The following is a 57,671-nucleotide window of genomic DNA, read 5'->3' as shown; positions in this document are numbered from 1 at the left end:
CTCTAAGATCGTGGCCAATATTAGTTGACCACTACAACCCAACACCTTAACGACCAATATTTTGAGCTTAGTATATAACTCGCGAGATTGGCGTGGCGCATTGCCAACAGTAGGGATAAAAAAACACCTCGCCAGTTGCCCAGCGAGGTGTTTCATTTCGTAGCTCGTAGCTCGTAGCTCGTAGCTCGTAGCTTAAAGATTACTCTTTATACTTAAGCGTACCGTTCTCTTTGATCTCGTCAAACCAAAGGTTATGGTGCTGGCTTGCCCATGTCTCATCACAGTAACCAGAAACCATACACTCCATACCACCTTCAGACATCACTGTCGCCATGAAGATATGCACAATAGAGAATGCGGTAATAATGATGGCACTGACTGAGTGAAGCACTAAAGCGATTAGGCTTAAGGTACGGCTAGGCTCGAACAAGTTCGGGAATAGCAGCAACATACCTGAGGCTGAGATCACTAGACCAAATGCAGCAAACGCCCAGAACCATAGTTTCTCACCAGCGTTAGCAAAACCTGCATCGGGGTGCTTACCTTTAAATGGACCGAAGTTAATGTAACCACCAACAACCAACATCCACTTCAAGTCGTACATCTTCGGCAACTGATTCTTAGCCCAAAGGGTTGTCATCAATGCCCAACCAATCATGAACGGAATAGCCATGAAGTCATGCACTTGCTTAGCACCATAGACAAATCCAGCCCAGATGCCTTCACTGATATATGGCTGGAAGAAAAAACGTCCTGCTAACAAAGTGAGACCAGTTAAGATCAACAGCAAACAAGGAATCGCGCCAAGCCAATGGATCGACACGTCGAATTTCGACCAGCGATACACTAACTTGCCCGAGAAACCACCGTGTAGCTTAGAGATTCCATTCACTTTGATAAACAACACAAAGATGATGATCATCCCAAACAGCGCAGCCATCAGAGCTGGTGCCAACCAGTCACTGCGTAACTCCAGTACTCGCAAGTCGTAGCTATTGATAGGCTGATTATGAAACTCACCATGAGAAGTGGTTTCGCCCGTTGCGCCAGCTTGCAATTGCGCCCAAATTTGGCCTTCTGTTGCGCCATGACTATGGTCAGTCGCGCCATCGTGTGCAAATGACAGCGCACTGAATGTCGTGCCAATCACTAACGCGAGAATCACGCTAAATTGTTTGAACCATTTGTTCATATTACATCCTTATCGTCCACACCGTCCCTAAGGTACGGCGTGGATTAATGTGGCGTTATACAAGTTGGGATTTAGCCCCAAATCGCATTTTTTGAACCACGGTATGCAACACGCTCACGGAAGATGTTTGAGATAACCTCAGCATCACCAGCAAGTAGCGACTTAGTCGCACACAGTTCAGCACACATAGGCAGCTTACCTTCAGCGATACGGTTTGAACCGTACTTCTGACGCTCTGCATCTGAATGGTTCTCTTCAGGACCACCCGCACAGAAAGTACATTTGTCCATCTTACCTCGGCTACCAAAAGCACCCTTTTTAGGGAACTGAGGCGCGCCAAACGGACAAGCGTAAAGGCAGTAACCACAACCGATACAGGTATCTTTATTGTGCAACGTTAAGCCATCTTCTGTCTTATAGAAGCAGTTTGCAGGGCAAACTGCTTGGCAAGGCGCATCAGTACAATGCATACATGCCACAGAGATTGACGCTTCACCAGGCATACCATCATTAATGGTCACCACGCGGCGGCGTTGAATACCCCACTCAAGAGCGGAATCGTTTTCGTTCTTACATGCAGTGACACAGCCGTTACATTCGATGCAGCGCTTGGTGTCACATAAAAATTTCATTGTAGCCATGTTGGCAATTCTCCCAGTACTTAGGCTTTAGTGATCTGACAAAGCGAAGCTTTAGTCTCTTGCATCTGCGTCACAGGGTCATAACCGTAAGTTAAGGCCGTGTTCGCAGACTCACCAATCACATAAGGCACTGTACCTTCTGGATAGTTCTTCTCTAGGCTTTCACCGTGCATCACACCCGCAAAGTGGTATGGCATCCAAGTAACACCTGGTTTCACACGTGGAGTCACCATAGCTTGGATCTTAATACGACCACCTTCCGCACCCTCTAGCCATACAGTGTCACCATTACGGATACCACGGTCAGCCGCATCAGCAGGGTTAATTTCAACAAACATCTCTTGTTGAAGCTCTGCTAGCCAAGGGTTAGAGCGCGACTCTTCACCACCACCCTCATACTCAACCAGACGACCAGAAGTCAGGCCTAGTGGGTACTTAGCTGTGTTGTCATTCTGCTGAATTGACTTGTACAGCGTTGGTAGGCGATGCACTTGCATGTCATCATAGGTTGGGTACTTAGATACAAGATCACGACGTGGCGTATAAAGCGGCTCACGATGCACAGGCACTTGATCAGGGAAAGTCCAAACAATACAACGTGCTTTAGCGTTACCAAATGGAATACAACCGTGCTTCATTGCCACACGTTGGATACCACCAGAGATATCGGTCTTCCAGTTTTTGCCTTCAGCCTCTGCTTTCTCAGCGGCCGTTAGCTCGTCCCACCAACCAAGTTGCTTAAGCATGTCAGCGCTGAATTCTGGGTAACCGTCTTGGATTTCAGCACCTTTAGAGAAGCTACCTTCAGCCAATAGGTTCTTACCTTTGTACTCAACACCATAACGGGCACGGAAGTTACCACCGCCCTCAAGCACGTGCTTGTGTGTGTTATACAGGATCTGTGTACCCGGGTGTTTCTGCTCAGGTGTGCCCCAGCATGGCCAAGGTAGACCATAGGTTTCACCTTTCGCAGGACCACCTTCAGCTTCAAGTGTCTTATTGCTGAAAGTACCCCAGTTTTGGGTGTGTAGCTTCAAACGCTCAGGGCTTTGGCCTGACATACCAATGGTCCACATACCGCGGTTGATTTCGCGAGTAATGTCTTCAATGACCAACATATCTTTGGCATCTTTGGCGATACGCTTGGTATATTCGTCAGCAAAACCAAGCTTTTGAGAAAGACGATACATGATCTCAAGGTCAGTCTTAGATTCAAATAATGGCTCGATAACCTTCTCACGCCACTGCTGGCTACGACCAGAGTTAGATACTGAACCTTCAGTTTCGAACTGGGTTGCCGCAGGCAATAAATACACACCGTCTTTACGGTTGTGCATAACACCAGCCATAGTTGGGAACGGATCCACAACAACTACAGTGTCCATCTTGTCTAGTGCTTCACGCACATCACGCTGACGAGTTTCAGTGTTAACTGACTGACCCCAGAAGAACGCCATACGAACGCGATCTTTCTGCGCTAGCTTTTCAGGTGTCTCAAGTACACCATCGTGCCAACGTGAACACGGAATACCAGGAGTGTTCATCGGTACACGGCCAAGGTAGCTGTTTTGATCAAAGCGGCCTTTAACCCAATTTAAGTCAAGATCCCACACGTGGCTCCAGTGCGTCCAAGCGCCTGAAGTCAAGCCGTAGTAGCCAGGAAGATTATCAAACAGTAGACCTAAATCCGTTGCGCCCTGTACGTTATCGTGACCACGGAAAATGTTTGTTCCGCCACCTTTAACGCCCATATTACCCAGAGCAAGCTGCAGGATACAGTAAGCACGCGTGTTGGCGTTACCAACGTGATGCTGAGTACCACCCATACACCATACAACGGTACCAGGACGATTTTCAGCCATTAACTTCGCCGCTTGGTAAACGTCTTCTTCGCTCACGCCAGTGATGTCCGCAACCTCTTTAGGTGGGAACTTCTTCACTTCCTCGCGTATAGATTCCATTTCAAATACACGCTGCTCGATAAAGGCTTTATCTTCCCAGCCATTTTCGAAAATATGCCAAAGCATACCGTAGATGAACGGAATATCAGTACCTGGACGCAGTGCACAGTGGTGATCAGCGTGTGCAGCAGTACGAGAGAAGCGTGGATCAACAACGATGATCTTAGCGTTGTTTTTCTCTTTCGCGATCAGAATATGCTGCATCGCCACTGGATGCGCTTCAGCTGGGTTCGCCCCAATGAAGAAGATGGCATTAGCATTTTGAATGTCGTTGAAAGAGTTAGTTTGCGCACCATAGCCCCAAGTGTTTGCAACACCGGCTACCGTGGTAGAGTGACAAATACGTGCTGAGTGGTCGACGTTGTTAGTGCCCCACATAGCCGCAAATTTACGATACATGTAGCAACCTTCGTTAGAAAACTTAGCGCTACCCATAAAGTAAAGTGAATCTGGACCCGACTCTTGACGGATATCTAACATCTTGTCGCCTACTTCGCTAAAAGCTTGCTCCCAAGAAATTTTCTTCCACTTACCGCCTTCTAGCTTCATTGGGTATTTTAGACGCTTCTCGCCGTGACCATGTTCACGAAGGGCTGCACCTTTCGCACAGTGACCACCAGCATTAAACGGATGGTCAAATGCAGGCTCTTGTCCCGTCCAAACACCGTTTTGAACTTCAGCATAAAGGCCACAACCTACCGCACATGCACTACATACGGTGCGCTTGATCTCAGTTGGTGCATTATGTGGAATATCTTTGGCTTCGGCGCGACGCATCATGCCTGTACCAAGAAGAGAAGCCGCTGCAATACCACCAGATGTGATACCTGCATGCTTCATAAATTGACGACGGCTAATCCCAAGTGTTTGCTTAGCAACGACTGGGGCCTCATTTGATTTGCGAGTTAACTTCATCGCTGGAATTCTCCTAATTAGCTACGCAGGCTGTTGTAATAACTGCGGATATGAGCAGTTTCATGGTAGCCATCAGTGTTTTTTACACTGGTCTTATTTTCTGTTGCATTAGCAACACTAACACCGCTTGCGGCAATGGCCACACCGGCCGTACCACCTATGGTGAGTGCTTTCAGCAATGATCTACGATTGAGATCGGGCTGTTGCTTTTTCATTCTTGCTCCTAGTGAAATTAGGAAGATTCATAGAGTAGGGATGGTTTTATTCAAATTGGTTAGCAATACACTCGTTGCACGAATGTTGAACGCAGGTATCAATTTGGTAAAATCTGTATATTTATTAAAAACATCCAATTAATTACCCGTGCAATATAAGCAAGTTGTGCTTAGGAAAAATTGATCTGAATCGGGTTCATTAGTCAACAAAAGTGAATAGAATCCCAAAGTGTTAAGCCAGTCATATTTATTGAATTAAAACACCTCAACACTCACATTAAATCAGCGGATTTTCCTCTGAGAGATGTAACAAATTTGTATCACTAAATAATTGAAAAATAGCGATAACAGTTATCATTAAGCGATATAAGACTTGGGCAAAAGAGGGCTTAAGGGCGGAAATGTTAGCGCCTAAAAGGAACACCGTGTCGGTGAGATAATGTAAGAAGCTTAGTGGTAATAAAAAGCACCTCGATGGTTACCCAACGAGGTGCTTTATCAAGCGGTTTCTGCTGCTCTAGCTGGGTTAGCTAAAGTGAAAGAATTACTCTTTATATTGCAAGGTACCGTTTTCTTTGATCTCGTCATACCAAAGGTTATGGTGTTGTACAGCCCAGTTTTCATCACAGTAACCAGACTTCATACACTCCATACCACCTTCACTTAACACGGTGGCCATCCAGATATGAACAATAGTAAAGGCAATTAGAATAATCGCGCTAATACCATGAATAAGCAGCGCCGCCATAGAGGCTTCACGAGGAAGGTCTAAAGCAGGTAAAACCAACATGATGCCAGACACACTAATAAACAGACCGAAGAATGTCAGTGTCCAGAACCACATTTTCTCACCAGCATTGGCGAAACCACTGTCTGGGTGCTTGCCTTTAAATGGGCCAAAGTTGATGTAACCACCAACGACTAAGAACCATTTCAGATCATACATCTTAAAGGTTTGCAGCGGCATCCATTTAACCACACACAATGCCCACGAGATGATGAACAGCGGACCCACATAATCATGGATAGTCTTACTACCGTAGATCAACGATGCCCAAATACCTGTGCCCACATAAGGTTGCAGTACATGCTTACCTAACATGATATTTAGACCGGTAAAGATCAATGCCATGCAAGATATCGCAAGTAGCCAGTGAAGCCAGATATCGGCTTTAGTCCAACGCAACACCATCTTGCCAGAGAAACCGTGGCTTAACTTTGATGGACCATTGACCAAGAAAAACAGTAAAAACGCACCGAAAACACCGACAACCGCCAGTGCCATTGCAGGCGTTAAATACTCATTTTTAATGTTTGTGCCTTCAATAGCAGACACATTGATCAACACACCACCTTCAACACCCTTTTCAGTAGTGTATCCAGATTCCCCAGACTGAACGGCTCTCCACAAATCGGCATCGCTAGTTGTCGCGGTAGCCATCTGCTGGCTGGTTTGATCGTCAACGGCGTATGCCGTGGCGCTCAAGCCTAACCCCATTGCAAGAATGAGAGGCAGTGCCAACACAGTGAATAGGCTGCGCAGTGATTTTAATAACATAGTCACTCCTTTACAGACGATGAACCCAAGGGCTCATCGTCCTATTCACTTTAGGCGCCTGTCTTTGGGGTGTAACCCCAAATCGCATTAGGGTTACCACGTGCAGCAATACGCTCACGGTAGATGCCAGAAACAATCTCTGCATCACCAGCAAGCAGTGCTTTGGTTGAACAAAGCTCTGCACACATAGGCAACTTACCTTCAGCTAAACGGTTTGCACCATACTTCTGACGTTCTGCTTCAGAGAAGGTCTCTTCTGGGCCACCAGCACAGAAAGTACACTTATCCATCTTGCCACGGCTACCAAAAGCGCCCTTTTTAGGGAACTGAGGCGCGCCGAATGGGCAAGCGTAGAGGCAGTAACCACAACCGATACAGGTATCTTTATTGTGTAGTGTTAAGCCGTCTTCAGTCTTGTAGAAGCAGTTTGCAGGGCAAACGGCTTGGCAAGGGGCATCAGTACAGTGCATACATGCCACTGAGATAGATGCTTCACCAGGCTGACCATCATTAATGGTCACTACGCGGCGACGTTGAATACCCCACTCAAGAGCGGAATCGTTTTCGTTCTTACAAGCTGTGACGCAACCGTTACACTCGATGCAGCGTTTGGTGTCACATAGAAATTTCATGACTGCCATAATGGCTTATCTCCTCATCAAGTTCAGTTAGGCTTTGGTGATCTGACACAAGCTAGACTTAGTCTCTTGCATCTGCGTCACAACGTCATAGCCATAGGTCAATACGGTATTGGCTGATTCACCAATGACGTATGGAACCGTGCCTTCTGGATAGCTCTTCTCAAGGCTTTGACCTTCGAAGACACCAGCGAAGTGGTATGGCATGAAACATTCACCTGCGATAACACGTGGTGTAACCATGGCCTGAACCTTGATCTTGGCACCTTCAGGGCTGTGAACCCAAACCGTATCACCATCACGTAGACCACGATCTGCCGCATCGGCAGGGTTGATCTCGATGAACATCTCTTGCTGAAGTTCTGCTAGCCATGGGTTAGAACGAGTTTCTTCACCACCACCTTCATATTCAACAAGACGACCAGAGGTCAGCGCAATAGGGAAGTCTTTGGCGAAATCCTGATCCTGAATAGACTTGTACAGGGTAGGAAGACGCGCAACCATACGGTCATCATAAGTTGGGTACTTAGCCACCAAGTCACGACGAGGCGTATAAAGTGGCTCACGATGCACAGGGATATCATCAGGGAAGTTCCATACAATACAACGCGCTTTAGCGTTACCGTAAGGAATACAGCCATGATTAATCGCCACACGCTGAATACCACCTGAGATATCAGTCTTCCAGTTTTTGCCTTCAGCAGCCGCTTTCTCTTCAGCAGTTAGGTCATCCCACCAGCCAAGCTGCTTAAGCATCTTGTCGGTAAACTCTGGGTAACCATCTTTGATTTCACTGCCCTTAGAGTAAGAGCCTTCAGCCAAAATGTTGTTACCTTCGTGCTCAACACCATAACGTGCACGGAAGTTACCACCACCGTATTTCACTTCACGACCTGTGCGATACAGAATTTGCGTGCCAGGATGCTTCATCTCTGGTGTGCCCCAACATGGCCAAGGCAGACCGTAGGTTTCACCTTTAGCTGGGCCGCCTGGTGCTTCAAGCGATTTAATGTCGAATGTGCCCCAGTTTTCTTGGTGCATCTTCAGACGCTCAGGGCTCTGGCCTGTGTAACCAATGGTCCACATACCTTTGTTGAACTCACGAGTAATGTCTTCAACTAATGGCTCATCACCATTGACCTGAATATGCTTACAGAACTCTTTCTCGATGCCCCACTTCTTAGCTAGCTTGTACATGATCACATGGTCAGGCTTAGACTCAAATAGTGGTTCAATCACCTGTGTACGCCACTGTAGTGAACGGTTAGAAGCCGATACTGAACCGTAGGTTTCAAACTGAGTTGAAGCCGGTAGCAGATATACACCATCGGTACGGGTGTGCATAACACCTGCCATCGTTGGGAATGGATCCACAACCACTACCGTGTCCATCTTGTTCAATGCTTCACGCACTTCACGACCACGGGTTTCGGTGTTAACAGACTGACCCCAGAAGAATGACATACGAATGTTATCTTTCTGCGCAATCTTAGACTTATCTTCTAACACACCATCATGCCAACGAGAACATGGGATACCTGTAGAGGTCATTGGATCTTGACCAAGGTATTGTGCTTGGTCGAAACGGGCTTTAACCCATTCGTAGTCCAAGTCCCATACGTTACACCAGTGCTTCCAAGATCCTGTCTTGAGGCCATAGTAACCCGGTAGTGTGTCAAACAGCAGACCAAAGTCCGTTGCACCCTGCACGTTATCGTGACCACGGAAGATGTTAGTACCACCACCAGCAACACCCATATTACCTAGGGCAAGCTGCAGGATACAGTAAGCACGGGTATTGGCGTTACCAACGTGATGCTGAGTACCACCCATACACCAAACAACCGTACCAGGCTTAGTTTCGGCAAGCATTTTAGCTACGCGATACATCTGCTCTGGCGGTACACCAACCACATTTTCAACTTCGGCTGGCGTCCATTTAGCAGCGGCTTCGCGGATGCGTTCCATACCGTAAACACGCTGATCGATGAAGCTCTGATCTTCCCACTTGTTTTCAAAAATGTGCCACAGTAGACCATAGATATAAGGAATATCTGTACCAGGGCGAATATGCACGAACTCATCAGCTTTAGCTGCAGTTCGGGTGAAACGAGGGTCGACGACGATAATCTTCGCGCCACGCTCTTTACCTTCCAAGATATGCTGCATTGAAACAGGATGTGCTTCTGATGGGTTAGACCCAATGAACATCATCGCTTTTGCGTTACGAATATCGTTGAAAGAGTTGGTTTGCGCACCATAACCCCAAGTGTTTGCAACACCGGCTACAGTGGTAGAGTGACAAATACGCGCTGAGTGGTCGACATTGTTGGTGCCCCACATTGCTGCGAATTTACGGTACATGTAAGCTTGCTCGTTAGAGAACTTTGCACTACCCATGAAGAATACAGAGTCAGGACCCGATTCAGCACGGATATCGAGTGCTTTTTGGCCAACTTCTTCAATGGCTTGTTCCCAAGAGAGACGCTTCCACTTGCCGCCTTCCAGTTTCATTGGATACTTAAGACGCTTCTCACCATGACCGTGTTCACGCAGTGCTGCACCTTTTGCACAGTGGCCACCAGCGTTAAATGGATGATCGAAAGCAGGTTCTTGACCTGTCCATACACCATTTTGAACTTCAGCATAGATACCACAGCCCACAGAACAGTGAGAACAGATAGTACGTTTTACTTCAGTTGGCGCATCATGAGGAACTTCTTTTGCTTCTGCTTTACGCATCATACCAGCGCCAAGCATAGAGGCCGCGGCAATACCACCAGTAGCAAGACCTGCTGTCTGAAGGAACTGACGACGGTTTAGACCTAGGACGGGCTTTTTAGCAGCTTCTGCCTGGTCTGTTTTGCGGGTTAATCGCATCACACACTCTCCTAATATTATTGAATTACTGCGTAATTACCGATTCATAAACCACTAACAAGCGGCTTACTTGGTACGTAACGACGCGTAATAACTACGAATATGATCCGTCTCGTGGTAGCCATCACCATGTGCTGTATCTTTAGCAGGTGTTGGCGTAGCAGCCATTGCCTGGCCACTAACAGTGGCCACTGCACCAGCAGCGCTACCCACAGCCAATGCCTTTAGCAATTGACGACGACCCATATCGGAAGCTTGCTTCTTCATAGTGTCTCCTAATTTTTATACTTAATTTGAGTCGCTACTTTAATCATCTCGGTTAACAGAAACTCGGTTTCGGTTAATCTTAAAGTGGCAACCCGACTATGATTGAGGGCGAACCCTCAAGTTTTGCTACGCCAGCTCATACAACGAGCTGGCACAAAGCGTAAACCTTCAACCTATGACGCGAGTTCACTGGTTGTCGGTTCAATCTTTTCCGATTCACTGCCAGGGCAGTTCACCGGAATATTTAAACTCAGTTGTTCAAACTCGTTGGCTTCAATGACAAAAAACGCCTTAGCCAGCTGTGCAACGGTGGCATAAAATGCCGCACTTGGTGCTCGGCCTAAATGGTCACAGAAACGATCAATCCAGCTACCAATATGACGCTGGTAAAAAGCCAACTGGCGATAACCTGGCGCCTCTAAAATTAAGGTACCCATGACTTCGCACAGCGCGGCGACATGATCTTCTGGCTCTTTCACTTCATCGGTACGTTCAAAGCCCAACTGCATCAGGTCCTGACGCAGTAACGCTAATGGCTTATCCATCAACGACCCAGTCATAAACCAACTGCCGTAAGGTAAAATCTCACCACTGCCGACACCTAAGAAGATGCTGAAATACTCATCTTCTAGTTGATCACTAGTGAATTGCCCTGCCGCTAATTTCAGCGCCGACCAAGCTTTAGTGATCTCGCTGTCATCATCGACATCAATTTCAAGGCTTGAAAGGAACTGCAATAATTCAGCGCTTGGCTGGCTGCGTAGTAGCGCCGCCAAAAGCTGGTAGATATCGGCTCTTAACTGATCGTTTTCTGATACTTCTCTTACTAATTCGGTCATGGCTAAACTCTTATCGCAGTTGCTTTTCAGGATCTTGAAGGATGTCTTCAAACATATCTTTTACCCGGCAGTCGCTACACATCTTTAGTCGTTCTGTGTTGGCACTGAAGGCACTATGACCTCCGACTACATCCAGCATCCGTTGCACCATGGATTGGGTGGCGAAAGGGGTACCGCAGCGAATACAATCAAACGGTGCTTCCTCTTTCAACGTTTGACGCTCCTGACGCGCAGCAGCATCGAAATTCATTTGTGGAGTTAAGCTAATCACCTTCTCAGGACACGCTGACTCACACAGTCCACACTGCACACAATCTTGCTCGACAAAGTGTAGCGCAGGCATATCGCCGCCGTCGGTTAATGCCTGAGTTGGGCAAGTCGACACACAAGAGAGACACAAGGTACAACCGTCGGTGTTAACACTTACCTTACCGAAAGGTATATTGCTTTTGCTGAGGCAGCTATCGCTCGACGCCGCTTGACTGTTGAGATGATCGATTGCCGCATACAGGGTGTTACGCTTGGTCGTCGCTGCAAACTCACCCGGTACGATAACCGGCCAGCTCGCACTCACCTTAACTAAAGTATCTAGCTCATCAAGTTGGTTTTGGTTAATCACGCTAACACGCTGAGGTTGTCCCATCTCATCGAAAATGTCGTTGGCCAGTTGCTGCTCACCGTTAAGCATCTGCGTTAACGTAGGAGCTGTCGCATCGGTATTAAGCACAATAACCTGACGCGCTCCCCATGCGAGTGCCGACATCCAATGATCCATGCTCGCAACCGTTATCTCCTCAAGCTCCACAGGAATTATTACCCCAGCTAGCTCGTCGGTGACCAAACTCGCGCCATTGGCTGCATCATGAAACAAGATAACGGGAGCGGTTTGCGCCTGTTCGCGAAAGCGTGTCACTAACTTGTGCAGATAGGAGTGCAGTGCTTGCGGTGTTGGTAAGTCGTAGCTAATCGCCCCAGTAGGACAAGCATTGGTACAACTACCCGCACCGTGGCAAAGGTAAGGATCTATCTCAATCTTTTTGTTGACGCTTGAAATAGCGTCCGCAGGACAAAAGTTTAGGCAGCGATTACAACCGTCGATACCGTTGCGATTGTGCGCACAAATATCACTGTTTACTTTGACATAACGTGGTTTATCAAACTCACCTATCAGATCGGGTAATTGGGCTATCGCATCGGCCAACTTGGCTTCATCTTGACCTACGTAGAAGTAGCCAGGTGGCAACATCTCTAGGTTAATACTCGGCGACTGACTCAAGTCGAGAATTAGGTCGAAATGCGCTTTACGAATAGCAACGAGACTGAGGTCTGCGCTACCGCTTTCGTGTTCAACCTTAACTTGAAATTGGCCTAGAAAGCCTTTGATCTCGATTAGTTTGTTGTAATAGCTCTCGACACCTTCTGCTGCCGCCATCACTTTTTCAAGATGCGCTTCATCTTGGCTAGTAATAGATTCATTGGCGAGAATGGCACGTTGTCCCATATTGGACAATTTGTCTGCCGCGAGGCGGGCTAAATCTTCTGGTCCAATAACCAGTACATTGCCCTCTGTGGTATAGCTAACGGTTGGAGGAATAAGATTCTGTAGAATCTGTGTCTGCCCCAACACTTGCTCACGGACCGACTTTACATCGACGGTTGCGTTACTATTTGAATGAATGCTCACATTGCGTTCCTGAACAGTTTTGGCCGCTGCTGTCGGCGAGGTGGCTGTAATGCTCTTATCGGCATGCGCTAAATGCGCCAGCTTCACCTATCGTTATCAGAGAGTCGTAACTCTCTGCTAAGCTGCGTTATTTACAGCAATTCACGTACCAAAGTTATGGATTTAAAAACACTCTAAACTGACCTTAAGCAACAGGTGATTTAGGTATATCTTGTACTTCTGGTTCATTTTGGGACAACTCCCTTGTAGTCGCGTCCAAAATGTCCGCCGATGCATCGACGTTATGATGATCTTCAACAGATTCGATTTCAGCCGTCATCTCTTCAGCTGTAACCTCCTCTTGTTCATCTTTATCCTTGATCACGTGACGGAATACTTTCTTAGCCAGCTCAGCAGAAACATCAGCTGATAGCTTTGGTTGATTACTGTAATCGAGGGCATATTCAAGTAAGCCATCAATCTCGTTGTAGTGAGGTTGCTTCCACAAGGCTCTCAGCGCCGCAGCTTTCGCATTGGGATCAACATTGTCAGCCATAAAACTAGCAAAGCTGCCACCCACTTCAATTTTCTCAGGATCTGGCAGATCTTCAGCCGTCAGCAGCTTCTCACCGCCCTCTATTGCCTGCTCAGTACTATCTAGTGTTGGTTCTTGAGATAAGGTCTCATTTTCTTCAGCTGTTGATGGTGCAACCGCCTCTGCTTCCTCTTCGGCTTGCACTTGCTGACGGCGAAGGTTCCAGCGTGCTAACAATCCACTTGGTTTATCACTCATCAGTTAACCTGCCCATGATTATGATTGCTACTTGGCCCTTCATTTTTACGACGATTAACGTGTTTACGTCGATGGGCACAGATTTCAACCTCTCCATGGCGAGTAATGAACGCCTCCATCCAGCAAGCAACGGCTTGGGGCATTGGCATGTGCAAAACTGGTGTATCACCTTCTAAACAACCGGCAGCGACATTTTGATCGGCAGAAATAGCGGCCGGTACCCAGGTGCCATCTTCTAGTTCATCGCACACCACGTATAACATGGCGTTATCCATATCTAGGTTAATACGGTAGCTTCCGCGCTCATCCTTATGCAGCTCAAGTACCACCATTTTTGCGCCAGCTGGTGCGGGTTGTGTTGCAGGTAAAACCTGATCTAATTCCCAGCTTTCAGAGATCCAGCGCCCAACTTGCTTCTCTATTTTCTTGAGCGAAACATACATGGGCCATTGACTTTCAGTGCGTTGCATTGCGTCTCCGTTTTGCTATAGAGAGCCTAGCCAAATTTTTAGACCAAGCTACGGGTTAGCGATATAGACTAATGAAGCAATTAACGTGCCAGCGATCTAGGTAGATTAGTTTGAACTAGATCATCAAATCCTTATCAAGAGTAGGACAATTTGTCCTAAATGCCATTTTAAGCGGGACATAAAAGGGCGTTTCACACCTAAGCATTTATCTAGATCACGCATTTAAACAACAAATCCTTGTCTCGGAATGATTATTGCTATGCTGCATGCAGTCCATTGCGAAAAGATGACATTCATGACAATTAGCAAACAGCCTACATTCTTAAAAACTCAAGCAGATGCCCCGCTTACCATCGCAGTGAAAGCGATCAATGAGCAGGGAGAGGTGGTGGATAAGTTTATTGCCTGCGAACGGCCACTCACGGTTTATCTTAATTGGCGCCCCATTGTGACCCTAATGACCTTAGGCGCGCGTCCTGAAGCACTCGCGCTGGGTTACCTAAAAAATCAGGGGTTTATCTCAGACGTTAAACAGTTGGAGTCTGTGATTGTAGATTGGGACGTCAACTCCGCAGCAGTGATCACCAAAGAGACAACAGAACATTTAGATGAAAAGCTGGCAGAGAAGACCGTCACAACTGGTTGTGGGCAAGGCACAGTTTATGGGGGATTCATGGATGGTTTAGATGACATTAAACTACCAACGCCTCAACTAAAACAGAGCATGCTTTACAGCCTGCTAAATAATATCAGTGCTTACAATGAAACCTACAAAAATGCAGGAGCTGTGCATGGCTGTGGCTTATGCGAAGGTGATCAGATTAAAGGTTTTGTCGAAGATGTTGGTCGCCATAATGCTGTGGATACCTTAGCTGGCGAGATGTGGCTCAAACAGGAGATGGGCGGCAATAAATTATTTTACACCACAGGTCGTCTCACCTCAGAAATGGTGATTAAAGTAGCCAAGATGGGCATTCCTGTGCTGCTGTCACGCAGCGGGGCCACGCAGATGGGGCTCGAGCTCGCACAGAAGCTTGGGATCACCATGATCGCTCGCGCTAAAGGACGCCACTTTCTCATTTATAACGGCGCCGAAAACATCGAGTTTGATGCGACACCACCAAAAAGAAATAAAGATTAAGCCCTCGACAGCTTTCAAGGAAATTTGATGACAGAGCCAAGTGAACTCATCTATATGAGTGCCAAGCAAGTGGCTGAATATTTAGACCTTAATGAAAAAAAGGTCTACGCCATGGCCAACGACAGAATACTCCCTGCGACTAAGGTCACCGGTAAGTGGCTCTTTCCTAAAATCCTCATCGATAGATGGGTAATGGACTCTTGCCACAGCGGTATGTTGTCTGATCGTATGCATATTACAGGTAGTGATGACCCACTGCTGTCGATGCTTGTGGCACGCTTGATGTCTCGTATAGGCAAGAGTGATCTCGTCAGCTATAGCTCAACTGGCTCACGTATGGGGTTAGATCTGTTGTCCCGTGGCTATGCCGATGTATGTACTTTGCATTGGGGCAATATCGAAGAGCGTAATATTCGCCACCCTGCACTATTAAAAGGTTACCCAAACCATCAACAGTGGGTCATGGTTCATGGATACACTCGCCAACAAGGCTTGATGATGCGCCCCGACATGCACCACAGATGTCAGGAGGAAGATAAAGTGATTGGACTACCTTGGCGCTGGGTTGGACGGCAAACAGGTGCAGGCAGCCAGCAACACCTAGAACATTGGCTAATGAAGCAAGGGGCAAGTGTTGAACAGCTCAATATATCCGTCACCGCCTACAGCGAACGGGAACTAGCGGGATTTATCGCACGCGATGAAGCTGATATTGGCTTTGGTTGCCAATCGGTAGCCATGGAAAGCGGTTTGAGTTTCGTTCCGTTAATCACTGAATCCTTTGACTTTGTGATGCCTCAAGGAATCTATTTCCGCCGCCAGCTACAAGCCCTATTCGATATGTTAGGCAGTACGCAAACTCGACAGCTCGCCGCTCAGCTCGGTGGGTACGACCTTAGCCAATGCGGACAAATGCTGTGGACCGCAAATTAGTCGACGCTATTTTTCAATCTCTCAACCTAGCCTGCTAGGATTAAGTAGTATGTAATAGAACAGACACGTCATTTAAGGGCAGCCAGGGAGATAATGTGGAAGCAGAGTTAAACGAGATCCAATACTTTTTAGAACAGTACCCACCGTTTAACTCGCTACCTGAAGAGGTTATTGCGCAGGTAAGCCGTCAAGTCGAAATATCATACTATCGCAAAGACACCCCTATTATTCATTTTGGCGATGAGATCCATGATCTGTATGTGATTCGCAGCGGTGAGGTCGAGGTTTACCGTCGTAAAGGCGAGCTGTACAACCGGCTCGATACTGGCGATCTTTTTGGTCAAATGGGTCTACTCACCAACAATAAAGTGCGCTTTCCCGTTAAGGCTATTGAAGATACGCTAGTCTATTGCATTCCTGATGATGTTTTTCAGCAACTCTATGAGCAACATGATGTATTTGCCGATTTTGTCGAGGTGGCTGACAATGCTCGACTGCGTCAAGCAGTCTCTAACTCCAACAATCAAAATGATCTGACGACCTCTAAAGTTAGAACACTATTAACCCGCGAAGCGGCAACCATAGATAAGAACGAAAGTATCCAAAATGCTGCCGTGATGATGGCTAGAGATAATGTTTCTTCATTGTTGGTGATTGATCCAACGGTGCTAGAAGATGAGGATGATAACTCTCCTTTAATGGGCATCATCACCGACAGAGACTTATGTACTCGTGTCTTGGCCGAAGGTATTGATCCATCCTGTGACGTTGGTTCAGTTGTCACCACCGAAGTCATTAGCCTAGATCATAACGCTTATGTATATGAAGCGATGTTAATCATGCTCCGCTATAACGTGCACCACTTACCCATATTTAAAGGCAGTAATCCAATAGGCATCATTGAAGCGACCGACATTGTTCGCTACGAGTCACAAAGCTCCCTACTGATCGTCAGCAGTATTTTTCAGCAGCAGTCCCTCGAAGAGTTAGCCCTCATCGCGTCACAAGTTAAAGATAGCTTTGTTCGCCTAGTGCATGAAGATGCCAACTCTCATATGGTTGGCAGCGCAATGTCTGTGATTGGACGCAGCTTTAAGCAACGCATATTAGAGCTAGCAGAAGAGAAGTTTGGCCCCCCACCGGTGCCGTACTGTTTTCTTGCACTGGGCTCTATGGGCCGCGATGAGCAACTGGTTGTCACCGATCAAGATAACGCAATAATCTTGGATGAGACTTTCAATAAGGCATTGCATGATGATTATTTTGCTAACTTAGCTAAATTCGTCTGTGATGGACTCAATCAATGCGGTTACACCTATTGTACTGGTGACATTATGGCCACCAATCCAACATGGCGTATGACACGCAAAGAGTGGGAAGCATGTTTTGCCGACTGGATCGACGACCCCAACCCTAAAGCACTACTCAACGCCTCAATTTTCTTTGACCTTGATGGTGTATACGGCAAGCTCAAATGGGCCGAACAACTCAATGGATTTATTGTTCGCCGCGCGCGAAAAAACAATCGCTTCCTCGCCTGCCTTGCGAGAAATGCGCTCAATCGCACGCCACCACTCGGTTTTTTCAAAGACTTCGTCATGGAAAAAGATGGTCGCCACAATAACTCGATTAACCTTAAAAGCCGTGGCACGGCGCCGCTTGCGGATCTTATTCGCGTTCATGCGCTGGCGGTAGGCTCTCGTGCTCGCAACTCATTTGAACGACTCGATGACATCATCGATGCCAGCATACTGCCTAAAGGGCGTGCTCAAGATTTACGTGATGCGATGGAGTTTATTTCTATGGTACGAATTCGCCATCAAGCCTTAGACGTAGAGGAAGGCATCGAAGCCGATAACAATATCGAACCAGAAAACCTATCAGACTTTGAACGACGTAACCTTAAAGACGCATTCCAGATTTTAAGTAATGGACAAAACTTCCTTAAATTCCGTTACCAAGCTAATAATCAATTTAAGTGAGCTCATTCATGCTGAAAAAGCTACTTTCGCCTCCGACGATTGACTGGCAAGGCAAGTTTCAACAGAAACTCAAAGTCATTACCCATAAAGTACTGCGAGACTATTACGCCACGCCGTTGCCTTTAGGCAACACACCAATAGGTGAAGTGGAGTTTCTCGCCATGGATTTTGAAACGACAGGTTTGAACCCCGACAAAGACGATATCATCAGCATAGGCACAGTACCGTTTAACTTACAGCGTATCTTCATCAACCGGGCACAATCTTGGACAGTCAGACCAAGAGAGAAGTTAGCAGAGGAATCTGTTATTATTCATGGAATTACTCACACTGACATTTTAGATGCGCCAGATTTATCCGCCATCTTTGAGCAGGTTCTGCAGGAGATGGCAGGCAAAATCATCGTCGTCCATTGCCATCAGATAGAGCGGAAATTTTTCGAAACAGCACTCATGGCGCGCATCAATAAAGGGATAGAGTTCCCTGTCGTCGACACCATGGCGCTCGAATCAAGCATACAACGTCAGCAGTATGGTGGGGTTTGGAATAGGCTAAAAGGCACTAAACCACAATCAATTAGGCTCGGCTCAAGCCGACATCGTTATGGCCTGCCTGCCTACTCACCTCATCACGCTTTGACTGATGCCATTGCTACTGCTGAATTACTGCAAGCGCAAATCGCCCATCACTATAAGGCTACATCAGCCATCGACAATTTTTGGCAATAAAAAAGGAGGGTAACCCTCCTTTTTTATTAATTACTGCCAATTAAAAGCGTTCGGTTCGCATACCTTTTATCAAACTAACGCACATCAATAACAATATCACCGTAAAGGGTAAGGCGGTTGATATCGCCCCAGCCTGTAAGGCTTCAATGGCCTCTGTACCACCAATCCACAACAGTGCGATCGCAATGGCGCCCTCAAGGACCGCCCAGAATACACGTTGCGGAACAGGTGCATCGATCTTACCGCCAGAAGTAATACTATCAATGACTAACGAGCCAGAGTCAGATGAGGTAATAAAGAACACCAGCACCAAAATGACGGCAATAACCGATAGCAAGGTACCAAACGGCAATACATCAAACATCTGGAACATGGCTAAAGGTACATCGGTGAGCCCTTTAGTTCCCAACTCTCCCACCTTATTGATCACCTGATCAATCGCCATACCGCCAAATACTGACATCCAGATAAGCGTCACAAACGTAGGCACCAACAACACCGCGGTTAAAAACTCTCTTATCGTACGCCCTTTAGATACTCGAGCGATAAACATACCGACAAAAGGTGACCAAGAGATCCACCAAGCCCAGTAAAACACAGTCCAGCCTTGGAACCACGCCTCATCAGTGCGTCCATGAGGGTTACTCAGTGGAATTATGTTCTCAACATAAGAGATAAGCGTAGTGGAAATAGACCCCAAACTAATGGCATAGCCTATCATCGCTACCAGAATCAGTAACAAAAACGCCACCAGCATATTGATGTTACTAATCACCTTCACACCACCATCGATTCCGCGGACAACAGAAACGACTGCAAGCATAGTCACCGCAAGGATCACGACAATCTGTAAACCGAGTCCAGGATCAATGCCAAACACATGATGAATACCACTTGCCGCCTGTTGCGCGCCGAGTCCTAAGGAGGTTGCTAAGCCAAACAGCGTCGCTAACACCGCAAGAATATCGACAATATGACCAGGCCAGCCCCATGCTCTGTCACCCAACAGTGGGTAAAAGATTGAGCGAATAGATAAAGGCAGCCCTTTGTTGTAAGTGAAGAAAGCTAATGATAATGCCACCACACCATAGATAGCCCAAGGATGAAGCCCCCAGTGGAACATGGTTGCACCCAGCGCTAATTTAGCGGCTTCTGGCGTATTAGGCTCAACGCCTAACGGCGTTTCATACCACCCAGTGAAATACGCAACGGGCTCAGCCACACTCCAAAACATCAAGCCGATACCCATACCGGCAGCAAACAACATTGATAACCAAGATATAAAGGAGTAATCAGCGGTCGCTTCTTTACCACCTAAGCGTATTCTGCCAAACGGTGACAAAATCAAGGCTAAACAAAATATAACGAAAATATTGCCAGACCAGATGAATAGCCAATCAAACGAGCCAATGATCTTCCATTTAATGCCATCCAACGCGGCTTTCGCGGTTTCCGGATCGACCACTAATGTTGCTATGAGAAAAGCAACAATTAACCCGGCACAAATCCCAAAGACGGGGTTATGAATATCAAACCCCCATTTCTGCACATTATCCTGCCCGACAGTGTAGTCAGTGCTATCGATACTGTACTTATCATTTCCTTTTGTCATCGATTCTCTCCGCAAAAAACTAAAGAACCACCACCAGGAAAGTCCCCTGCTGACAGCAAAAGTGATTTGAACTCATAGTAATATAATTAAAAAAAACACAGCCCATTGTAACGCCAAGATTAGTAACGTCCAATTTAAAGCACTTTTTATTAGTGAAATATGACCTAAAGCAGCATTTTTTGACAATACTACAATCATAGCAACTAAGCTTCACTCCAGCTTTTTTGTTATAGCTATAACTAAAAACCCCGTTAGCGCCAGCCAGTAAAAGAGTTTGCGGCAAGCGGCTAACTGATCGCTATCACCGCTTCATTCGTACAGTGTAAAAATAGATAAGGAATATTTATGAATATTAGTCTGGCGAAAATCCATATCAGTAACTTAAGGCTTAGAACCTTCATTGGCTTCAATCCTGAAGAAAGAGAGAAGCAACAAGATGTGGTGATTAACATCGACATTCATTATCCAGCATCACTGTCAGCGCAATCTGACAGCGTCGAGGATGCCCTCAACTACAAGGTGGTTACTAAAAAGGTCATTCAACATGTCGAAGAAGGTCGTTTTCTTCTGCTGGAAAAATTGGTCTCAGATATTCTCGCCATCAGCTGCGAACATCCGTGGGTGCGCTACTGCCAGGTTAAGGTAGACAAGCCACATGCACTCAGATTTGCCGACTCGGTATCGCTATCACTCGAGGCCCACCTCGATAGCGACAGCTCAGTTAATCCTTTTAAATAATCGGAGTCATCATCATGCATTCATCCGCGGAGCAAGTTAAACAGGCATTGATTGAGCGTGGTTTAGAAACACCATTAGTGGCATCTCAGCTCAACAGTCAGCAAAAATATGAGCGTATCAAAGGGCTGATGACTGAAGTTGTCGCCACACTGGGGTTAGACCTGAATGACGACAGCTTACAAGAAACTCCACACCGTATTGCCAAAATGTATGTTAACGAGGTGTTTGCTGGGCTCGACTACAATAACTTTCCAGCCATCGCTCAGATTGACAACAAAATGGGGGTCGACGAAATGGTAAAGGTCAGCGATATAAGCCTGACCAGCACCTGTGAACACCACTTTATCACCATAGATGGCATGGCAAAGGTAGCCTATATCCCCAAAGAGAAAATTATTGGGCTATCGAAAATTAATCGTATCGTGCGCTTCTTCTCTCAGCGCCCTCAGGTGCAGGAGCGATTGACGCAACAAATTCTCGTGGCATTGCAAACCCTGCTAAACACTCAGGATGTGGCAGTATCCATCGCAGCGACCCATTACTGCGTCAAGTCTCGCGGCATCATGGATAGCCAGTCATCGACACAAACCACCGCGCTAGGTGGATGTTTTAAAACAAATTCACATACAAGAGCCGAATTTCTTGGTTAAATAGACCAAGCGCTTCCATTCATCAACAGGAACATCATGCAGCCAACCATTTTAATTACCGGTGTAGGCAAACGTATCGGTTTGTACCTTGCCAATGACTTTATCGCCCGGGGGTACCACGTGATCGGCACCTTTCGTAGCCATTACGCCAGTATCGATACCTTAAGCGAAGCCGGCGCAGATCTTTACTGCTGCGACTTTAACCAAGCCGATGAAGTCGACACCTTTATTGATGCCATCGCTAGCAAATATCGTCAGCTTGATGCCATCATTCATAACGCGTCACAATGGTTGCCAGACAATAGTCCCTTGGCTGCAAGCGACGTCATGGAACAAATGATGCGGGTGCATGTCACTGCCCCTTATCAGATAAACCTCGGCTTAGAGAAACTACTTACAACGGGAGAGCGATTGACAGACATCATTCATCTCACGGATTACGTGGCAACGAAAGGCAGTAAAAAGCATATCGCTTATGCTGCTAGCAAAGCGGCACTAGAGAATATGACCCTCTCCTTTGCTACCAAGTTGGCCCCCAAAGTTAAGGTCAACAGTATCGCGCCCGCCCTTATCTGTTTTAATGACCATGATGATGAAGACTACAAACAGCAAGCGTTAGCAAAATCATTATTAGAGCGAGAAGCAGGAGAGATTGAAGTGCTCAATGCAGTCAACTATCTGCTGGGCAGTCATTATGTGACAGGTCGTTCGTTAGCACTCGATGGTGGACGCCATCTAAAATAGCGGCATCAGGTGTTGCGGCGCTAGCAGGCAATACCAATCAGTACCACCCAAACTAGCGTAACTTAATCAGTCGCTACTTACTGCAAACTGGGCAACTCTGTTGCTTGCCCAGTTTCATTTCTCGAAACTCCATCGTCATCGCATCAATCATTAAGATTCGCCCCACTAAAGGCTTACCCATGTGTGTAATCACCTTAATCGCTTCCACCGCCTGCAAGCAGCCAATCATACCAACCACGGGAGCTAGGATACCCGACTCGACACAGGTCAATTGTTGATCGCCAAATAGCTTGCTGTAACAGTGATAACACGGAGAGTCATCTTGGTAATCGAAAACCGTCACAGTGCCTTCCATGCGAATGGCTGCCGCTGACACCAAAGGGACTTTATGCTTAAAACAACTTTGATTGAGCTGCTCACGCACGCTGATATTGTCGGTGCAATCCATCACGAGTTCATGTTCTGCCACCAGCGCATCTATCTCTGGATCATCGAGTACGGCGTTAATGGTGGCAATTTCGATATGCGGATTGAGTTGAGTCAGGGTTTCCTTAGCCGACTCAACCTTAGCTTGGCCTACGTTATGATCTTGGTGGAGCACCTGACGCTGTAAGTTTGAAATTTCAACCGTGTCAAAGTCTACAATGGTCATCTTACCAACACCCGCTACCGCAAGATATTGGCAAGCTGCACAGCCTAATCCACCCGCACCGATAACCAATACCTTAGTGAGCTTAAGTTTCTCCTGCCCTTCAAAGTCCATGGCCTTAATAGAGATTTGCCGGCTATATCGTAAGATCTCACTATCAGACAAGATCTCATCACTATCAACACTAGAGGTCATCAGCATTTACCTATTAACAGAGCACTGAATTGAAAGGTTCGACGGTCACCAAGCTACCATCAGCCACATCACCCTGCTCTTGCGATAGAATCACAAAACAGTTTGCGAGACTCATAGAGGTCAACATACCAGAACCTTGCCCTCCCGTGATGCAAACTTGCGCCTGTCCCTGCTCGTCATGACTCAAGATACCTCGTTGATATTCAACCCGGCCCGGATGTTTACGCACACAGCCTTTTAGTTGGGCTTGCATCTGCAGTGGCTTCGCTTGCGGTAGCCCTTGCATTTTGTTGATTAAAGGCCATACCAGCTTATAAAAGGTCACCATAGAAGATACTGGATTTCCTGGAAGCCCACAGAAAACCGCGTCACCCAAACGGCCAAATGCAAACGGTTTACCGGGTTTAATGGCCAACTTCCAGAAGGTAATTTCTCCCTCTTCATCCAAAACCTGTTTGGTGTAATCGGCATCTCCTACCGATACGCCACCCGAGGTCAGTACCATATCAGCCCTTGCTGCGGCAGTACGAAAAGCGTTACGGATCGCCTCAGGATCATCTTCAATCACGCCCAAATCGATCCATTCAACATTGGCACGACTTAAAAGCCCTTGAATGCTATAGCGGTTGGAATCATAAATTTGCCCAGGTGCTAACTCGCTTCCCACAGGACGTAACTCATCTCCCGTTGAAAAGAATGCCACTTTAACCTGACGGCTAACCCGCACTTGGCTAGTACCAATGGTCGCTAACACTCCCATCTCAGCAGCGCCGATCTGAGTACCTGAACTTAATACTTTGCCGCCTGTTTTGACCTCTTCACCCCGATAACGAATATTGGCACCAACAGCTTTTGGAGCTTCTATCGAAATCAGCTCCTCATTTGCGATCACTTTCTCTTGCATCTGTACCGTGTCATAGCCAACAGGAACTGGCGCACCAGTCATGATGCGTACGCAGGTATTGGGCTTTGCTTCACCTTCAAAAGGATGGCCTGCAAACGATTGGCCTATCAGGATTAACGGCTCATTATTAGCGAGATCTTCAAAGCGAAACGCATAACCGTCCATTGCCGAATTATTAAATGGTGGTAAATCGATGCTAGATGCCAGATCTTCCGCCAGCACCCGACCCAACGCATAAGGCAGTTGCACCATCTCAGAGTCATCTAGCGGCATAACTTGGTCGAGGAGTTTAATGATGGCTTCATCAGGATGCATAAGGCTTGGCTGTGAACATGGATCGGCTTTCATGGGCATCGGTTACCTTGGATATGAGTAAAAGCGAATATTGGCAGCCATTATGCCATGCTCAAATAAGAAGACTATGATCTCGACGGCAGTTTTTTCCATAGACGTCGATTACCTCCCCCGAAATCCCTTTAAAAGCCACAGCTTTACCAATAACCAAAGGGAGATCAGTAGCCTAAGCCGTATGAAACCCAAGAGTCCTCGCAAGCCTACCTCTATTATTCACAGTTTAAAACCCAGTGAATAATAACGATTTGTATTTAAAAACATTAAGTTAAGTAAATATGGTTGCATTTCAAAGTGTGGTTTAACACAATAGCAGGGCTTAAGAATGACTATGAATAAGGAAGTAAAATGCTGGCACAAACGATGATTGATCAGTTGAACGCGCAAATTAATGTGGAGTTCTTCTCCTCAAATCTCTACCTACAGATGAGCGCTTGGTGTGAAGACAAGGGTTTTGAGGGTGCCGCAAAATTTATGCGTACCCACGCAGATGAAGAGATGCAACATATGCACCGTCTATTCACTTACGTAAGTGAAACCGGTGGCATGCCGCTACTCGGCGCCATTGAAGCGCCGCAAGCTGAATTCGACTCACTGCTTGCGCTATTTGAATACACTTATGAACATGAACAGATGATCACAAGTAAGATTAACGCTTTAGCTCATGCCGCCTTTACTAACCAAGATTACTCCACGTTTAATTTCCTACAGTGGTATGTCTCAGAGCAACATGAAGAGGAAAAGCTGTTTAAGTCTATCGTCGATAAGATCCGTTTAGTGGGTGAAGATGGCAAGGCGCTATTTTTTGTTGATAAAGACTTGGCCCAAATGGCTGTTGAAGAATCTGCAAGCATAATGACTGCTGCTGTCTAGCACATCAAGACTTGTGATTAAGGGCAGCTTAGCTGCCCTTTTTTATTGATGATTTTTGTATACGGCTATGCGGTTTCCCAATTAAGCTCTATCTCTTCAAGCTGCGTTTTAGCTGCATCCGCCAACAACTCAATAATATCCACTTCCGCTAACGGACGAGAAATAAGATAACCTTGAACGTAATCACAGCCTAATCCCTGTAAGAACTCTTGCTGCGCCATATTTTCAACCCCTTCCGCAACCAGCTTCATATCTAAACTTTGGCCCATCATGATAATAGCCTTGATCAGATTAGCATCAGCCTTATCTTCAAGCATATTGTCGACAAAGCTCTTATCTATCTTGATCACAGAGATAGGGAAACGCTTGAGGTAACTCAATGATGAATAGCCCGTACCAAAATCATCTAGGTAGATTTCAACCCCAAGCGCTCTGATAGCATTAAGTGCATTGAGTGCCTGCTCAGTATCTGCCATCAACATAGATTCAGTGATCTCAATATGTAAAGATTGCGGCGCGATATCAAACTTTTGCAGCAAACCATTCAATAAGCAGGCAAATTCATTGGCATGTGAATGCACTAACTGGCGGCTAGATACGTTAATAGCCATATTGATCAGGTAGCCTTTTTCATGCCAGCCCTTCAAGTCACTTAACGCCTGCTGCAACACCCACTCACCTATCGGTTCAATCAGCCCTGTTTCCTCCGCAATAGGGATAAATTGATCAGGCGGTATCAACCCCTTCTTAGGATCAAGCCAACGTACTAAAGCTTCGACAGCGATAATCTGCTCGGTCTGGTTATCGATTATTGGTTGGTAATGAAGACAAAACTCTTGTTGTAATACCGCTCGGCGCAGACTCTGCTCTAACGTGATCCGCTCGAGCATATCTTTGTTCATGTCTGATGAGAAAAAGCTAAAGTTGTTACGACCATCTCCTTTGGCTTGATACATTGCGGTTTCGGCATTGCGCGTCAACACCTCAACTTCTTGGCCATTGGTTGGATAACAGCTGACGCCAATGCTGGCGGAGATCAAGATCTCGTTACGGTTGATGCCAAATGGTGAGGACAGATGAGAAATGATCTGCTCAGCGCGCTCTTCTATACGGCCTTGATGCTCAACATGCCCCATCACCATCACAAACTCATCACCACTTAAACGGGAGACAAAATCATATTGCTCTAGTAAAGATTCAAGTCTTGCAGCGACTATCTGTAATAGCTCATCACCAATACTGTGGCCGTAGATATCATTGACATATTTAAAGCGGTCTAAGTCGATAAAGAGTACTGATACAGAGCAAGATTTTTGCTCGGCAATCTGCAACATCTGTTGCAACCTAACGTTATAAAGCTGACGATTGGGCAGATTAGTTAGCGCATCATAGTTACTCTTATACCAGATATCTTTTTCATATTTCTTGCGGTTACTAATATCAAGAAATAAGCCGATATGCTGGATAACTTCACCCTGTTCGTCTTTCACCACAGTGATGGCAAGATACTCTGGGTAGACTTGCCCATTCTTACGTTTATTCCAAATCTCACCCTGCCATTTACCGTATTGCTTTAGCGACTCCCACATTTGCACATAAAAATGATGTGGCTGCTGATTGGAGTTAAGCAAAGAAGGGCTCCGCCCTTTTACCTCGTCGAAACCATAACCTGTGATTTGGGTAAATGCCGGATTCACCGCCTCGATATGATTATCCTTATTAGTGACCACTATCCCTTCAGCACAATATTTAAATACTGCTTCGGCCACATTAAGTTGACGGTTTGCCTTAAGACGCTCGTTAAGCATAAGGTTCAATGCCTTCGACATCTTGGCAACCTCATCAGTACCGTCCACAGGCACTGTAAGCTGTAAGTCGGTATCTTTAGCCATGCGCTGCATCACAGTGGAGATCGTTGAAATACGCTCGATTAAATTGTTTACGATAAAGCGTCCTACCACAAGCAATAGTATGATGTTACATATGGCAGCAAGCACTCCAAGTAGCAAATAAAACAATGACTCACGCTTCTGCGCTAAGCTAAGCTCCGCGATATTTTCGGTTAATTGGGTACTGGCAGAATATAGGTAAGCAATAGCCTCACTCGACGCTTGCCACCACTCTTCACTGGAAACGATAGGCGTTTGAAACTGCAGTTTACTCAAGGCTTGTAGCATAGGCTCATCATTGAGGCGAACTTGGCGGTCCTGTTCTACTATGGGCACTCCCTCACCCTTTAACCGTACCAGCAAATCTAAATGGCGATGATACTCCTCGACTGTACTAGCAAGCTGTTCTAGGGCACCGAGTTGGCTTGATGTCAGATAACTTAACTGCCTGGCCTCATTTAGCTTAAGCCAAAATTTGTGTAAATTACGCTCGAATGCAGAAATATATTCAGGCTCTCCCCGTAACAGAAAGTTTTTAAAATTATGGATCATCCCACCATAACCCATCGCCTCGCTCATCTGACGCCCCAAGGCGACCAGCGCGATTTGTGATCTCACTTGCTCCCGCATCAAGCTAACCTTATGGCTGGCATCATTATTTAAACTGTTTTGAATAATGGGCAAGTTAGCCTCTAAAGCGGTTGAAACAAGTTCTATTTCGGCTACATCTAACGCACTCTCCACTGAACTCAAGGCTAAATAAGCTGCTGGTTCAACCTTACTTGATGCAAGCAGTCGGTTCATTAACCCCCTTTCTTGCCCAGCCAACTCCTGAATTTTAAGAATATTAATCAAATCATGATAAGACTTGGCCTGCAGTGTATTTTGCGTCCGCATCTGAATTTGGGAAATAATCACTAATAGGTGGTGGGAGAAATCACGGTAAAATTTTTGCGGTTCATCCGCTTTAAGTTGATCGACATCGATACGTGCTTGTTTTAATTCAGCCCGCAATGCTTTTATCTGCTCAAAGTTTTGTTGTAGGTTAACCGCTTGTCTGCTTGCCTGAGCATAAGAGCGATTAAAATCGGCTAATTCACGGCTATTAAGAAAAACACTAACCTGTTCGTCAGTGATGGTGCGCTGCGCCATCAGGCGTCGATGAAACTGTTCTTGGTCGCTGCCAATATAACCAGCAGAAAGACCACGCTCTTTTTGCACCTCGAAAATGAGCTGTTCAACTTGTTGGGTGATATCTATCGCAAGGGAATTACGTTGTGCTGCAAAGTAGCGTTCGGCGAGTTCAGTCATCCTAAGCGTGCCAAACAGTACAAAAAGTAACATTGGAATAGCCGCAAGCAGAATTAACTTTTGATTCAGGCTTAACCGATTGAGTACAGATGACATCGAAAGCGCTCCTTGCTTGATTATCATAAGAGCAGACGCTTATTTAAAGGTCTGAGATAAGTACCATAGCCGATACTAAGTGTCACTCCTAGTTCACTAAAGTCTAATCTATATCACGGAAAAAGATGCTCAACGTCAAAATAATGACTAAGTCATTATTTTTTAATGCCATTTATTTAATTGTTACAGGTTGCTTTAACACCTTGCAGAAAAATTCATACAAAAGTATGAATTAGAAAAGAGACATAATTGATAACAATTTATAACCAAAGAGACAAAGACAGACTCTTTGGTTATTTTTCCCACCTAATTACCCCGCTTTAGCAACCTGTGATAGGCGATAGCTAACGATATCTTCAATCGTTAGAACAGGCATCTGATGTTTAGTACCAAACGCGATGATTTCGGGCAACCTAGCCATGGTGCCATCAACATTGGTCACTTCACACAACACACCTGCGGCTTTTAAACCGGCTAGCTGCATTAGATCAATAGTGCCTTCAGTATGACCACGGCGCGTTAATACGCCACCAGGCTGGGCACGTAGCGGATAAACATGCCCTGGACGAGCCAGATCTGTAGGGGTAGCACTATCTGCTATCGCCGCTTTAATCGTTGTCACTCTGTCGGCAGCTGAAACGCCTGTGGTAACGCCCACTTTTGCCTCAATACTAACGGTAAATGCTGTACCGTATTGGCTCGAGTTATCTTCCACCATAGGTGGCAACTGTAATTGCTGAACTTTTTCATCGGGTAAACATAAGCAGACAATACCACTGCATTCGCGTATAAGCAGAGCCATCTGCTCATTAGTTAAGTGCTCTGCAGAATAGATAAGATCACCTTCGTTTTCTCGGTCTTCATCGTCAACAACGAGAACACCTTGGCCTGCTCGTAGTGCGGTTAGTGCGGCTTCGACACGAGCATGTGCATCACCAAAACGAGAGAGTAAAGACTGATTCATGGTTAAATCCTTAGTAAGACTAATAAAATGGTTTTTTTCCAGAATCAGGGCGTACAGAAAATCACATCACCGCCCCCATAAGGTTCAGTAACGCTGGATAAGAGTGCACAGTAATCAGTCACAAAGCCACGACCAATGAGAGACCACAGCATGTAGCGATATTGAGCTCTTATATTCTCTTTCATCCGGACTTAGTGCAGTTAAAACCCTAATGGTTTAAATGCTCATTACCGTCGGCTCTGGAATACTCTACATGGCGTAAAGGTCACCAGATCTGCTGACCCTAAATCAACATTGATCTAGGCGCTCGCGGGCTTACATCACATTAAGTGACTATCACCGCCGGTGGGGAATCTCACCCCGCCCTGAGAACTTGCTTTCCGGTGAGGAAAGCGACGATATGGTGCGCTTATTTTATTCAAATAACAAGTGAGAGAGTGACAAGCATAACCTAGATCACCTAAGCTCTATTTTTCAGATATTCAGCGGTCCTATCCATCGACATAAGGTCTTAGTTCAGATGCCATCTATACAACCACCAATCGCCAAAAAGCAGCCTCATCTGCACAAAAACCATGGTATCAATCGTGTCGATAACTATCACTGGATGCGTGATGATAAGCGTGAAGCCCCCGAAGTCTTGGCGCACTTAACCGCTGAAAATGACTATCACCAAGCCAAGTTTGCACCATTTAAATCACTGCAAACATCACTCTTTGAAGAGTTAGTCGGCCGATTAGATAAAGATGAGTCGAGCGCCCCCTACTATTGGCATAATCACTGGTACATGAGCCGCTATCAACAAGGCGGTGAGTACCCTATCATCTCACGCAAACCACAATTGGCAGACGAGGAGCAGATATTACTCGACGTCAATTTGCGCGCCATGGGTCATGAGTTTTTTGGCTTAGGAGGTTTCAGCGTCAGCCCGGACGAATCCTTGTTGGCTTTCAGCGAAGATACCCTGAGCCGCCGCATCTATACCATTGAGATAAAAGATCTCAATACGGGTCAAATGCTAGCAGATAAGCTAGAGGGCACCGATGGCAGTTTAGTATGGGCCAGTGATAATCTGCACCTATTCTATATTGCCAAAGATCCGCAAACCCTCCTAGGCTATCAAGTATTCCGCCACCAACTAGGCCAACCTCAATCCCAAGACGTACTCGTCTATGAGGAGCAAGATGACAGTTTTTATCTGTCATTATCCAAGACCTTAGATGAAACGCTTATTCTGCTCCACCACGACAGTACAGAAACCACAGCAGTGTCGCTACTCGACAGCCATCAGCCATTAGGTCAGTTTATGCCGCTACTTGAACGGGAGCAGGGGCATGAGTACTCAATCGCAAAACGAGGTGAGCAATTGTATATCCTCACCAATTGGGAGGCGGTTAATTTCCGCTTAATGACGGTGTCACGCTCACAAGCTCATGACAAAGAAAGCTGGCAAGAGGTTATCGGCGCCAAGTCAGGCCGTCGTATTGAAGATGTCCTGCTACTCAGTGACTATCTCGTGGTACAAAGTCGTCAATCGGGTCTGAGCCAGATTGAAGTTCGTCCTTTTAATGGTGAAGCTCACTACCAACTCGCTTTCGATGACCCAGCTTATGTCGTTGGCTTTGATGTCAACCCAAGTCAACATAGTCGTCAACTTCGTATTTTCTACTCCAGTCCCACAACGCCCGAGTCCATCTATCAATACGATCTCAGTCAGCCATCGACAAAGGTTTTGCTCAAACAGGAAAATGTGCTCGGTGACTTCAACCGTGACAATTATCGCTCAGAGCGACTATTTATTAATGCGCGAGATGGTCAAGCGGTACCCGTGACTTTAGTCTATCGAATAGACCGCTTTAAAAAAGATGGCACCAACCCACTATATCAATATGGTTACGGTGCATACGGATACACCATAGATGCGGACTTTGACAGCGCCGTCATCAGCTTGCTCGACAGAGGGTTCGTTTATGCCATTGCCCATGTGAGAGGCGGCGAGATGCTCGGCAGGCCATGGTATGACGATGGCCGCTTGCTAAATAAACAAAATAGCTTTAATGATTTTATCGATGTGACCCATGCTCTGGTAAATCAAGGTTATGCCGATCAACATAAAGTGGTCGCCGCTGGCGGCAGTGCCGGAGGCCTATTAATGGGCGGTGTGATAAATCAAAATGCAAACAGTTACTTTGCAGTGGCCGCTCACGTGCCATTTGTCGACATCGTCACGACTATGCTTGATGAGTCACTCCCTTTAACCACCAATGAATATGACGAATGGGGCAACCCTAATGAAGCTGAAGCATTTAACTATATGCTGAGTTATTCGCCCTATGATCAAGTTAAGGCACAAGACTATCCGCACATACTCGTGACCACGGGCTTACACGACTCACAAGTACAGTATTTTGAACCCGCTAAATGGGTGGCAAAACTACGCGAATTAAAAACGGATCGAAACCTGCTGCTTTTCCAAACCGATATGGATGCTGGACACGGTGGGAAAAGTGGCCGATACCGCCATTATCAGGATACCGCCCAAGAGTATGCCTTTTTTATCGGCCTACTAGAGCAGTCTTAAGGGGATGGCAGACTCAATTAAAAACGCTACAGCCATGAGTGATGCTGTGTGGTACTTGTATATGATCCGCTGCCGCCAAGGGCAACTCTATACTGGTATCACTACCGATATAGCGAGACGGTTTAAGGAGCATCAAACCGGTGGTGCCAAAGCCGCCAAATACCTTAAAGGCAAGGGGCCATTAAAGCTCTGTTACCAAGAACAAGTAGGCAACCACTCTGCGGCGCTAAAAAGAGAGATAGTAGTAAAAAAGCTCAACAAGAATGCAAAACTTGCATTGATACAAAGTGATGCAAGCTAAATACCTCTTGGAAATATATTTTTATTAATTATTTTCAACAAGTAACGTAAAAAAACTCGCTAACCCGCTAAATAAATCATGTCATTCTTTAGTATAATGCCAACACCGCTTTACTTGGTGGTAACAATTCATTAATGTAACCTCCCTTTGTGTAATTTAAGATACTAATGGGTATAACATTCCAGGCAACGGCTCAAGGAGTGCCGGCGCAAGATAAGTATCAAGGACGAGAATACATCGGATTATTGTTGGTCATGTTGAGTTTTCATCTGCTGACACTAAACAACGCAACCAATTTAAGTGTGTTCCAACTCTTCAATCAACTGCCTGTTTACCTTCCTGATTGGCTGTTGCTTACCATCACAGATCTTGGCAATGGCGTCACCTTAGGTGTGATCACCCTCTGTTGTATCGTTAAACGTCCTGAATTACTGTTAAGGGTTATTGTGGCGAGTGCTCTCTCTCTGATCTTAGTCCCTATGTTAAAACAGTATTTTGATGCACCTCGACCCGCGGTATTGTTAGAGACGCTTAATATTGTTGGTGAAATCAGGTTGAAACATAGTTTCCCTTCCGGACATACCGCCAGTGCTTTTCTATTTGCTGGTACGCTATTTTTTGCCTATCAACAACGCAGTATTAAGTTGCTAGCCATTAGTTTTGCCACGCTAGTTGGGCTATCACGCTTAGCCGTTGGCGCACATTGGCCACAAGACGTCATTATGGGGGCTTTTGTCGGCTTATTCTGTGCGGCCTGTGCGGCGCAATTACCAAAGCTAACACTCAATCTGCGTAATCACTGTTATCTGTTGAGCTTTCTTTGGTTGGTGCTGGTTATTTGCGAACTCGACAAAAGTTTTGATAAAGAGCTTATTTGGCAAGTATTGTTATTGCGCTGGGGGCTGCTGTGCCTAGCTGGCCTGCTCATTCTTCGACAATATCGCACACTGACTTTTCCTAGTGCTAAACGAAAGCCCCAGTATCCAGCATAAGCAAGGAGCATAGGCGACCTGTACAGCCTAAAACTCGACAATAACCTAGGACATTCACGCTTCCTTCACAACCCACAGGGTAAACTGGTGCCTCAGCATTATGCGAGGCACCTTATGAGTCGTTTATTTTCAAGCAACATAATCTCTACCACTGGCAAAAAAACCTTGCAAAACAGGGCGTTTATAGTACTGCTGTGCACTCTATTTGTTTGTTATCTATTGATGTTAAACCAGCATATTAACTTAGCTACGTTTAGGCTTATTAATGACAACTCACCAGAAATCTCGCCTTGGCTGCAATGGGTTATCACAGATCTTGGCAATGGCGTCACACTAGGTGCGGTTATGCTGTGTTGCTTAATCAAACGCCCAGAGCTAACCCCGCGAGTGCTCTGTGCCAGCATACTATCACTTGCTTTATTGCCATTACTTAAACAGTATTTCGATGCGCCACGACCAGCAGCCGTATTGGATATACTTAATGTTGTAGGTGAGGTGCGCACCCAGCATAGTTTTCCTTCTGCTCACAGCAGCAGCGCCTTTCTGTTTGCAGGCACTTTAATGCTTGCAGGCCAATTTTCTCGCTACCTATGGCTTTTCATTCTCATGGCATCCATGGCCGCTGTATCACGCGTTTTGGTCGGAGCACACTGGCCCATAGATGTCGTTGCGGGGGCAATGACGGGCCTATCTTGCGCCTATTTTGCGTCACATGTGCCACTGGTTCGTCTACCTAAAAATGCCATATTAATTATATTCTCGGTAATTCTAGTCACACTGATTAGTTGTGAATTATCTGAAAGTATGGATAAAAATATTATTTGGCAGGTTATCGTTATGCGGTGGTCGGTGATAGGTTTGGCTTCAATCTTACTGGTGCCAGAGCTTAAGCGCTATTTTTACATCGAACGTAAACAGCGTGGGGTCATCCCCTCGCTTTAGGAGGGCAGCGGCTAACTTTCTCTTTAGCGTTACACCATCGACAAAAGTTAGCCTCCGCGCCGGGAAGTCTAATTCATGCTGACAGGGCCATTAATATTGTTAAAGCTCAAATCCCCCGAACCTGCTTCAATGATATTCAGCCCTTGAGTATTGCTTACTTCGATTCCGCCAGAACCATCATCGATAGTCACTTTGCCTGCAATATCAACAACAGTCATGGCACCCGAACCATCATTGATCACAACATCACCCTTTACTTTGCTAACTTCAATACTGCCAGAGCCATCATCCAGATTGATGTTGCCATCGACATTAGCCAATACAATGCTGCCAGAGCCGTCATCGATCACCACATTTTTGCCACCATCAATGTCAATACTGCCTGAGCCATCTTTGATAATCATGTTGGCATCAATCCCTTTAATATCAATACTGCCTGACCCATCTTCGATATCTAGCATCATGGATGCAGGCACCTTCATGACGATATCAATATAGGGTGATGAGCCATTGAATGACACACGATAAAAGGAGTCAAAATTTGCCACTAGCTTAGCTTGGTCGCCATCACGCATTAAAGTTAGCTCAGGTTCTACGCCGTCATACCCATATATATTCGCTTCTAAGGTGATCTGAGTTAAGCCCTCTACCCCCTCAATGGTCAGTGCCCCCGATCCAGTTTCAGCTTCCAGCCCATTCAGACCACTCGCATCTAATGACAACGCTGAGGTTCGATGATAATCAAATGATTCCATGCCAGCACCGTTAACATTAATAATGCAACCGCTTAAACCAAAAGTGAGTGCTGCTGACAATACTAAGGGACGTAAAACCATAATGAATCTTCCTTATTAAATCTTATGAACTGATTTTGTTAGCTATTTTTATCTATTGCAATGAAAAGCTTATTAGCAGAAACCATGCCAACACTGTATCTATATGTTTTAGTTATGTTATATTTTCATTAACACCAAATAGAATTAGCAACACCATCACTTAGTTGTGTAAAGCACTAGATCTTGGTGAAAAGCCTAATAGTTAAGGAGACTGTTAATGGACTATCTTACCTTGAATAAAACGGCATGGGATGAGCGCGCTAAAATCCACCTCGCCTCCAAGTTTTATGATGTGCCAGGCTTCATCGCAGGCAATACCTCGTTGCAAGAAATAGAACTTGAAGCGCTAGATGTGCAAGGCAAAAGCCTGTTGCACCTACAGTGTCACTTTGGGTTAGACACGCTATCTTGGTCAAGGCTTGGCGCCAACGTCACAGGTGTTGATCTCTCATCTACCGCCATTGAACAAGCCAGAGCTTTGGCTCGGCAATGCCAACTGCAGGCTGACTTTATCTGTAGTGACATCTATCAAGCCCCTGCCCAGTTGACGCAGCAGTTCGACATTATATATACCTCATACGGCGTATTATGCTGGCTGCCGGACCTGCAACGCTGGGCCGATATCATCGCGGCGGCACTCAAAACTGGTGGGCTGTTTTATATGGCTGAGTTTCATCCGGTACAGGCATTAATGGAAGGCTACAGCTACTTTGCCCAAGCAGAACCTGATGTTGAGCAAGAGGCCACCTACACAGAAAACAGCTCTTCTAAAAAACATACCATGGTGACATGGCCACATTCACTGGCCGATGTCGTCACCGCGCTGTTAAACGCGGGCCTTGAGATAACCGCACTCAAAGAGTTTGACTTTAGCCCTTACGATGCGTTCGAAGGACTCGTTGAAGGCCAAACATCGAGTGAACGCCCCCGATACTATCTAGTGCACCAAGGACAAAATGTACCACTTGTCTACACAGTGTCTGCAATAAAAAACCGATAAAAAAGCATCCTAATTACGTAATACCGGATAAGCTAAATAGGCTCGGTCATAATAAGGGCTGCGTTCATAAAACCAACGCAGCCTTGCTTGAGCATCACTAGCAAAAGCAGTATCTTGCAACGCCTTATCAAACTCCGCCTGCAAGCTTGGATCTTCCGCTAACATCTTGGCAGCCATTGGCTCAACAGCGTAATGTTCAATGTATTCTGTCCGCGTAAAGATAGGGTTGAAAAATCCCCATTGGAACAGCGAGTCTGGCGATTGAGGTTCGAGTAGTAAAATAGCCAGATCCCCAAGCGGTTGTCGCGTGTCAATTTTGACAGTACCAGCTGGTAGCTGGGTGGTCACAACCTTAGATGAGACCTCAGCTGTCACACGCTGACGTCCTTCATAATCTTGGCGGGCAAACTGCGGTGCACTAAACTGATACTGGCTTAATGAGATCGACTTAGACTGCTCAAGCCTGGTCATACGAATGCCATGGAGCTCGAGTCGCCCGATCACCTCAGTCCATTGTGGGGGAATATAGTATGTTGATGGACGGTTGACCTTAATATCGGCCAATGTATTACCGATCACAGGTAAGTTTTTATAGAGCTTAGGTTTGCCACTCCAGCGCACAACCTGTTCGCCACTAATCACGCTATCTTCTAGCGTGTAATCAATACCTTTAAAATCCCACCCAGCTTTCTGCTGTTCTGATTGCCAGGTTAGCGTTAGTCGCTCGCTATATCGATAACTATCTTGCTTAATGGCAGACTTAAGCGTCGTTGCTTGTTCACCCACTAATTTAAGCGTTGCTTCAAGCATCACATACGTCCCTAAAACCCTTTGCTTAAAAGGTTTTAGACTATGATTTTCAATTAAGATAGTGGGAAGATGCCGTGCATCACCATAACCATTAGAGAAGCGTGGACTGGCATTCCATAAAGATAGACCTTTGCTCATATCACGGTTATCCATGGCAAACACCAGCGGTCCGGGTTGATGCCCCTGACTTTGCAGCGACGCCTCGACAAAGGGACGGTATTGCTTATCTAACCAGCGAAAACTCGCAGGACTTAAACCTTGAGCAAGGTTGTAGCCGAAAGTAACGTCGTACTGATAATCGATGCCATCGGTGACATGCACATCAATATAAAGATCTGGTTGCCACTGATTAATCGCTATCAGCATATGCTGCATCTCTAGGGTGTCAGCCTTAGCATAATCTCGATTGAGGTTAAGGTTATTTGCCGTGGTGCGCCATCCCATATCAACAGGACCACGCTGATTAACACGGTTAAACTGGCTACTACGCTCGTGGCCATCCACGCTAAAAATCGGCACAAACAGTAAGTTTGCCTGTTCGAGTAGTGCACCTTTATTTCCCAGAACAATATCTCGCAGCAGCATCATACCCGCGTCTTTGCCATCAATTTCGCCCGCATGAATCCCAGCCTGAACCATCACTGTCGGCTTGTTATTAGCCGCTAAGCTCTCTGGCGTTTTGGCACCATTATCCGAGGCAATAATCATCCAGATATCACGCCCCTGAGGACTCTTACCCAATGACACTTTTTTCAATTTGTCGGTTTGAGCAATTAACTTATCGAGCCAAGCAAAGGTTTCAACATAGCTTGGACTGGTTTTCAGCCCATCGCGTTCAAAAGGGGTCGCCCACTCATCATCGGCGGCCATTAACAGGGATTCGCTGTCACCATGCCATGGCTCCATTGGTGGCAAAATCGCATCATTAATATATGTATTGGCTAACTGTGGGGTTGTTTCGGACTGCACGTCGGCACCGAGCACATAATAGCTGTTAACGCAGAGCAGCAAAGCGAGGGTTTTAGGGAGCGCACGCATGATATATTTACCTAAAGGCTTATTATTAGGCAGATATCTTTAATGAAAACCTGCTTGAGTGCAACACCCAAACAGCAATAAAAAGCCCAGCAGATGCTGGGCTTGTTGTGCTTAATAATCGTCGACTTACTTGTCGCTACTCGACGCGCCTTTTCTTTCTCGCTTACTGAAAATACGCTCAACAATAACGAAGAAGATAGGGATAAAGAAGATCCCCATAAAGGTTGAGCTCATCATGCCACCCAATACCGCAGTACCAATCGCATTCTGGCTACCAGAACCAACGCCACTACTAATCGCAAGCGGCACAACCCCTAAACCAAAGGCAAGAGAAGTCATCAAGATTGGACGTAAACGAACTCGCACCGCATGCAGGGTCGCTTCAACCAAACCTGCACCTTTTTCATAGAACTCTTTAGCAAATTCCACAATCAAAATGGCGTTTTTCGTCGCAAGCCCCACAGTCGTTAGCAGACCAACCTGGAAGAATACGTCGTTAGGCAGACCACGACCATTCATCGCAATAAGCGCTCCGATAATCCCTAGCGGCACCACGAGGATAACGGCAAACGGTACTGACCAACTCTCGTACAGGGCAGCCAAAACAAGGAATACGACAATAATAGAGAGAGCGTAAAGCATTGGCGCTTGGTTGCCAGAGAGGCGTTCCTCGTAAGACAAACCGTTCCACTCAACACCAAACCCTGGTGGTAACTGTTTAACCATATCTTCGATAATATTCATCGCCTCACCCGTGCTGAATCCAGGCGCAACACCACCTTGAATGTTCATCGCAGGTAAACCGTTGAAACGCTCAAGTCTTGGCGAACCAAACTCCCAGGTCCCTGTTGCAAAGGCAGAGAAAGGCACCATCTCACCATTGGCATTTCTCACATACCAAGAGTCGATATCTTCAGGCTGCATACGGTAATCGGCATCGCCTTGAACATACACTTTCTTCACACGTCCACGGTCAATAAAGTCATTAACGTAATTACCACCCCATGCCGTACCCAACACACTGTTTACAGAGTCGATGTCGATACCAAGCGCACGCAACTTGGCGTGATCAATATGGATCTGGTACAAAGGCGCATCTTCTTGACCATTAGGGCGAACCCCAACTAGGTTAGGGTTTTGTGATGCCATACCAAGCAGCATATTACGCGCTTCAACCAACTTATCATGGCCTTGACCATTTCTATCTTGCAGATAGAAGTCAAAACCGTTCGCTGTACCTAACTCGATAACCGCAGGTGGGACAAAGGCAAATACAAAAGCTTCTTTCATCTGCATAAACATGCCCATGGCACGTCCTGCAACAGATTGCACATCTTGACCTGGGTTTTGACGTTCTGACCAATCTTTAAGACCAACGAACGCGATACCCATATTTTGGCCATTACCCGCAAAACTGAAGCCCGATACACTAAAGACAGACTTAACATTGTCACCTTCAGCATTGAGGTAAAAGTCAGTCACATCTTCCAGCACATTCTGCGTGGCTTCTTGGGTCGAGTTCACCGGCAAAATCGCTTGAGTAAACAAAATACCCTGATCTTCGTCGGGTAAAAAAGCGGTTGGCATACGCATAAAGATCCAACCCACGGCGACAGTAATGGCTAAAAACACCATCATAGTACGACCCGCACGTTTAATCATGGCTGCCACGCCAGCTTCATAGCGCGATGTTAACGCATCAAACTTACGGTTAAACCATCCGAAGAAGCCGGTTTTTGCATGGCTCTCGCCCTTAGCAATAGGCTTCAACATAGTGGCACATAGTGCAGGAGTGAGAATGATAGCAACCATGACCGACAGTGCCATCGCGGAGACAATGGTAATAGAGAACTGTCGATAAATAACCCCGGTTGAGCCTGACATAAATGCCATAGGCACAAACACGGCGCTAAGCGTTAAACCAATACCCACCAGAGCACCAGTGATCTGGTCCATCGACTTCTTCGTCGCCTCGATGGGACTCAGTCCCTCCTCCTGCATTACCCGCTCAACGTTTTCCACCACAACAATCGCATCATCCACCAACAAACCGATCGCCAGTACCATAGCAAACATGGTTAAGGTGTTAATTGAGAAACCTGCTGCCGACAAAATAGCAAAGGTTCCCAAGAGCACCACAGGCACCGCAATCGTAGGAATAAGCGTTGCGCGAAAGTTCTGCAAGAACAGATACATGATCAAAAATACTAAGACCACGGCTTCGAGTAGCGTATGCACAACCCCTTCAATTGATTTTTCAACGAAAGGTGTCGTGTCATAGGGGTACACCACCTCCATCCCCGCTGGGAAGAAAGGCTTAAGCTCATCAATTTTTTCGCGCACCAATTCTGCGGTAGCGAGTGCGTTAGCACCCGTCGCTAACTGAATACCGATACCCGCTGCAGGCTTACCATTATAGAAAGATTCGACGGCGTAACTTTCTGCACCTAACTCCACTCGCGCCACATCTTCTAGAAAGACCTTAGCCCCTGAAGTATCAGCCTTAATAATGATCTTTTTAAATTGGTCGGCCGTCTGCAATCGGCTTTGTGCCGATACAGTCGCATTGAGTTCTTGTCCAGCAACCGATGGCGAGCCCCCTAATTGCCCGGCAGAGACTTGCGCATTTTGCTCACGGATAGACGAGATAATATCTTGACTGGTTAAGTTATATTGCGTCAGTTTTAACGGATCTAACCAGATTCGCATCGCATACTGTGCGCCAAATAACTGGATAGTCCCCACACCTGGTACACGACTTAGCGGATCTTGAATGTTAGAGCCTACGTAGTCAGAGATATCGTTTTTATCTAAAGAGCCATCTTCTGATACAAAGCCTGCGACCATCAAAAAGCCCGCACTCGACTTAGCAACGTTGACACCTTGAGCCTGAACCTCTTGTGGCAACAAAGGCATCGCAAGCTGTAACTTGTTTTGTACCTGCACCTGCGCAATATCAGGATCGGCTTCGGCGTTAAAGGTTAAGGTGATCTGTGCATTACCAAAACTATCACTGGTCGAAGAGATATAGCGCAAGTTATCAAGACCTGTCATGCGCTGCTCAATCACCTGAGTGACCGAATCTTCCATGGTCTTAGCTGATGCTCCAGGGTATACCGCACTAATCACCACAGAAGGGGGGGCGATACTTGGGTATTGCGAAACGGGCAAACCAAAGATGGATAGCACCCCCGCCATCATCACAATGATGGCGATTACCCAAGCAAAAATAGGGCGATCAATAAAGAAACGTGCCATGATTACACCCTATTTCTGTTGTTGTGCTTGAGGTTGCTTGTCTGCAACCAAAGGACCAGCTTTAACTGCCATACCTGGACGGATTTTCTGCAGACCTTCAACGATAAGCTCGTCTCCCACAGCTAATCCATCAGTAATTCGCCACTGGTTGTTAATCACTTCAGCAGTCGTCACCACACGTGAAGCCACTTTTCCTTCGCCATCAATCACCATGGCAACAGCTTGGCCCTTCGTATTGCGAGTAATCGCCCGTTGTGGCACCAAAATCGCCTGTGGATCCGTACCTGTATTCAGCACAGCTCGGACATACATGCCTGGCATAAGCACACCATCAGGGTTAGGGAACTCAGCTCGTAAAATCACTGAGCCAGTATTTTCATTCACACTCACTTCAGCAAACTGTAACGTACCCGTTTGGCCATAAGTCGTGCCATCTTCCAGAATGAGTTGAACATCGGCGTTTTCAGCCGCTTCTAACTGACCCGCTTTTAACTTGGCTTTTAAACGTAGTAGTTGCGCACTTGATTGAGCAATTTCAATATTGATCGGATCAAGCTGCTGAATAGTCGCCAAAGTTTGGCTCTGATTCGCCGTAACAAGTGCCCCAGCGGTGATAGAAGATTTACCCACGCGCCCAGAGATAGGAGCACGAACTTCAGTGTACTCGAGGTTTATTTTTGCTGTATTAATAGCGGCTTCAGCAACGGTAACGCGCGCCATCGCCTCTTTGTAAGCAGCATCAGCTTCATCATAATCTTGTTCACTGATAGAGTTTAATTTAACCAGCTTTTCAAATCGCAGCGCCTTTGCTTTCGCAGAAACTAAACCCGCCTGTGCACTCTTTAAATCTGCTTTTGCACTGACTAACGCCGCTTTATAGGTAGATGAATCAATTTGATAGAGAGACTGGCCCTTTACCACATCTTTACCTTCAACGAAGCCACGATTAATGATAATCCCGCTGACTTGGGGACGAACTTCGGCTTCTAAATACGCCTTACTGCGACCTGGTAACTCAACCAAAATAGATTGGGGTTCGGCAACGACAGTTACAGAACCGACTTCCATAGGTCCTAGGTCCTGTGGACCTTGTTCAGGCTTTTGCTCACACCCTGTTATCCATAACGCCACACTTAACACTGAGGCAATTTTCACTATTTGCCGCATGATAACTCCTAATTTGAGCTGCCAAACAAGATTTTCTCGAGCAGTTGATAGTACTTTCGAGCTACATTGTGGGAGCATAATTTTCTGTTAAAATTCTGAAGGTCTATTTATCTCATACCCATGGCTAGGCAACAAGAATTACAGCCGGGTGATTTTGTAAGTTAATGCAAATTTTTATATGAAACCATCGAGTCATGTTAATTTTTAGTGAAACAATGGGTTCTGCGCAGCCGCTTGCAACAACCATGTAGACAAAGTGTAAATGAAAAGCACTTAACATACTTAGCTATCTCCATGTTAAACATCAAGTTAAACCACTCCTATTCATAAGTTTTCATATTTGTTTTCTGTTAGTTCATTCTCGGCCCAAAGGCTGTTCATAAGTTCGGCATATATTGCTTACAACAGCCAAAACAACAGCGACATGAGATGATGATTATGAACAAAACAAGCCCACTCAAAAGTGCACTAGTCATTGGTAGTTTTTTACTATCCGCTACCTCTATTGCCCACGCAGAGGATAACCAAGTATTAGGTGGAACCCTCACAGGCAACCTAACTTTTGCTTCTGACTATGTATTTCGTGGTGAGTCTGAAACCATGGATGGCGACGTTCCGGTTGTTCAAGGCACGTTAGGCTGGGGTAACGATGATGGTTGGTATGGCGGCGTTTTTGCCTCAAATATCAAATTTGCCGATCCAAATCTTGAAATAGTCACAGCCCCTTATATTGGTAAAGCGGGTGAGTTTGGCGACAGTGGTTTTACCTATGATGTAATGGTATTTTCATACCTTTACCCTGGCGCTTCATACTCTAACTACACTGAGTTATGGATGAAAGTCGGCAAACAATTCGGCCAAGCCAACATTCAACTTGAAGTCACACCAACAATTGATGATTGGTTTGGCGTTGATGGATGGCAAGGCGTTAACTACTCAATTCACCCGAGCTATCAATTTGACAATGGGCTTAAGGTGTCCGGTAGTGTGGGCTATCAAGATCTAGACGGTGAAGGAGCCGAAGGTTGGGGCCACTGGAACTTAGGTGTCAGCAAGATGTTTGCTGGTCTTAGTTTCGATTTGAGATATCACGGAAGCACCGTTGATGAAACTCATAAAGTTTATGGTACACAAACGAAAATTTTTGATGACCGTGTGGTTATCGGTATTAACAAGAGCTTTTAATCGGTTCTCGTTAGCGCACTTTGCTTTATCTCTACATTTCCTGCATACCTTTGCCAGCCCCTACGGGCTGGCTTTTTTGTATAAGGATATACTTATCCCTGGTGTCCAAGGACGGACATTGAAGGGGTTTGTATAAGGATATACTTATCCCTGGTGTCCAAGGACGGACATTAAAGGGGGTTGTATAAGGATATCCCCCTATAGTCTGGTGTCCGAGGATAAGCATCTAACCAACAAACGTTAAAGACGGTTGTCACCTACACTGCACGCTACTATCCGACTAATGTGCGCCAAGCTCAGCCCTGATTCTTGTTGCCATGTCGTAAATACCGCCTGCACCTGCTTTAACCCTCCTTTTGAGGTAAAACCATAATCAATCAACTTATTCGCAGTAAAGTAACCTTTAACATCCTCGGTCAACAAAAAAGTGTCTTTGCCGATCGCACGTAAAAAATAGGGACCAGTATTGCCGCCCAGCCGATTACCTAAGCGCTTTAACTCCGCCCACAATCCAGTAATATTATCGCTTGGCCAATCGGCGATAAACTCAGCAAAGCTACCATGTTGTAAGGCGAGTTCATGTACCATCAGGGCATTATCATAAATCGCCATGGTCTTCTTAAGGTGACGAATAAGCTCACTGTCACTCGCTCTTTGTTGCAGTTGCTCAGGAGAGAGCATTAGTACTTTATGGGGTTCGAAATCAAAAAATGCCCGCTCATAAGCAGGCCATTTATTATCGACAATTCGCCAAACAAAGCCGCATTGAAACACTTTCCGGCTCAACTCAGACAATAATTCAGCGTCACTGTATTGTGCAATTTCTGCCACATTGTTCGATTGAGGCAACAGTGACAGCAGCGATTGCTCACCGCCTTTACGCTCACATGCACGCTGATGAATGGTGGCGAATGATTCTAAATGTGTCATAACTATCTCTAAATGATATTGGCGATACCAAGTTAAAAAACTTGTTATTAGTACCCCATTAATACTGAAAAGCCAAAGATAACGATCATCACCGCACTTAAAATAAATGCCAATATTCACGCTCAACTTTGACTTATTAGATAATATACGTAATAAATAAGTGTGACATTTAGGTGTTTGATAACCGCATATAAACAATAGTTGGCTGAGGACTCGTTTATGGACGCATCACAACTCTACCGAATGCTGGTTTTTGCCAGTGTTGTCGAGCAGGGGTCATTAACTGCCGCCGCAGAAACACTTGGCATCAGTCGCTCCATGGTCAGCCAACATCTAAAGCGTCTCGAGAACCGATGCCAACTAAGCCTTTTGCATCGAACCACACGTAAGATATCCCTGACCCAAGAGGGACAACAGTTTTACCATTATTGCGCCGAACTCCTCAAACTTGCCAAGCAAGCGGAAGCGGCAATCATTCCTAATGATGAACAACTCCAGGGCAGTATCAAAATCGCAGCACCTGTTGCCATAGGTGAACTAGCCCTAGCGGCGTTATTAAAAGAGTTTCATAAGCGCTATCCCAAAATACACGTCTCACTGCAGCTAGAAGATAGAAAATTAGATCAGCTTGAGCATCACATCGATATCGCAATTCAGACAGGTCAGCCAGACAATGAAGAGTTAGTGGCCATTAAGTTGGCCCAGTACGACGACTACCTTGTGGCAAGCCCTGAATATATTGCGAATCATGGTGCGCCACTCCACCCTGATAACCTAAATCACCATCAATGGATAATGCAAAGCGCCAATCAACTACCAAGACGTTGTCAATTCGATAATAGTGATGGTGAAAAATTTACACTACAGCTCACACCATTTATCAACTGCAACACCAGTTTAGGCTGCCTTAAATTGGTCAAAGAGGGACTTGGACTAGCCATGTTGCCAGAACATATTGTCAAACAGCCCTTACAGGCAGAAAAGTTAGTACGTTTATTACCTGACTATCATTTAGGCCGAGGTGGGATTTTTGCGGTGCATAGTTATCAAGATGTGGTGCCAGCAAGAATTAGGGCAATGCTCGCTTTTATGGAGCAACGCCTCTACCGTGATACACCTTAGGCATAAGCTGTAATAGAAGAGCCTTCATAATTGATATGTGGGCTACAAAATTACCACCACTAAAGCTAAAGCGAGCTACAGTTAAACGATGATTAGCAAGTAAATAGGGGCCTAGCGAGATGGAACTGTTCTACTATCCTCTTTCACGTTATTCCCAAAAAGTGCTTATCGCGCTTTATGAAAAACAGGCAAATTTTTACCCTAGGGTCATCGATATTCACGACCCCTTCTCTCGCCAGCAATTTAAGGCCAGTTATCCTACCGGAAAGCTACCATTGCTAAAAACACGTGCAGGAGAACTGCTGCCTGAATCGAGTATTATTATTGAATATATAGACAATGAGTTTAGTACTGGCACTCAGCTGATCCCGACACATCCGTCACAAGCACTCGACGTGCGCCTGTTTGACCGCATCATCGACAACGACCTAAGTAACCAACTGTTTAAACTTGAAAAACTTCAAGCTAGGCAACTAGATGATCCACTACAGGTCAAACACTTAGAAAATGAGATCAACCAGACTCTGCACCAGTTAAACAACAAACTTACCGATAATCACTGGCTTTGTGGAGACAGTTTTACGTTAGCTGATTGCGCCCTTATACCCTGTATTATGCAAATGCGAAGACGATTTAAACTCTATGAATTTGATGCTTTAGACAGATACTTGCATCAAGCTGAACTGCGAGGTGCTTGGATACAGGTAGAGGAAGAGATCGCCCTCGCTGGTAATGCCATCTCCTCAGGGTTTAGACCTATCCCTTAACTCTACTACAGTTATTACCAGGTTAGATATTACGCTCTTTTTTGAGTTGTAAGAATGCTTTCCACTTCACCACTTCGGGCGGCAGCGCTGGCGCAGGTCCTACAAACCCAACCTCTTTAACCATTGTCTCAATAGGCACTTGCTTGCGGTTACACACAAATACCCCTCTAACATGAACGATACAGTGCAGGGTATTTTCGCTGACAAAGCGTTGCTCGATGTAGAAATATTTTTCATCCCATCCGACTAACTTACTCTCTATCTCAAACTTACTGAGCGGCTTAATATCACGTATGTAGGTAAATTCGGCTGCATTAACAATCGGCATCCACTTCATTTTGATAAAGCGCTTCAGCAAGCCCATCTCCGCCAGCATGTAAGTACGCGCAAGGTCCATCAGCGCTGGGTAGCGTGAGTTAGTCACATGCAGATTGATATCACAATCGAACGGGAGTGCTCGATAACTGATCTTACTTGTGCCCAAAAAACCGATGCTATTGCAGTGACGTACACGCCAAAACATTAACCAAAACAAGCGAAAATATAGGTTCATAACTTCAAGCCCTTTTAAATGAAGGCGAAAGGCTATCAGAGGTCATACCAGATAACAAGCAAGCAGTAAGAAAACAAAAAAGAGCCATACTGGCTCTTTAGTTATCAAAGGTCTAAGGGCTACTTAGCTAGGCTTAACAAGTGATCGGCATATACGTTAACATCATCCCAATCTGTGTAGTCAATAACTGATGTTGGATCCGTAGGGCCGTCTGTAATCTTCATAATCAACTGAATCATCCAACGGTCATACCAACGCCATGAAGGATAATCGACTTTACCAGCAATCACTTTAACATCATTGGGCTTCCAGGCAGACAGCTCAATAAACTTCTGCAAATACTTATTGTTTTCAGGAATGCGTTTCTCAGGATTACGTGCGACCACATTGACACTAAAAAAGCTGTTGGGCTTGTCACTCAATTGCTGTTGATACTGATTAGCGAAGGCAAACACTGACTTGTCATAGCTGCCATAAAGCACGCAAGCCCCCAGTGCAACGCAATCATACTCCCCCCAATTAATCTCACCCAATTGACCAATTTGCATCACATCACAACGGTTGCCCTGTTGGCGTATATGATCGGCCATGGCTTGGGTGATCTTAGCGGTATGTCCGCCACGCGAATAGTAAACAATTAAAACAGAAGCCATAAGCTGCCCATTACGATAAATAAAATAAACCCTATTGTTACAGTATCGCCACTTAGAAACATGAAATCAGATCACAAATTAGTTAAGGGTTTTGTGAATTACGCCTCCTATTAAACAAAAAAATAGAGGTAGAATAGCAATCTATATAACGAAAGCAGACATGTTGGCCTAGTATCTAATCAATACCTGCGTTAGTGGCCCCATAAAGTCACATTGCTTTCATTTTTACATTCAATTAGAGTAATCTAATCAAGCAAGATACAAGAGAGTCAGCGTATGCAAAAAGATATTGATGTAGATACTATGGTCACCAATGCTCAAAGCGCTGCAAAATGGCTAAAAGCGATAGCAAACCCATACAGATTGATGATCTTGTGCCAGTTATTAGATAATGAGTTAAGCGTCACTCAGCTGAATGAAACTGTACCGCTCAGCCAGTCAGCCTTGTCACAACACTTAGCCGTTTTACGCGCTGAAGACTTAGTGGCAACCCGCAAGAGTTCGCAGATCGTTTATTACACCTTAAAAAATGAGCAGGTAACCGAAGTTATCTCAATTCTCTATAAGCGCTACTGCGCGTAAAACTGCTCATCTTGGTAAGGCCTTTACCTCTCGCTAAAGGCTTTACCGAACTCTTGTACTTTATCCCAATCAGTAAACTCATAAGTGCCAGACGTATCTGTTGGGCCTTTGGTTATCCACATGATAAAGCGGATCATAAACTTATCGAAGAAGCGGTACTTGGGATACTCAATCTTTCCGGCAAACACCCCTAGCTGTTGTGGCTGCCACAATGACAGCTGAATGAACTTCTTCATATATGGGTTGGTTTCTGGCGTATTTTTTTCAGGCTTTCGCGCAACAACGTTTACCGTGAAGAAAGCATTCTTTTTGCTGTTTAGCACCGCTCGGTGACGATTCACATACTGGAACAGTTCTGGGCGATGCTTGCCATAACGAATACTTGCGCCAATGAGCACCTTGTCATAATAGGAAAGGTTAACTGACTGGGCCTCTTCCAAAGAAATCATGGTCACGATATTGCTTTCGGTCTTGCAGATTGCTTGTATCTGATCACAAATCGCTTTTGTCTGACCATCAACGGTCGAATAAATAATTAATGTACGGCTCATCAATTCTTCCAAAATGTAGGTGTGAACAACACCAATAGGGTAAACACTTCTAAGCGACCAAATAGCATTGCCACAACAAGCACCCACTTGGCACCATCACCGATGCTGGCATAATTACTCGCCACTTCGCCTAGGCCAGGGCCCAAATTGTTTAAACACGCGGCCGTCGCACTAAAGGCTGTAATATTATCCATGCCCAGCGCCATCAGAATCAACATACAGACAACGAAAACTAACGCATAAGCAGAAAAGAACCCCCACACCGCATCAATAACCCGATCTGGTAATGCCTTACCATTAATACGGATAGAAAACATACCTCGAGGGTGAATCAATCGTTTTAACTCTCGCGACCCCTGCAACAGCAACAAGATCATACGCATCACCTTGATGCCACCCGCAGTTGAACCACCACAGCCGCCGATAAAACTCGAAAAAATAAGTAGCATAGGCAGAAAGAGTGGCCACATATGGAAGCTCTCAGTACCGAAGCCTGCCGTAGTTGAAATTGAAACCGCTTGGAACAAGGCAAAATCAAACGTCTCTTCCGCGCTGTCATAAATTCCCGAGTGGTAAAGGGTCGCAAAGCAGATCAATGTTAATGCCAACTGGATAACGATTAGCGCCTTAAACTCCGCATCTTTAACATACACTTTGAGGTTAATACCCCGTCGAGTAAAGGCGGCAAAGTGTAAACTAAAATTCAGCGCCGCAATTAACAAGAACACCACACACACCATGTTAATTGCCGTACTATCAAAATACCCCATGCTGGCATCATGGGTTGAGAATCCACCAATCGCAATTGTAGAAAACGAATGGCAAATCGCATCGAACACATCCATGCCAGCAACCCAATAGGCAAACGCACAAGCTATGGTCAAAGCTAAATAGATATACCAGAGAGCCTTAGCGGTTTCGGCAATCCTGGGCGTCATCTTACTGTCTTTTACTGGGCCCGGGATCTCAGCACGATACAACTGCATTCCCCCAACCCCTAAGACTGGCAGAATCGCCACCGCCAATACAATAATCCCCATACCACCGAGCCACTGAAGTAGATGACGATAGAATAAAATTGCCTTGGGCAATGAATCGAGACCAACAAGTACCGTGGCACCTGTTGTGGTAAGTGCAGAGAAAGACTCAAAAAAGCTGTCGGTTAAAGAGAGATCTGGTTGGCTAGAGATGATAAATGGTACCGCACCAATTGAACCTAGCACCCCCCAAAAGAGAACCACGAGTAGGAATCCCTCTCGTGTACGCAGATCTTTTTTATGGTGACGATTGGGATACCAAAGGAAAAAGCCGAGGAACAGACTCAGAAAGAACGCCTGAATAAAAGTTGTACCACCACCATCTTTATAGATGACAGCCACTAAAGCTGGCGGCAACAGCGATAGCGAAAACAAGCCCATCAACAGACCCGTAATTCTTATAATTGTTCTATATTGCATTAGGGCTTTTTATCATTCCATTAGTGGCTCTTTGCAGGCTCGCCTATTTTCGCACAGTTTACTCAAGCAGTTGTATAAAATTTATAGCTAGCGTGTGAAACAAGTAAACCTAAATAAACGCAATAGTGCCACGTGTTTCGCTAAGGCTGTGAAAAATTTGCCTTAAGTTGCCCCTTACTCAGCGTTGCCAATTCTAGTTGAAGTTGCTCTTGATGAGCCTTAGGTATCTCAAACTTAATCGACACATTGTCACTAAACTGTTTATCGGTGATCAACGCCTCACATTGGGCTAAGTAGTGTTCAACATCTTTCAATTGATGATAGTCGCACAGTAATTGGCCAGGGTAGCGTAATAGTTTAATTTGAGTTTCAAGCTGCACCAAGCCCTGCTTAATCCCCGAACTATAAGCTCTAACTAAGCCGCCGACGCCCAATTTTGTACCACCAAAATAGCGTACGACAATCGCGGCGATTTCACCGATTTTGGCCCCTTGCAAGGTTGCTAACATTGGCCGCCCGGCACTCCCTGCTGGTTCACCATCATCACTTGCTCCCATAGCTACTGTATTGTCAGGATCTGCAGCAATAAAAGCATAACAGTAATGATTGGCACCAGGGTACTCAGACTTGGCGTTAGTAAGTGCACACTTCAGCGCTTGCTCAGACTCACAATGGAACAATAAGGAAATAAAGCGACTATGCTTTATCTCCTCTTCAACCATTAATGAGCATGCAGGGATTAGATAACTTTCACTCAACGACAATCAACCTCTAGCCGTGCAGGCCTAAATCTCGGGTCATATTTTCGATGTGGTCACTATGCACAATAACGTTGTCTTCGATACGTATTCCACCAAATGGACGTAATTGATCGACCATATTCCAATTGACTTGATTACCACGTGCATCCGCTTTCAACTCGTTTAAGAGTGTGTCGATAATGTATAAACCAGGCTCAATAGTCAGCACTTGGTTGACCGCTAACGTGCGGGTACAGCGAAGAAATGAATGTGCCTCTGGTGCTGCTATATGGGTACCACGTTCATCATGAAGGAAACCGCCCATATCATGCACTTGCAGACCTAACATATGACCTAAGCCATGAGGAAAAAATGCGCTAGTAATTCCTTGATCAATTAACCCTTGCTTATCACCAGTTGCCAGTTTGAAATCTAATAAAATTTGAGCCAATTTTTGATGAGTAATGATATGCAGATCGACATATTTCACACCGGGACGCATCATCTCAATCACCTCGAGCTGTAACTTGTCCATCGCAGCAATTAGGTCACCAAATTGATTTTTTTCAAAAGCGTAAGTCCTGGTGATATCAGAGGCATAGCCATGAAAATTGGCTCCCGCATCAATTAAAAAAGATAAACGCTGTGCGGGTGTATCATGCTCTAAAGCGGTGTAATGCAATATCGCTGCGTTCTGATTAAGCGCCACAATATTGCCGTAAGGCACTTCGTTCTCGCCCTGATCGGTTGCCGCTAAATAGGCTTGCTGGATCTGAAATTCACTCGCGCCACTGTAAAATGCACCTTTCGCCGCAACATGTCCCCTCACCGCAATCTCGTTAGCTTGACGCATACACGCCAACTCGTACTGGGTTTTCGTTGCACGATGATAATGCAGGTAACTCATCACGGCATCAGGGTTACGTGAACGAAAGCCCAATACCTCAGCCACATCGAGATGTTCACCAATATAAGCCCAATTACCGATATCTTTGGGCAGCAGTTCAGCAACCTTGTCAGCTTTAGTTAACAGCTTAATTTCAACCTCTGAGGTCCAAAAATCATCCGGTAATTCAGCCACTTTATGCCAAAAATCGACGGGGCGATAAAAGATAAGCTGAGGCTTATCTTTGCCGTTCACCAACAACCAACAATGGGGATTATCAACAATAGGCAACCAAGCTTTGAACTGTGGATTCACCTTAAAGGGATAATCCATATCATCTAAAAACTGACGATGAGGCTGACCTGAATGAATAACCAGTCCAGATAGATTTTCCCTTGCCACGATCTCAGCCACACGACGATTTAACTCAGAAATATGCTCAGGATAAAGGGGCGCTAAGTTTTCCATCTCTCGGTTCCTATTATTGATTATTGCACTTTTTTTAGCTCAGATAACGCGGCCAGCACGGACTGAGACTATGATCCAATGAGTCTAACATAAAGCACAAAATTCAGCCTAACCAAAGAAAATTAAACAACCGTTTAAATTGGGTGTTGAAATTTTCTCGATTTCAACGCACACTGAGCAGCAACTGGTCAAATGATGGCCTGCTGTAAGATAGAGATCTTTACCTACACTATACAAAATCAACAGTAGGTAGTGCTCTTAAAGCAATAAGGAAGCAAGCAATGATCTACCAAAGTCCTACGATTCAAGTTGAGTTACTTGAAGACAATATCGCTCGGCTCTGTTTTAACGCCGCTGGCTCGGTGAACAAGTTTGACAGAGAAACGTTGGAGTCTCTTAATGCCGCGTTAGAGGCTATTAAGCAAGAGACAAACATCAAAGGCTTAATGCTTGCGTCGGCAAAGGATGCATTTATTGTTGGTGCTGATATCACCGAATTTTTAGGTCTGTTCGCGCAAGATGATTCCGTACTCCTAAATTGGTTAGAAGAAGCGAATAAAGTCTTTAATAAGATTGAAGACCTTCCCTTCCCAACCATCTCAGCAATCAAAGGCTTTGCTCTAGGCGGCGGTTGCGAAACCATCCTCGCAACCGACATGCGCGTTGCCGATACGACCGCACGCATTGGTTTGCCAGAAACCAAACTAGGTATTATTCCTGGCTTTGGTGGCACAGTGCGCCTACCACGGGTCATTGGCGCCGATAACGCGCTAGAGTGGATCACTACAGGCAAAGATCAGCGCCCTGAAGCAGCATTAAAGGTTGGTGCTATTGACGCCGTTGTCGCGCCAGAATCGCTTGAAACCGCAGCAATTCAGATGCTAACAGATGCCATCGCAGAGAAGATTGATTGGCAAGCGCGTCGTCAGCGTAAATTATCTCCGCTCACGCTACCTAAACTTGAAGCCATGATGTCATTTGCCACCGCTAAAGGCATGGTATTCCAAGTTGCAGGTAAGCATTATCCAGCCCCAATGGCTGCGGTAGATGTGATCGAAAAGGCTGCTGGCGCTGAACGAACAGAAGCCTTACAAGTTGAACATCAAGCTTTCTTAAAGCTAGCAAAGACCGAAGTCGCTCAAGCTCTTATCGGCATTTTCCTTAACGATCAGCTAGTCAAAGGCAAAGCGAAAAAAGCCTCAAAACAAGCTCACCCAATTAACTCCGCAGCCGTATTAGGTGCTGGTATTATGGGTGGTGGTATTGCATACCAAAGTGCCAGTAAAGGTACACCAATTGTCATGAAGGACATTGCCCAACCAGCACTTGAGCTAGGTTTAGGCGAAGCTTCTAAGTTACTCGCAGCACAGATTAAGCGAGGCCGCTCAACGCCAGCTAAAATGGCTGCTGTACTCAATAACATCACCGCGACCTTAGATTACAGTGCTGTTCAACAAGCAGATGTTGTTGTCGAAGCCGTTGTTGAACACCCAAAAGTTAAAGCAACGGTATTGGCTGAAGTCGAGCAGCATGTTAGCGAAGACGCTATCATCGCCTCTAACACCTCAACTATCTCAATCAACTTGCTGGCTAAAAGCCTGAAGAAACCTGAGCGTTTCTGCGGTATGCATTTCTTTAACCCTGTACACAAAATGCCATTGGTTGAAGTTATTCGTGGTGAAAACAGCTCAGAAGAGACCATCGCATCGGTCGTCGCCTATGCCGCTAAAATGGGTAAAACGCCGATTGTGGTAAATGATTGCCCTGGGTTCTTCGTTAACCGCGTCTTGTTCCCTTACTTTGCCGGCTTTAGTGGCCTACTTGCCGATGGTGCTGATTTTGCGGCGATCGATAAGGTAATGGAAAAGCAATTCGGTTGGCCTATGGGTCCAGCTTATCTGCTCGACGTAGTGGGCCTTGATACTGGTCATCACGCACAAGCGGTTATGGCTGAAGGCTTCCCTGACAGAATGGGCAAAACCGGTAAAGATGCGATTGACGTGATGTTTGAAGCGCAGCGTTTTGGTCAGAAGAATGCTAAAGGCTTCTACCAATACTCTGTCGATCGTCGCGGTAAGCCGAAGAAAGATATTGATGCCGTAAGCTATGAATTACTCGGCGCCGCCTTTGGCGAACTAAAAGAGTTCAGTAAAGACGACATCATCGCTCGCACCATGATCCCAATGATCATCGAGACGGTACGTTGTCTTGAAGAAGGGATTATTGCCACGCCAGCAGAAGCTGATATGGGACTGGTTTATGGTCTTGGATTCCCTCCATTTAGAGGGGGTGTATTCCGTTACATCGACACCATGGGCGTTGCCAACTTTGTCGCACTTGCAGACAAGTATGCTCACCTAGGTGGCCTGTACCAAGTAACAGACAAGATGCGTGAACTTGCAGCCAACAACGGTAGTTACTACCAAGCCTAATCAGCGGGAAGGAATAGAATAATGAAACAAGCAGTTATTGTAGATTGCATCCGTACTCCCATGGGCCGTTCTAAGGCTGGAGTATTTAGAAATGTACGCGCAGAGACGCTCTCTGCAGAATTAATGAAAGCACTTTTAGTGCGTAACCCACAACTCGACCCAAACACCATCGAAGATGTAATTTGGGGCTGTGTTCAGCAAACCTTAGAGCAAGGCTTTAATATTGCACGTAATGCAGCCCTTTTGGCTGGCATTCCAAAACAAGCTGGCGCAGTGACCATCAACCGCCTATGTGGCTCATCAATGGAAGCGATGCATCAAGCTGCACGCGCTATCATGACTGGCATGGGCGACACCTTTATTGTCGGTGGTGTTGAGCACATGGGTCACGTACCAATGAATCACGGTGTCGACTTCCACCCAGGCCTTGCCAACAACGTAGCTAAAGCCTCAGGAATGATGGGTCTTACCGCCGAGATGCTAGGTAAAATGCACGGTATAACCCGTCAGCAGCAAGATGAGTTCGCAGTACGCTCTCATCAACGAGCTCACGCGGCAACCGTTGAGGGACGATTTGCTAATGAGATCCATGCTATTGAAGGTCATGATGGTAGCGGTGCATTGATCAAGGTTTATCATGATGAAGTTATTCGCCCGGAAACCTCACTGGAATCACTTGCTGGCCTACGTCCCGTATTTGACCCAGCCAATGGTACCGTGACAGCAGGCACCTCATCAGCACTATCTGATGGCGCCTCAGCCATGTTAGTGATGGAAGAAGAGAAAGCTAAAGCCCTTGGTTTACCCATCCGAGCGCGTATTCGCTCTATGGCGGTAGCTGGGTGCGATGCAGCAATCATGGGTTACGGTCCTGTTCCGGCGACACAAAAAGCCCTCGCACGCGCAGGCTTAACCGTTGCAGATCTCGATGTCATCGAACTCAATGAGGCCTTCGCAGCACAATCACTACCTTGTGTTAAAGATCTAGGATTGATGGATGTTGTCGACCAAAAGATTAACCTTAACGGTGGTGCAATTGCACTGGGTCATCCATTAGGCTGTTCAGGTACTCGTATCTCTACAACCCTAATCAACCTTATGGAAAGTAAAGATGCATCATTAGGCCTTGCGACCATGTGTATCGGTCTAGGCCAAGGTATTGCTACAGTGTTTGAAAGAGTGTAACGCTTCCCTTCCCATTAGCGTTGACAGAAATCGAGTAACGAAAGTTACTCGATTTTTTTTACCCGCTTTTTGCAACTTACCTTAATCAAGCAAAGCCTTGTCATAAACGCTGCTGGTACTCATTGCTGTTTTATGAAAATATTCTACATAGCGTTTAAACCGAGGTAACTCAATGCTCTGCCAAACACTTGCCGACAAACCTAACGCAACCGACACGATTGCCAATTGGTATCATACCGAATGGGGACACCTAAGTAGTGACCGAACCTTACAAACCCTACAATCATCACTCTCTGACTATTTAAATCGCGATACACTACCATTAATTTTAATGTTATGCCGAGACGATGAACCACTCGCAGCAGTGCAATTAAGGTATCAGGAAAACCCCAAATACCCAAAAGACTCACACTGGCTAGGAGGCGTTTTTGTTAAACAGAATGAACGAGGTAAAGGGCTGGGCAATAAGATAATTCAGTTGGCGATAGAGAAAGCTCGCACAATGAATATCACCACGCTCTACCTGCAAACAGAGCGTCACAATATCGAGTTGTACCGCCAACATGGCTGGCAACAAGTAGACACTCATAACGACCACGGCATTATTATTTCCATCATGGCACTGCAATTATAAATAGTGAAACCATTAACTTATGACACCTGCAACAAAAACCTTAGATAGGGCAAAGATCGTTTATACCGCTCACGAATACCATCATCAGGCAGGTTCCGGCGCCTACGGATTAGAAGCCGCTGAAAAGCTTAATCTAGATGCTGCCTGCGTATTTAAAACCTTGGTTGCAGAAGTCGATAACCATAAGCTTGTGGTTGCTATCATACCGGTAAACGAAAAGCTTAATATGAAACGGCTCGCCAAAGCCGCTGGGTCAAAGAAAGCAGCCATGGCCTCACCAGAGGATGTTCAACGATCAACGGGATATGTGCTCGGTGGTGTTAGCCCTATCGGTCAAAAGAAAAGACTCGCGACCTTTATTCATCAAAGTGCCACCTCATTAAGCTACTGCTATGTGAGTGGGGGGCGACGTGGGTTTGATATAGGTTTAACCCCAAACGACCTCAAAGTCATCACTAGTGGCCTGTTTTGTAACCTTGTCAATTAACCAAGTTAAATGACAAGGTTCCACGTGAAACACTCCACAACCATTTATACCCGCCAGTGTATTGGCTCACAAAAACCTGAGTGTAACTTGGCACAACTCGGTGCCTAGCGTAATATTAGCCCCCACTGTTAAAAGTGGTATTTTCATCATCCAAGGTTATTTTTTATGAGCAACGCTTTTTCTGACGCACAACACCAACTCGACGCCCTAGGCTTAAGATGCCCCGAACCCGTGATGATGGTTCGAAAATCGGTGCGCAAGATGCAAGAAGGCGAAACACTGCTTATCATTGCTGATGATCCCGCGACCACCAGAGATATTC

At 45.8% G+C, this 57,671-nt stretch carries 51 protein-coding genes and 1 riboswitch (2 of these 52 cut by a window edge); of the genes, 23 read left to right on the top strand and 28 right to left on the bottom strand.

The window, feature by feature from the left end; genetic code table 11:
- Nucleotides 1-28 (top strand): IS3 family transposase gene (locus BEL05_RS10570; RefSeq protein WP_139151798.1) (it extends 1,150 nt beyond the left edge of the window). Within the gene, nucleotides 1-28 belong to an annotated coding region that runs on past the window's edge; the region does not span the whole gene.
- Nucleotides 29-199: 171 nt separating this feature from the next.
- Here the strand turns inward: BEL05_RS10570 and BEL05_RS10565 are convergent.
- The 12 genes from BEL05_RS10565 to BEL05_RS10510 form a co-directional block, all read right to left on the bottom strand.
- Nucleotides 200-1,192 (bottom strand): formate dehydrogenase subunit gamma, encoded by a 993-nt coding sequence (locus BEL05_RS10565; protein WP_028763400.1) that lies wholly within the window; start codon nucleotides 1,190-1,192, stop codon nucleotides 200-202.
- Nucleotides 1,193-1,263: 71 nt separating this feature from the next.
- The gene (fdh3B, locus tag BEL05_RS10560) at nucleotides 1,264-1,833 is read right to left on the bottom strand and encodes a formate dehydrogenase FDH3 subunit beta (protein ID WP_028763401.1); all 570 of its coding nucleotides are present in this window, start codon (nucleotides 1,831-1,833) and stop codon (nucleotides 1,264-1,266) included.
- A 20-nt stretch (nucleotides 1,834-1,853) separates the two neighbouring features.
- Nucleotides 1,854-4,709 (bottom strand): molybdopterin-dependent oxidoreductase, encoded by a 2,856-nt coding sequence (locus BEL05_RS10555; protein WP_028763402.1) that lies wholly within the window; start codon nucleotides 4,707-4,709, stop codon nucleotides 1,854-1,856.
- A gap of 17 nt (nucleotides 4,710-4,726) precedes the next feature.
- Nucleotides 4,727-4,924, bottom strand: coding sequence for a twin-arginine translocation signal domain-containing protein (locus tag BEL05_RS10550; protein ID WP_028763403.1), 198 nt, complete (start codon nucleotides 4,922-4,924; stop codon nucleotides 4,727-4,729).
- Between the two features lie 544 nt (nucleotides 4,925-5,468).
- A complete protein-coding gene (locus tag BEL05_RS10545; RefSeq protein ID WP_028763404.1) occupies nucleotides 5,469-6,482 on the bottom strand; it encodes a formate dehydrogenase subunit gamma in 1,014 nt (337 codons plus the stop codon).
- Between the two features lie 50 nt (nucleotides 6,483-6,532).
- Nucleotides 6,533-7,123: a formate dehydrogenase FDH3 subunit beta gene (gene fdh3B / locus BEL05_RS10540; RefSeq protein ID WP_028763405.1), complete on the bottom strand. Its 591-nt coding sequence runs from the start codon at nucleotides 7,121-7,123 to the stop codon at nucleotides 6,533-6,535.
- Nucleotides 7,124-7,150: 27 nt separating this feature from the next.
- Complete coding sequence (locus BEL05_RS10535) at nucleotides 7,151-10,000, bottom strand: formate dehydrogenase subunit alpha (protein ID WP_028763406.1); 2,850 nt, start codon at nucleotides 9,998-10,000, stop codon at nucleotides 7,151-7,153.
- A 66-nt stretch (nucleotides 10,001-10,066) separates the two neighbouring features.
- Nucleotides 10,067-10,267 carry a twin-arginine translocation signal domain-containing protein gene (locus BEL05_RS10530; RefSeq protein WP_028763407.1) on the bottom strand — a complete coding sequence of 67 codons (201 nt, stop codon included), beginning with the start codon at nucleotides 10,265-10,267 and terminating at the stop codon, nucleotides 10,067-10,069.
- A gap of 173 nt (nucleotides 10,268-10,440) precedes the next feature.
- Entirely contained in the window at nucleotides 10,441-11,106 is a 666-nt protein-coding gene (locus BEL05_RS10525) for a TorD/DmsD family molecular chaperone (protein ID WP_028763408.1), read from the bottom strand.
- A 10-nt stretch (nucleotides 11,107-11,116) separates the two neighbouring features.
- Nucleotides 11,117-12,790 (bottom strand): 4Fe-4S binding protein, encoded by a 1,674-nt coding sequence (locus tag BEL05_RS10520; RefSeq protein ID WP_069671136.1) that lies wholly within the window; start codon nucleotides 12,788-12,790, stop codon nucleotides 11,117-11,119.
- 184 nt (nucleotides 12,791-12,974) lie between these two features.
- A complete protein-coding gene (locus BEL05_RS10515; protein WP_028763410.1) occupies nucleotides 12,975-13,562 on the bottom strand; it encodes a DUF3306 domain-containing protein in 588 nt (195 codons plus the stop codon).
- Complete coding sequence (locus tag BEL05_RS10510) at nucleotides 13,562-14,032, bottom strand: DUF3305 domain-containing protein (RefSeq protein WP_028763411.1); 471 nt, start codon at nucleotides 14,030-14,032, stop codon at nucleotides 13,562-13,564. Before BEL05_RS10510 ends, BEL05_RS10515 begins: the two co-directional genes overlap by 1 nt.
- 295 nt (nucleotides 14,033-14,327) lie before the next feature.
- Between BEL05_RS10510 and BEL05_RS10505 the strand changes: the two genes are divergently transcribed.
- From BEL05_RS10505 to BEL05_RS10490, 4 genes are all read left to right on the top strand, one after another.
- Nucleotides 14,328-15,173 carry a formate dehydrogenase accessory sulfurtransferase FdhD gene (locus BEL05_RS10505; RefSeq protein ID WP_069671134.1) on the top strand — a complete coding sequence of 282 codons (846 nt, stop codon included), beginning with the start codon at nucleotides 14,328-14,330 and terminating at the stop codon, nucleotides 15,171-15,173.
- Nucleotides 15,174-15,200: 27 nt separating this feature from the next.
- The gene (locus BEL05_RS10500; protein ID WP_069671133.1) at nucleotides 15,201-16,106 is read left to right on the top strand and encodes a substrate-binding domain-containing protein; all 906 of its coding nucleotides are present in this window, start codon (nucleotides 15,201-15,203) and stop codon (nucleotides 16,104-16,106) included.
- 95 nt (nucleotides 16,107-16,201) lie between these two features.
- Nucleotides 16,202-18,088, top strand: a complete 1,887-nt coding sequence (locus BEL05_RS10495; RefSeq protein ID WP_069671132.1) for a DUF294 nucleotidyltransferase-like domain-containing protein — start codon at nucleotides 16,202-16,204, stop codon at nucleotides 18,086-18,088.
- Nucleotides 18,089-18,096: 8 nt separating this feature from the next.
- The gene (locus tag BEL05_RS10490) at nucleotides 18,097-18,816 is read left to right on the top strand and encodes a 3'-5' exonuclease (RefSeq protein WP_069671131.1); all 720 of its coding nucleotides are present in this window, start codon (nucleotides 18,097-18,099) and stop codon (nucleotides 18,814-18,816) included.
- 40 nt (nucleotides 18,817-18,856) lie between these two features.
- Here the strand turns inward: BEL05_RS10490 and BEL05_RS10485 are convergent, their stop codons facing one another.
- The gene (locus BEL05_RS10485) at nucleotides 18,857-20,428 is read right to left on the bottom strand and encodes a BCCT family transporter (RefSeq protein WP_028763416.1); all 1,572 of its coding nucleotides are present in this window, start codon (nucleotides 20,426-20,428) and stop codon (nucleotides 18,857-18,859) included.
- 351 nt (nucleotides 20,429-20,779) lie between these two features.
- On the opposite strand from BEL05_RS10485, the gene folX reads away from it, so the two are divergent.
- From folX to folM, 3 genes are read left to right on the top strand one after another with little or no spacing between them, the layout of a single operon-like run.
- Complete coding sequence (folX, locus tag BEL05_RS10480) at nucleotides 20,780-21,166, top strand: dihydroneopterin triphosphate 2'-epimerase (RefSeq protein ID WP_211237652.1); 387 nt, start codon at nucleotides 20,780-20,782, stop codon at nucleotides 21,164-21,166.
- Between the two features lie 14 nt (nucleotides 21,167-21,180).
- A complete protein-coding gene (folE, locus tag BEL05_RS10475; protein ID WP_211237650.1) occupies nucleotides 21,181-21,816 on the top strand; it encodes a GTP cyclohydrolase I FolE in 636 nt (211 codons plus the stop codon).
- A gap of 36 nt (nucleotides 21,817-21,852) precedes the next feature.
- Complete coding sequence (gene folM / locus BEL05_RS10470) at nucleotides 21,853-22,560, top strand: dihydromonapterin reductase (protein ID WP_028763419.1); 708 nt, start codon at nucleotides 21,853-21,855, stop codon at nucleotides 22,558-22,560.
- A 73-nt stretch (nucleotides 22,561-22,633) separates the two neighbouring features.
- Here the strand turns inward: folM and moeB are convergent, their stop codons facing one another.
- On the bottom strand, nucleotides 22,634-23,404 hold the full coding sequence (gene moeB, locus BEL05_RS10465; protein ID WP_028763420.1) for a molybdopterin-synthase adenylyltransferase MoeB: 771 nt from the start codon (nucleotides 23,402-23,404) through the stop codon (nucleotides 22,634-22,636).
- A gap of 13 nt (nucleotides 23,405-23,417) precedes the next feature.
- Nucleotides 23,418-24,662, bottom strand: coding sequence for a molybdopterin molybdotransferase MoeA (gene moeA / locus BEL05_RS10460; RefSeq protein WP_028763421.1), 1,245 nt, complete (start codon nucleotides 24,660-24,662; stop codon nucleotides 23,418-23,420).
- 345 nt (nucleotides 24,663-25,007) lie between these two features.
- On the opposite strand from moeA, the gene ftnA reads away from it, so the two are divergent.
- Nucleotides 25,008-25,532 (top strand): non-heme ferritin, encoded by a 525-nt coding sequence (gene ftnA / locus BEL05_RS10455; protein ID WP_028763422.1) that lies wholly within the window; start codon nucleotides 25,008-25,010, stop codon nucleotides 25,530-25,532.
- Nucleotides 25,533-25,597: 65 nt separating this feature from the next.
- Here the strand turns inward: ftnA and BEL05_RS10450 are convergent, their stop codons facing one another.
- Both BEL05_RS10450 and ribB read right to left on the bottom strand, forming a co-directional pair.
- Nucleotides 25,598-28,828, bottom strand: a complete 3,231-nt coding sequence (locus tag BEL05_RS10450; RefSeq protein WP_069671130.1) for an EAL domain-containing protein — start codon at nucleotides 28,826-28,828, stop codon at nucleotides 25,598-25,600.
- Between the two features lie 310 nt (nucleotides 28,829-29,138).
- Entirely contained in the window at nucleotides 29,139-29,792 is a 654-nt protein-coding gene (gene ribB / locus BEL05_RS10445) for a 3,4-dihydroxy-2-butanone-4-phosphate synthase (protein ID WP_069671129.1), read from the bottom strand.
- Between the two features lie 169 nt (nucleotides 29,793-29,961).
- Nucleotides 29,962-30,169, bottom strand: a riboswitch (FMN riboswitch).
- Between the two features lie 143 nt (nucleotides 30,170-30,312).
- Between ribB and BEL05_RS10440 the strand changes: the two genes are divergently transcribed.
- The 4 genes from BEL05_RS10440 to BEL05_RS10425 all read left to right on the top strand — a co-directional run bounded on the left by BEL05_RS10440 (nucleotide 30,313) and on the right by BEL05_RS10425 (nucleotide 34,608).
- Nucleotides 30,313-32,373: a S9 family peptidase gene (locus BEL05_RS10440; RefSeq protein WP_069671128.1), complete on the top strand. Its 2,061-nt coding sequence runs from the start codon at nucleotides 30,313-30,315 to the stop codon at nucleotides 32,371-32,373.
- A gap of 4 nt (nucleotides 32,374-32,377) precedes the next feature.
- The gene (locus BEL05_RS10435) at nucleotides 32,378-32,674 is read left to right on the top strand and encodes a GIY-YIG nuclease family protein (RefSeq protein ID WP_175427337.1); all 297 of its coding nucleotides are present in this window, start codon (nucleotides 32,378-32,380) and stop codon (nucleotides 32,672-32,674) included.
- A 167-nt stretch (nucleotides 32,675-32,841) separates the two neighbouring features.
- Nucleotides 32,842-33,666, top strand: a complete 825-nt coding sequence (locus BEL05_RS10430; RefSeq protein ID WP_051413040.1) for a phosphatase PAP2 family protein — start codon at nucleotides 32,842-32,844, stop codon at nucleotides 33,664-33,666.
- 114 nt (nucleotides 33,667-33,780) lie between these two features.
- The gene (locus tag BEL05_RS10425) at nucleotides 33,781-34,608 is read left to right on the top strand and encodes a phosphatase PAP2 family protein (protein WP_069671127.1); all 828 of its coding nucleotides are present in this window, start codon (nucleotides 33,781-33,783) and stop codon (nucleotides 34,606-34,608) included.
- A 68-nt stretch (nucleotides 34,609-34,676) separates the two neighbouring features.
- On the opposite strand, the gene BEL05_RS10420 is transcribed toward BEL05_RS10425, so the two are convergent.
- On the bottom strand, nucleotides 34,677-35,444 hold the full coding sequence (locus BEL05_RS10420; RefSeq protein WP_028763427.1) for a DUF4097 family beta strand repeat-containing protein: 768 nt from the start codon (nucleotides 35,442-35,444) through the stop codon (nucleotides 34,677-34,679).
- A gap of 217 nt (nucleotides 35,445-35,661) precedes the next feature.
- Here BEL05_RS10420 and BEL05_RS10415 point away from each other — a divergent pair, with 217 nt between their 5' ends.
- The gene (locus tag BEL05_RS10415; RefSeq protein WP_069671126.1) at nucleotides 35,662-36,444 is read left to right on the top strand and encodes a class I SAM-dependent methyltransferase; all 783 of its coding nucleotides are present in this window, start codon (nucleotides 35,662-35,664) and stop codon (nucleotides 36,442-36,444) included.
- Nucleotides 36,445-36,453: 9 nt separating this feature from the next.
- On the opposite strand, the gene BEL05_RS10410 is transcribed toward BEL05_RS10415, so the two are convergent.
- The 3 genes from BEL05_RS10410 to BEL05_RS10400 all read right to left on the bottom strand — a co-directional run bounded on the left by BEL05_RS10410 (nucleotide 36,454) and on the right by BEL05_RS10400 (nucleotide 42,717).
- Nucleotides 36,454-38,292, bottom strand: a complete 1,839-nt coding sequence (locus BEL05_RS10410) for a M14 family metallopeptidase (protein ID WP_069671125.1) — start codon at nucleotides 38,290-38,292, stop codon at nucleotides 36,454-36,456.
- Between the two features lie 126 nt (nucleotides 38,293-38,418).
- On the bottom strand, nucleotides 38,419-41,550 hold the full coding sequence (locus BEL05_RS10405; RefSeq protein WP_028763430.1) for an efflux RND transporter permease subunit: 3,132 nt from the start codon (nucleotides 41,548-41,550) through the stop codon (nucleotides 38,419-38,421).
- A gap of 9 nt (nucleotides 41,551-41,559) precedes the next feature.
- Nucleotides 41,560-42,717, bottom strand: a complete 1,158-nt coding sequence (locus BEL05_RS10400; protein ID WP_069671124.1) for an efflux RND transporter periplasmic adaptor subunit — start codon at nucleotides 42,715-42,717, stop codon at nucleotides 41,560-41,562.
- A 429-nt stretch (nucleotides 42,718-43,146) separates the two neighbouring features.
- On the opposite strand from BEL05_RS10400, the gene BEL05_RS10395 reads away from it, so the two are divergent.
- The gene (locus tag BEL05_RS10395; RefSeq protein ID WP_069671123.1) at nucleotides 43,147-43,902 is read left to right on the top strand and encodes a TorF family putative porin; all 756 of its coding nucleotides are present in this window, start codon (nucleotides 43,147-43,149) and stop codon (nucleotides 43,900-43,902) included.
- Nucleotides 43,903-44,142: 240 nt separating this feature from the next.
- Here BEL05_RS10395 and BEL05_RS10390 read toward each other — a convergent pair whose 3' ends face one another.
- Nucleotides 44,143-44,832, bottom strand: a complete 690-nt coding sequence (locus BEL05_RS10390) for a DNA-3-methyladenine glycosylase I (RefSeq protein WP_069671122.1) — start codon at nucleotides 44,830-44,832, stop codon at nucleotides 44,143-44,145.
- Between the two features lie 219 nt (nucleotides 44,833-45,051).
- Between BEL05_RS10390 and BEL05_RS10385 the strand changes: the two genes are divergently transcribed.
- Nucleotides 45,052-45,954 carry a LysR family transcriptional regulator gene (locus BEL05_RS10385; protein WP_069671121.1) on the top strand — a complete coding sequence of 301 codons (903 nt, stop codon included), beginning with the start codon at nucleotides 45,052-45,054 and terminating at the stop codon, nucleotides 45,952-45,954.
- Between the two features lie 119 nt (nucleotides 45,955-46,073).
- Nucleotides 46,074-46,721 (top strand): glutathione S-transferase family protein, encoded by a 648-nt coding sequence (locus BEL05_RS10380; protein WP_028763435.1) that lies wholly within the window; start codon nucleotides 46,074-46,076, stop codon nucleotides 46,719-46,721.
- A gap of 22 nt (nucleotides 46,722-46,743) precedes the next feature.
- On the opposite strand, the gene BEL05_RS10375 is transcribed toward BEL05_RS10380, so the two are convergent.
- Together BEL05_RS10375 and hemG (BEL05_RS10370) are read right to left on the bottom strand one after the other, a co-directional pair.
- Nucleotides 46,744-47,274 carry a thioesterase family protein gene (locus BEL05_RS10375; RefSeq protein ID WP_028763436.1) on the bottom strand — a complete coding sequence of 177 codons (531 nt, stop codon included), beginning with the start codon at nucleotides 47,272-47,274 and terminating at the stop codon, nucleotides 46,744-46,746.
- Between the two features lie 119 nt (nucleotides 47,275-47,393).
- Complete coding sequence (gene hemG / locus BEL05_RS10370; protein ID WP_028763437.1) at nucleotides 47,394-47,927, bottom strand: menaquinone-dependent protoporphyrinogen IX dehydrogenase; 534 nt, start codon at nucleotides 47,925-47,927, stop codon at nucleotides 47,394-47,396.
- A 276-nt stretch (nucleotides 47,928-48,203) separates the two neighbouring features.
- Here hemG (BEL05_RS10370) and BEL05_RS10365 point away from each other — a divergent pair, with 276 nt between their 5' ends.
- Nucleotides 48,204-48,509 carry an ArsR/SmtB family transcription factor gene (locus tag BEL05_RS10365; RefSeq protein WP_028763438.1) on the top strand — a complete coding sequence of 102 codons (306 nt, stop codon included), beginning with the start codon at nucleotides 48,204-48,206 and terminating at the stop codon, nucleotides 48,507-48,509.
- Nucleotides 48,510-48,532: 23 nt separating this feature from the next.
- Here the strand turns inward: BEL05_RS10365 and hemG (BEL05_RS10360) are convergent, their stop codons facing one another.
- The 4 genes from hemG (BEL05_RS10360) to pepQ all read right to left on the bottom strand — a co-directional run bounded on the left by hemG (BEL05_RS10360) (nucleotide 48,533) and on the right by pepQ (nucleotide 52,611).
- Nucleotides 48,533-49,060, bottom strand: a complete 528-nt coding sequence (gene hemG, locus BEL05_RS10360; RefSeq protein ID WP_069671120.1) for a menaquinone-dependent protoporphyrinogen IX dehydrogenase — start codon at nucleotides 49,058-49,060, stop codon at nucleotides 48,533-48,535.
- Nucleotides 49,060-50,517, bottom strand: coding sequence for a TrkH family potassium uptake protein (locus BEL05_RS10355; protein WP_028763440.1), 1,458 nt, complete (start codon nucleotides 50,515-50,517; stop codon nucleotides 49,060-49,062). Before BEL05_RS10355 ends, hemG (BEL05_RS10360) begins: the two co-directional genes overlap by 1 nt.
- A 140-nt stretch (nucleotides 50,518-50,657) precedes the next feature.
- Nucleotides 50,658-51,275, bottom strand: coding sequence for a YigZ family protein (locus tag BEL05_RS10350; protein ID WP_069671135.1), 618 nt, complete (start codon nucleotides 51,273-51,275; stop codon nucleotides 50,658-50,660).
- Between the two features lie 13 nt (nucleotides 51,276-51,288).
- Entirely contained in the window at nucleotides 51,289-52,611 is a 1,323-nt protein-coding gene (gene pepQ / locus BEL05_RS10345; RefSeq protein WP_069671119.1) for a Xaa-Pro dipeptidase, read from the bottom strand.
- Between the two features lie 281 nt (nucleotides 52,612-52,892).
- Between pepQ and fadB the strand changes: the two genes are divergently transcribed.
- The 5 genes from fadB to tusA all read left to right on the top strand — a co-directional run.
- Complete coding sequence (gene fadB / locus BEL05_RS10340) at nucleotides 52,893-55,043, top strand: fatty acid oxidation complex subunit alpha FadB (protein ID WP_069671118.1); 2,151 nt, start codon at nucleotides 52,893-52,895, stop codon at nucleotides 55,041-55,043.
- A gap of 21 nt (nucleotides 55,044-55,064) precedes the next feature.
- Nucleotides 55,065-56,228 carry an acetyl-CoA C-acyltransferase FadA gene (gene fadA / locus BEL05_RS10335; protein WP_028763444.1) on the top strand — a complete coding sequence of 388 codons (1,164 nt, stop codon included), beginning with the start codon at nucleotides 55,065-55,067 and terminating at the stop codon, nucleotides 56,226-56,228.
- Nucleotides 56,229-56,400: 172 nt separating this feature from the next.
- Complete coding sequence (locus BEL05_RS10330; protein WP_069671117.1) at nucleotides 56,401-56,862, top strand: GNAT family N-acetyltransferase; 462 nt, start codon at nucleotides 56,401-56,403, stop codon at nucleotides 56,860-56,862.
- A gap of 19 nt (nucleotides 56,863-56,881) precedes the next feature.
- A complete protein-coding gene (gene ybaK / locus BEL05_RS10325; protein WP_069671116.1) occupies nucleotides 56,882-57,349 on the top strand; it encodes a Cys-tRNA(Pro) deacylase in 468 nt (155 codons plus the stop codon).
- A gap of 165 nt (nucleotides 57,350-57,514) precedes the next feature.
- Nucleotides 57,515-57,671 carry the 5' portion of a sulfurtransferase TusA gene (gene tusA, locus BEL05_RS10320; protein WP_028763447.1) on the top strand. It continues 89 nt past the right edge of the window, so only the first 157 of its 246 coding nucleotides appear in the window; the start codon lies at nucleotides 57,515-57,517; the stop codon falls past the right edge of the window.

Source organism: Shewanella colwelliana (assembly GCF_001735525.1).
Lineage (GTDB): Bacteria > Pseudomonadota > Gammaproteobacteria > Enterobacterales > Shewanellaceae > Shewanella > Shewanella colwelliana.
The sequence above is the reverse complement of the archived record's forward strand: the minus strand, read 5'-3'. Positions and strand labels throughout refer to the sequence as shown.

What these genes read in the sequence shown, in the direction of transcription:
- BEL05_RS10565 (WP_028763400.1), bottom strand. Translation starts at nt 1,192, where the DNA reads ATGAACAAATGGTTCAAACAATTTAGCGTGATTCTCGCGTTAGTGATT.
- fdh3B (WP_028763401.1), bottom strand. Translation starts at nt 1,833, where the DNA reads ATGGCTACAATGAAATTTTTATGTGACACCAAGCGCTGCATCGAATGT.
- BEL05_RS10555 (WP_028763402.1), bottom strand. Translation starts at nt 4,709, where the DNA reads ATGAAGTTAACTCGCAAATCAAATGAGGCCCCAGTCGTTGCTAAGCAA.
- BEL05_RS10550 (WP_028763403.1), bottom strand. Translation starts at nt 4,924, where the DNA reads ATGAAAAAGCAACAGCCCGATCTCAATCGTAGATCATTGCTGAAAGCA.
- BEL05_RS10545 (WP_028763404.1), bottom strand. Translation starts at nt 6,482, where the DNA reads ATGTTATTAAAATCACTGCGCAGCCTATTCACTGTGTTGGCACTGCCT.
- fdh3B (WP_028763405.1), bottom strand. Translation starts at nt 7,123, where the DNA reads ATGGCAGTCATGAAATTTCTATGTGACACCAAACGCTGCATCGAGTGT.
- BEL05_RS10535 (WP_028763406.1), bottom strand. Translation starts at nt 10,000, where the DNA reads ATGCGATTAACCCGCAAAACAGACCAGGCAGAAGCTGCTAAAAAGCCC.
- BEL05_RS10530 (WP_028763407.1), bottom strand. Translation starts at nt 10,267, where the DNA reads ATGAAGAAGCAAGCTTCCGATATGGGTCGTCGTCAATTGCTAAAGGCA.
- BEL05_RS10525 (WP_028763408.1), bottom strand. Translation starts at nt 11,106, where the DNA reads ATGACCGAATTAGTAAGAGAAGTATCAGAAAACGATCAGTTAAGAGCC.
- BEL05_RS10515 (WP_028763410.1), bottom strand. Translation starts at nt 13,562, where the DNA reads ATGAGTGATAAACCAAGTGGATTGTTAGCACGCTGGAACCTTCGCCGT.
- BEL05_RS10510 (WP_028763411.1), bottom strand. Translation starts at nt 14,032, where the DNA reads ATGCAACGCACTGAAAGTCAATGGCCCATGTATGTTTCGCTCAAGAAA.
- BEL05_RS10505 (WP_069671134.1), top strand. Translation starts at nt 14,328, where the DNA reads ATGACAATTAGCAAACAGCCTACATTCTTAAAAACTCAAGCAGATGCC.
- BEL05_RS10500 (WP_069671133.1), top strand. Translation starts at nt 15,201, where the DNA reads ATGACAGAGCCAAGTGAACTCATCTATATGAGTGCCAAGCAAGTGGCT.
- BEL05_RS10490 (WP_069671131.1), top strand. Translation starts at nt 18,097, where the DNA reads ATGCTGAAAAAGCTACTTTCGCCTCCGACGATTGACTGGCAAGGCAAG.
- BEL05_RS10485 (WP_028763416.1), bottom strand. Translation starts at nt 20,428, where the DNA reads ATGACAAAAGGAAATGATAAGTACAGTATCGATAGCACTGACTACACT.
- folE (WP_211237650.1), top strand. Translation starts at nt 21,181, where the DNA reads ATGCATTCATCCGCGGAGCAAGTTAAACAGGCATTGATTGAGCGTGGT.
- folM (WP_028763419.1), top strand. Translation starts at nt 21,853, where the DNA reads ATGCAGCCAACCATTTTAATTACCGGTGTAGGCAAACGTATCGGTTTG.
- moeB (WP_028763420.1), bottom strand. Translation starts at nt 23,404, where the DNA reads ATGACCTCTAGTGTTGATAGTGATGAGATCTTGTCTGATAGTGAGATC.
- moeA (WP_028763421.1), bottom strand. Translation starts at nt 24,662, where the DNA reads ATGCCCATGAAAGCCGATCCATGTTCACAGCCAAGCCTTATGCATCCT.
- ftnA (WP_028763422.1), top strand. Translation starts at nt 25,008, where the DNA reads ATGCTGGCACAAACGATGATTGATCAGTTGAACGCGCAAATTAATGTG.
- BEL05_RS10450 (WP_069671130.1), bottom strand. Translation starts at nt 28,828, where the DNA reads ATGTCATCTGTACTCAATCGGTTAAGCCTGAATCAAAAGTTAATTCTG.
- ribB (WP_069671129.1), bottom strand. Translation starts at nt 29,792, where the DNA reads ATGAATCAGTCTTTACTCTCTCGTTTTGGTGATGCACATGCTCGTGTC.
- BEL05_RS10440 (WP_069671128.1), top strand. Translation starts at nt 30,313, where the DNA reads ATGCCATCTATACAACCACCAATCGCCAAAAAGCAGCCTCATCTGCAC.
- BEL05_RS10435 (WP_175427337.1), top strand. Translation starts at nt 32,378, where the DNA reads ATGGCAGACTCAATTAAAAACGCTACAGCCATGAGTGATGCTGTGTGG.
- BEL05_RS10430 (WP_051413040.1), top strand. Translation starts at nt 32,842, where the DNA reads ATGGGTATAACATTCCAGGCAACGGCTCAAGGAGTGCCGGCGCAAGAT.
- BEL05_RS10425 (WP_069671127.1), top strand. Translation starts at nt 33,781, where the DNA reads ATGAGTCGTTTATTTTCAAGCAACATAATCTCTACCACTGGCAAAAAA.
- BEL05_RS10420 (WP_028763427.1), bottom strand. Translation starts at nt 35,444, where the DNA reads ATGGTTTTACGTCCCTTAGTATTGTCAGCAGCACTCACTTTTGGTTTA.
- BEL05_RS10415 (WP_069671126.1), top strand. Translation starts at nt 35,662, where the DNA reads ATGGACTATCTTACCTTGAATAAAACGGCATGGGATGAGCGCGCTAAA.
- BEL05_RS10410 (WP_069671125.1), bottom strand. Translation starts at nt 38,292, where the DNA reads ATGCGTGCGCTCCCTAAAACCCTCGCTTTGCTGCTCTGCGTTAACAGC.
- BEL05_RS10405 (WP_028763430.1), bottom strand. Translation starts at nt 41,550, where the DNA reads ATGGCACGTTTCTTTATTGATCGCCCTATTTTTGCTTGGGTAATCGCC.
- BEL05_RS10400 (WP_069671124.1), bottom strand. Translation starts at nt 42,717, where the DNA reads ATGCGGCAAATAGTGAAAATTGCCTCAGTGTTAAGTGTGGCGTTATGG.
- BEL05_RS10395 (WP_069671123.1), top strand. Translation starts at nt 43,147, where the DNA reads ATGATGATTATGAACAAAACAAGCCCACTCAAAAGTGCACTAGTCATT.
- BEL05_RS10390 (WP_069671122.1), bottom strand. Translation starts at nt 44,832, where the DNA reads ATGACACATTTAGAATCATTCGCCACCATTCATCAGCGTGCATGTGAG.
- BEL05_RS10385 (WP_069671121.1), top strand. Translation starts at nt 45,052, where the DNA reads ATGGACGCATCACAACTCTACCGAATGCTGGTTTTTGCCAGTGTTGTC.
- BEL05_RS10380 (WP_028763435.1), top strand. Translation starts at nt 46,074, where the DNA reads ATGGAACTGTTCTACTATCCTCTTTCACGTTATTCCCAAAAAGTGCTT.
- BEL05_RS10375 (WP_028763436.1), bottom strand. Translation starts at nt 47,274, where the DNA reads ATGAACCTATATTTTCGCTTGTTTTGGTTAATGTTTTGGCGTGTACGT.
- hemG (WP_028763437.1), bottom strand. Translation starts at nt 47,927, where the DNA reads ATGGCTTCTGTTTTAATTGTTTACTATTCGCGTGGCGGACATACCGCT.
- BEL05_RS10365 (WP_028763438.1), top strand. Translation starts at nt 48,204, where the DNA reads ATGCAAAAAGATATTGATGTAGATACTATGGTCACCAATGCTCAAAGC.
- hemG (WP_069671120.1), bottom strand. Translation starts at nt 49,060, where the DNA reads ATGAGCCGTACATTAATTATTTATTCGACCGTTGATGGTCAGACAAAA.
- BEL05_RS10355 (WP_028763440.1), bottom strand. Translation starts at nt 50,517, where the DNA reads ATGCAATATAGAACAATTATAAGAATTACGGGTCTGTTGATGGGCTTG.
- pepQ (WP_069671119.1), bottom strand. Translation starts at nt 52,611, where the DNA reads ATGGAAAACTTAGCGCCCCTTTATCCTGAGCATATTTCTGAGTTAAAT.
- fadB (WP_069671118.1), top strand. Translation starts at nt 52,893, where the DNA reads ATGATCTACCAAAGTCCTACGATTCAAGTTGAGTTACTTGAAGACAAT.
- fadA (WP_028763444.1), top strand. Translation starts at nt 55,065, where the DNA reads ATGAAACAAGCAGTTATTGTAGATTGCATCCGTACTCCCATGGGCCGT.
- BEL05_RS10330 (WP_069671117.1), top strand. Translation starts at nt 56,401, where the DNA reads ATGCTCTGCCAAACACTTGCCGACAAACCTAACGCAACCGACACGATT.
- ybaK (WP_069671116.1), top strand. Translation starts at nt 56,882, where the DNA reads ATGACACCTGCAACAAAAACCTTAGATAGGGCAAAGATCGTTTATACC.